The organism is Sphingomonas sp. PEI4 (assembly GCF_056679955.1).
On record NZ_CM155258.1, the window covers coordinates 3,270,541 to 3,317,500 of the forward strand.

47 protein-coding genes and 1 tRNA gene (2 of these 48 running past the window's edge) are annotated in these 46,960 nt (G+C 65.3%); 23 read left to right on the forward strand and 25 right to left on the reverse strand.

Annotated features, from left to right (window positions below):
• Together nusA and rimP are read right to left on the reverse strand one after the other, a co-directional pair.
• On the reverse strand, positions 1-10 hold the start of the coding sequence (nusA, locus tag AC1MLZ_RS15100; protein ID WP_480959186.1) for a transcription termination factor NusA. Its footprint begins 1,805 nt before the window's first position; only the first 10 of its 1,815 coding nucleotides appear in the window; it begins with the start codon at positions 8-10; its stop codon lies off the left edge, out of view.
• Positions 10-606 carry a ribosome maturation protein RimP gene (rimP, locus tag AC1MLZ_RS15105; protein ID WP_480959187.1) on the reverse strand — a complete coding sequence of 199 codons (597 nt, stop codon included), beginning with the start codon at positions 604-606 and terminating at the stop codon, positions 10-12. The genes nusA and rimP overlap by 1 nt, the downstream gene beginning before the upstream one ends.
• Before the next feature lie 178 nt (positions 607-784).
• On the opposite strand from rimP, the gene AC1MLZ_RS15110 reads away from it, so the two are divergent.
• Positions 785-1,924, forward strand: coding sequence for a PQQ-dependent sugar dehydrogenase (locus AC1MLZ_RS15110; protein WP_480959188.1), 1,140 nt, complete (start codon positions 785-787; stop codon positions 1,922-1,924).
• Positions 1,925-2,089: 165 nt separating this feature from the next.
• On the opposite strand, the gene AC1MLZ_RS15115 is transcribed toward AC1MLZ_RS15110, so the two are convergent.
• Positions 2,090-2,479 (reverse strand): PaaI family thioesterase, encoded by a 390-nt coding sequence (locus tag AC1MLZ_RS15115; RefSeq protein WP_480959189.1) that lies wholly within the window; start codon positions 2,477-2,479, stop codon positions 2,090-2,092.
• Positions 2,476-2,931, reverse strand: coding sequence for a PaaI family thioesterase (locus AC1MLZ_RS15120; RefSeq protein ID WP_480959190.1), 456 nt, complete (start codon positions 2,929-2,931; stop codon positions 2,476-2,478). The genes AC1MLZ_RS15115 and AC1MLZ_RS15120 overlap by 4 nt, the downstream gene beginning before the upstream one ends.
• A gap of 93 nt (positions 2,932-3,024) precedes the next feature.
• Between AC1MLZ_RS15120 and AC1MLZ_RS15125 the strand changes: the two genes are divergently transcribed.
• On the forward strand, positions 3,025-3,807 hold the full coding sequence (locus tag AC1MLZ_RS15125; RefSeq protein WP_480959191.1) for a crotonase/enoyl-CoA hydratase family protein: 783 nt from the start codon (positions 3,025-3,027) through the stop codon (positions 3,805-3,807).
• Positions 3,808-4,140: 333 nt separating this feature from the next.
• On the opposite strand, the gene AC1MLZ_RS15130 is transcribed toward AC1MLZ_RS15125, so the two are convergent.
• The 13 genes from AC1MLZ_RS15130 to AC1MLZ_RS15190 all read right to left on the reverse strand — a co-directional run bounded on the left by AC1MLZ_RS15130 (position 4,141) and on the right by AC1MLZ_RS15190 (position 16,370).
• Positions 4,141-4,506 (reverse strand): hypothetical protein, encoded by a 366-nt coding sequence (locus AC1MLZ_RS15130; RefSeq protein ID WP_480959192.1) that lies wholly within the window; start codon positions 4,504-4,506, stop codon positions 4,141-4,143.
• Positions 4,506-4,922, reverse strand: a complete 417-nt coding sequence (locus tag AC1MLZ_RS15135; RefSeq protein WP_480959193.1) for a hypothetical protein — start codon at positions 4,920-4,922, stop codon at positions 4,506-4,508. Before AC1MLZ_RS15135 ends, AC1MLZ_RS15130 begins: the two co-directional genes overlap by 1 nt.
• A 40-nt stretch (positions 4,923-4,962) precedes the next feature.
• The gene (gene gloB / locus AC1MLZ_RS15140) at positions 4,963-5,688 is read right to left on the reverse strand and encodes a hydroxyacylglutathione hydrolase (RefSeq protein WP_480959194.1); all 726 of its coding nucleotides are present in this window, start codon (positions 5,686-5,688) and stop codon (positions 4,963-4,965) included.
• Between the two features lie 7 nt (positions 5,689-5,695).
• The gene (locus AC1MLZ_RS15145; protein WP_480959195.1) at positions 5,696-6,112 is read right to left on the reverse strand and encodes a VOC family protein; all 417 of its coding nucleotides are present in this window, start codon (positions 6,110-6,112) and stop codon (positions 5,696-5,698) included.
• A 75-nt stretch (positions 6,113-6,187) separates the two neighbouring features.
• A complete protein-coding gene (lptG, locus tag AC1MLZ_RS15150) occupies positions 6,188-7,285 on the reverse strand; it encodes an LPS export ABC transporter permease LptG (protein ID WP_480959196.1) in 1,098 nt (365 codons plus the stop codon).
• Positions 7,282-8,475 (reverse strand): LPS export ABC transporter permease LptF, encoded by a 1,194-nt coding sequence (lptF, locus tag AC1MLZ_RS15155; protein WP_480959197.1) that lies wholly within the window; start codon positions 8,473-8,475, stop codon positions 7,282-7,284. Before lptF ends, lptG begins: the two co-directional genes overlap by 4 nt.
• Before the next feature lie 89 nt (positions 8,476-8,564).
• A complete protein-coding gene (locus AC1MLZ_RS15160) occupies positions 8,565-10,517 on the reverse strand; it encodes an ATP-binding protein (protein ID WP_480959198.1) in 1,953 nt (650 codons plus the stop codon).
• 207 nt (positions 10,518-10,724) lie between these two features.
• Entirely contained in the window at positions 10,725-11,987 is a 1,263-nt protein-coding gene (gene spt / locus AC1MLZ_RS15165; protein WP_480959199.1) for a serine palmitoyltransferase, read from the reverse strand.
• A 148-nt stretch (positions 11,988-12,135) separates the two neighbouring features.
• Positions 12,136-12,378 carry an acyl carrier protein gene (locus AC1MLZ_RS15170; protein ID WP_480959200.1) on the reverse strand — a complete coding sequence of 81 codons (243 nt, stop codon included), beginning with the start codon at positions 12,376-12,378 and terminating at the stop codon, positions 12,136-12,138.
• Positions 12,379-12,438: 60 nt separating this feature from the next.
• Positions 12,439-13,350 (reverse strand): NAD-dependent epimerase/dehydratase family protein, encoded by a 912-nt coding sequence (locus AC1MLZ_RS15175; protein ID WP_480959201.1) that lies wholly within the window; start codon positions 13,348-13,350, stop codon positions 12,439-12,441.
• 91 nt (positions 13,351-13,441) lie between these two features.
• A complete protein-coding gene (proB, locus tag AC1MLZ_RS15180) occupies positions 13,442-14,539 on the reverse strand; it encodes a glutamate 5-kinase (RefSeq protein ID WP_480959202.1) in 1,098 nt (365 codons plus the stop codon).
• Positions 14,540-14,657: 118 nt separating this feature from the next.
• The gene (obgE, locus tag AC1MLZ_RS15185; protein WP_480959203.1) at positions 14,658-15,704 is read right to left on the reverse strand and encodes a GTPase ObgE; all 1,047 of its coding nucleotides are present in this window, start codon (positions 15,702-15,704) and stop codon (positions 14,658-14,660) included.
• A 66-nt stretch (positions 15,705-15,770) separates the two neighbouring features.
• Positions 15,771-16,370, reverse strand: coding sequence for a TetR/AcrR family transcriptional regulator (locus AC1MLZ_RS15190; RefSeq protein WP_480959204.1), 600 nt, complete (start codon positions 16,368-16,370; stop codon positions 15,771-15,773).
• 63 nt (positions 16,371-16,433) lie between these two features.
• Here AC1MLZ_RS15190 and AC1MLZ_RS15195 point away from each other — a divergent pair, with 63 nt between their 5' ends.
• Positions 16,434-17,303 (forward strand): metal-dependent hydrolase, encoded by an 870-nt coding sequence (locus AC1MLZ_RS15195; RefSeq protein ID WP_480959205.1) that lies wholly within the window; start codon positions 16,434-16,436, stop codon positions 17,301-17,303.
• A 271-nt stretch (positions 17,304-17,574) separates the two neighbouring features.
• Here the strand turns inward: AC1MLZ_RS15195 and AC1MLZ_RS15200 are convergent, their stop codons facing one another.
• The 4 genes from AC1MLZ_RS15200 to hspQ all read right to left on the reverse strand — a co-directional run bounded on the left by AC1MLZ_RS15200 (position 17,575) and on the right by hspQ (position 19,616).
• Positions 17,575-18,120, reverse strand: coding sequence for a GNAT family N-acetyltransferase (locus AC1MLZ_RS15200; RefSeq protein WP_480959206.1), 546 nt, complete (start codon positions 18,118-18,120; stop codon positions 17,575-17,577).
• 174 nt (positions 18,121-18,294) lie between these two features.
• Complete coding sequence (rpmA, locus tag AC1MLZ_RS15205) at positions 18,295-18,597, reverse strand: 50S ribosomal protein L27 (RefSeq protein ID WP_480959207.1); 303 nt, start codon at positions 18,595-18,597, stop codon at positions 18,295-18,297.
• Positions 18,598-18,610: 13 nt separating this feature from the next.
• Positions 18,611-18,958 (reverse strand): 50S ribosomal protein L21, encoded by a 348-nt coding sequence (gene rplU, locus AC1MLZ_RS15210; protein ID WP_480959208.1) that lies wholly within the window; start codon positions 18,956-18,958, stop codon positions 18,611-18,613.
• 262 nt (positions 18,959-19,220) lie between these two features.
• A complete protein-coding gene (gene hspQ, locus AC1MLZ_RS15215; RefSeq protein ID WP_480959209.1) occupies positions 19,221-19,616 on the reverse strand; it encodes a heat shock protein HspQ in 396 nt (131 codons plus the stop codon).
• A gap of 155 nt (positions 19,617-19,771) precedes the next feature.
• On the opposite strand from hspQ, the gene AC1MLZ_RS15220 reads away from it, so the two are divergent.
• From AC1MLZ_RS15220 to AC1MLZ_RS15240, 5 genes are all read left to right on the forward strand, one after another.
• A tRNA-Ser gene (locus AC1MLZ_RS15220) sits at positions 19,772-19,861 on the forward strand.
• Positions 19,862-20,557: 696 nt separating this feature from the next.
• Positions 20,558-21,808, forward strand: coding sequence for a lipoprotein-releasing ABC transporter permease subunit (locus AC1MLZ_RS15225; RefSeq protein WP_480959210.1), 1,251 nt, complete (start codon positions 20,558-20,560; stop codon positions 21,806-21,808).
• A 31-nt stretch (positions 21,809-21,839) separates the two neighbouring features.
• Positions 21,840-22,514 carry an ABC transporter ATP-binding protein gene (locus tag AC1MLZ_RS15230; RefSeq protein WP_480961576.1) on the forward strand — a complete coding sequence of 225 codons (675 nt, stop codon included), beginning with the start codon at positions 21,840-21,842 and terminating at the stop codon, positions 22,512-22,514.
• Positions 22,511-23,101: a GNAT family N-acetyltransferase gene (locus AC1MLZ_RS15235; protein ID WP_480959211.1), complete on the forward strand. Its 591-nt coding sequence runs from the start codon at positions 22,511-22,513 to the stop codon at positions 23,099-23,101. The genes AC1MLZ_RS15230 and AC1MLZ_RS15235 overlap by 4 nt, the downstream gene beginning before the upstream one ends.
• A gap of 27 nt (positions 23,102-23,128) precedes the next feature.
• The gene (locus AC1MLZ_RS15240) at positions 23,129-23,608 is read left to right on the forward strand and encodes a glutathione peroxidase (RefSeq protein WP_480959212.1); all 480 of its coding nucleotides are present in this window, start codon (positions 23,129-23,131) and stop codon (positions 23,606-23,608) included.
• A gap of 185 nt (positions 23,609-23,793) precedes the next feature.
• On the opposite strand, the gene AC1MLZ_RS15245 is transcribed toward AC1MLZ_RS15240, so the two are convergent.
• Positions 23,794-24,387, reverse strand: coding sequence for an HdeD family acid-resistance protein (locus AC1MLZ_RS15245; RefSeq protein WP_480959213.1), 594 nt, complete (start codon positions 24,385-24,387; stop codon positions 23,794-23,796).
• 151 nt (positions 24,388-24,538) lie between these two features.
• Here AC1MLZ_RS15245 and dnaE point away from each other — a divergent pair, with 151 nt between their 5' ends.
• Together dnaE and AC1MLZ_RS15255 are read left to right on the forward strand one after the other, a co-directional pair.
• Positions 24,539-27,994 carry a DNA polymerase III subunit alpha gene (gene dnaE, locus AC1MLZ_RS15250; RefSeq protein WP_480959214.1) on the forward strand — a complete coding sequence of 1,152 codons (3,456 nt, stop codon included), beginning with the start codon at positions 24,539-24,541 and terminating at the stop codon, positions 27,992-27,994.
• Positions 27,995-28,012: 18 nt separating this feature from the next.
• On the forward strand, positions 28,013-29,605 hold the full coding sequence (locus AC1MLZ_RS15255) for a long-chain fatty acid--CoA ligase (protein ID WP_480959215.1): 1,593 nt from the start codon (positions 28,013-28,015) through the stop codon (positions 29,603-29,605).
• A gap of 56 nt (positions 29,606-29,661) precedes the next feature.
• Here AC1MLZ_RS15255 and AC1MLZ_RS15260 read toward each other — a convergent pair whose 3' ends face one another.
• Both AC1MLZ_RS15260 and AC1MLZ_RS15265 read right to left on the reverse strand, forming a co-directional pair.
• A complete protein-coding gene (locus AC1MLZ_RS15260) occupies positions 29,662-31,440 on the reverse strand; it encodes a cation:proton antiporter domain-containing protein (RefSeq protein ID WP_480959216.1) in 1,779 nt (592 codons plus the stop codon).
• A gap of 494 nt (positions 31,441-31,934) precedes the next feature.
• The gene (locus AC1MLZ_RS15265) at positions 31,935-33,155 is read right to left on the reverse strand and encodes an NADP-dependent isocitrate dehydrogenase (protein WP_480959217.1); all 1,221 of its coding nucleotides are present in this window, start codon (positions 33,153-33,155) and stop codon (positions 31,935-31,937) included.
• Between the two features lie 154 nt (positions 33,156-33,309).
• On the opposite strand from AC1MLZ_RS15265, the gene AC1MLZ_RS15270 reads away from it, so the two are divergent.
• Positions 33,310-34,038 carry a phosphatidylserine decarboxylase gene (locus tag AC1MLZ_RS15270; RefSeq protein WP_480959218.1) on the forward strand — a complete coding sequence of 243 codons (729 nt, stop codon included), beginning with the start codon at positions 33,310-33,312 and terminating at the stop codon, positions 34,036-34,038.
• On the forward strand, positions 34,038-34,895 hold the full coding sequence (locus AC1MLZ_RS15275; protein ID WP_480959219.1) for a CDP-alcohol phosphatidyltransferase family protein: 858 nt from the start codon (positions 34,038-34,040) through the stop codon (positions 34,893-34,895). The genes AC1MLZ_RS15270 and AC1MLZ_RS15275 overlap by 1 nt, the downstream gene beginning before the upstream one ends.
• On the opposite strand, the gene AC1MLZ_RS15280 is transcribed toward AC1MLZ_RS15275, so the two are convergent.
• The gene (locus AC1MLZ_RS15280) at positions 34,834-35,067 is read right to left on the reverse strand and encodes a hypothetical protein (RefSeq protein WP_480961577.1); all 234 of its coding nucleotides are present in this window, start codon (positions 35,065-35,067) and stop codon (positions 34,834-34,836) included. The genes AC1MLZ_RS15275 and AC1MLZ_RS15280 overlap by 62 nt on opposite strands.
• A gap of 325 nt (positions 35,068-35,392) precedes the next feature.
• On the opposite strand from AC1MLZ_RS15280, the gene rpsB reads away from it, so the two are divergent.
• The 11 genes from rpsB to fabZ form a co-directional block, all read left to right on the forward strand.
• A complete protein-coding gene (gene rpsB / locus AC1MLZ_RS15285; RefSeq protein ID WP_107954782.1) occupies positions 35,393-36,247 on the forward strand; it encodes a 30S ribosomal protein S2 in 855 nt (284 codons plus the stop codon).
• 89 nt (positions 36,248-36,336) lie between these two features.
• Complete coding sequence (gene tsf / locus AC1MLZ_RS15290; RefSeq protein ID WP_480959220.1) at positions 36,337-37,269, forward strand: translation elongation factor Ts; 933 nt, start codon at positions 36,337-36,339, stop codon at positions 37,267-37,269.
• A 530-nt stretch (positions 37,270-37,799) separates the two neighbouring features.
• Positions 37,800-38,528, forward strand: coding sequence for a UMP kinase (pyrH, locus tag AC1MLZ_RS15295; protein WP_480959221.1), 729 nt, complete (start codon positions 37,800-37,802; stop codon positions 38,526-38,528).
• Position 38,529: 1 nt separating this feature from the next.
• A complete protein-coding gene (gene frr, locus AC1MLZ_RS15300) occupies positions 38,530-39,087 on the forward strand; it encodes a ribosome recycling factor (RefSeq protein WP_480959222.1) in 558 nt (185 codons plus the stop codon).
• 77 nt (positions 39,088-39,164) lie between these two features.
• Positions 39,165-39,833: an isoprenyl transferase gene (locus AC1MLZ_RS15305; RefSeq protein ID WP_480961578.1), complete on the forward strand. Its 669-nt coding sequence runs from the start codon at positions 39,165-39,167 to the stop codon at positions 39,831-39,833.
• A 199-nt stretch (positions 39,834-40,032) separates the two neighbouring features.
• On the forward strand, positions 40,033-40,767 hold the full coding sequence (locus tag AC1MLZ_RS15310) for a phosphatidate cytidylyltransferase (protein WP_480961579.1): 735 nt from the start codon (positions 40,033-40,035) through the stop codon (positions 40,765-40,767).
• Positions 40,767-41,921 (forward strand): 1-deoxy-D-xylulose-5-phosphate reductoisomerase, encoded by a 1,155-nt coding sequence (locus AC1MLZ_RS15315; protein ID WP_480959223.1) that lies wholly within the window; start codon positions 40,767-40,769, stop codon positions 41,919-41,921. The genes AC1MLZ_RS15310 and AC1MLZ_RS15315 overlap by 1 nt, the downstream gene beginning before the upstream one ends.
• A 27-nt stretch (positions 41,922-41,948) precedes the next feature.
• Positions 41,949-43,082, forward strand: a complete 1,134-nt coding sequence (gene rseP, locus AC1MLZ_RS15320; RefSeq protein ID WP_480959224.1) for an RIP metalloprotease RseP — start codon at positions 41,949-41,951, stop codon at positions 43,080-43,082.
• Positions 43,083-43,135: 53 nt separating this feature from the next.
• Positions 43,136-45,883: an outer membrane protein assembly factor BamA gene (bamA, locus tag AC1MLZ_RS15325; protein WP_480961580.1), complete on the forward strand. Its 2,748-nt coding sequence runs from the start codon at positions 43,136-43,138 to the stop codon at positions 45,881-45,883.
• Entirely contained in the window at positions 45,883-46,545 is a 663-nt protein-coding gene (locus AC1MLZ_RS15330) for an OmpH family outer membrane protein (RefSeq protein WP_176501225.1), read from the forward strand. The genes bamA and AC1MLZ_RS15330 overlap by 1 nt, the downstream gene beginning before the upstream one ends.
• A 60-nt stretch (positions 46,546-46,605) precedes the next feature.
• A protein-coding gene (fabZ, locus tag AC1MLZ_RS15335; RefSeq protein WP_480959225.1) for a 3-hydroxyacyl-ACP dehydratase FabZ crosses the window boundary here: on the forward strand, positions 46,606-46,960 show its 5' portion. The gene runs 95 nt beyond the window's last position; only the first 355 of its 450 coding nucleotides appear in the window; its start codon is at positions 46,606-46,608; the stop codon falls past the right edge of the window.

Sequence of the window (46,960 nt, forward strand, 5' to 3'; positions counted from 1 at the left end):
CCGTGGCCATCAATGCTGTCCTTCTTCGGTGTCGGCGTCCTGAGCGTTTTGCTCATCGACGGGCGTGTCTTGATAGAAAACCTCGTCCGCGCCTTCGATCGAAAGCGGTGCGGTCGCGGCGATGAGTCGGTCGGTCATGACGAGCTTGGCGTCGGCGACCTGGCTGAAGTCGATCGTCATGATCTTGTGCTTGTTGACGTCGACGGTGATCTTCGTCCCCTCGACGCCCATCAGATTGCCCGAGATCTGCTTGCGGTCCTCGAACGGCTCGACGAGACGGATACGCGCCTCCTGGCCTTCCCAGTCGGCAAAGTCCTGGAGCCGGGTCAGCGGACGATCGATACCGGGGCTCGACACTTCGAGACGATACGCGTCTTCGCCGACCGGGTCCTTGCCTTCGGCTTCGAGCGCATCGAACTTGTCCGAGATACGGCGCGACAGTTCGGCGCAATCGTCGATCAGCAACTGGCGGGTGTCGGGGCGCTCGGCCATCACCTGCAGCGTCGGATCGGACTTGCCGCCCTGCATGCGGACACGCACGAGGCTCAAGCCGAGCGCCTTCGCCTCGGGTTCGATCAGGTCGGTCAGCAGGGCGATATTCGCCATCGAAATTCCAAACAGGGCCAAAGCACAGGTGATTACCGCCGCGGAGCAAGCCCCGCAGCCTCTTCATCTGGCGATGTAGAGAAGTGGTGCCTCTATACGCGGGGTGGCGCTGCTCCGCAAGCGGGCGCAACCTTCATCGGTAACGCCGCGTTGGCGGAGAGATTTCCGGGAGACAATCATGATTCGCAAGACGCTGTTCGCCACCAGCCTGCTGACCGCCACGCAGCTCGCCTCCACCGCCTGTTCCGCGCAACCGGCACCGGGCGGCAAGCCGTTCAAGGAGACGGTGGTCGCCGATTTCGAATCGCCCTGGGCGATGACGGTCCTGCCCGACAAGCGCATGCTGGTGACCGAGAAGAAGGGCCAGATGTTGCTCGTCTCCGCCGACGGCAAGTCGCGCCAGACGGTCGCGACGATCACCGTCGATTCAGCAGGGCAGGGCGGGCTGATGGACGTCGTCCTCGCCCCCGACTTTGCGACCAGCAGCCGCGTGTATTTCAGCTATTCGACCGCTGGAGAGGGCGGCAAGGGCGTCGTGCTAGCGCGGGGAACGCTGTCGATCCCGGCTTGCGTGATGGCCCCCTGCGATTTCGCCCAGTTGGAAGGCATCACCGAACTGTACCGCGCGCGGTCGTTCGTCGAGGGCAGCGGCCATTACTCCGGCCGCATCGCCTTCTCGCCCGACGGCAGATATCTGTTCTTCACCAATGGTGATCGCCAGAAGTTCACCCCCGCGCAGGACCCGAAGATGACGCTCGGCAAGGTGTTGCGCCTCACCCTCGACGGCAAGCCCGCCCCCGGCAACCCGCTGGTTTCGAAGGGCTTCGCGCCCGAAGTCTGGAGCTACGGCCACCGCAACCTGCTTGGGCTCGCGTTCGACGCGCAGGGCAATCTGTGGGAGCAGGAGATGGGGCCGAAGGGCGGCGACGAGGTCAATCTCATTAAGTCCGGCCTCAATTACGGCTGGCCCAACGCCTCGAACGGCAGCCACTATGACGGCCGCGACATCCCCGATCACAAGCCCGGCGATGGCTATGAGCCGCCCAAGGTGTTCTGGAACCCGGTCATCTCCCCCGGCGGGCTGATGATCTATTCCGGCAGCATGTTCCCGCAGTGGAAGGGCGACGCCTTCATCGGCGGCCTGTCGTCGAAGGCACTGGTCCGCGTCCACCTGAACGGCACCAACGCCGCGAAGGGCGACCAATGGGACATGGGCGCGCGCATCCGCGAAGTCGAACAAGGCCCCGACGGCGCGATCTGGGTGCTGGAAGACGGCGGCGAATCCCAAGGCCGCCTGATAAAACTGACCGCGAAGTAGCCCACAACGCCATCCCCCTCCCGCAAGCGGGAGGGGCTAGGGGTGGGCACGCGCTCACCTCCAACGTCATCGTTTCAGTCTGCGAATCTTCATCGCATCGGCAGCAAATGCCGATACCGCGCGCCCACCCCTCGGTCCCCTCCCGCTTGCGGGAGGGGAGGAAGATCAGTCGCGCACGATAAGATAATTCATCCGCGCGGCGGCAATCGGCTTCTCCCGCTCGTCCTGCCAGGCCGTCGCCTCGACATTAGCCACCCGCGTCCCCAGCCGAGTCACCACCCCAGCCGCCCGCGTAGGCTTGTCCCTGCCACCCCGCATGAAATCGACCGTAACATTCACCGGCTTGATCGCGCCACCACCCTCAGCCGCCAACGCATGGTGCAAAGCCGCGATCGCCGCCATCTCCAGCAACCCCGAGATCGCACCCCCGTGCAAAAACCCAGGCCGCCCCAGCACGTCATCCGCAAACGGCATAACCAGCACCGGCGGCGCGCCGTCCTCGACCTCGACCGAAACGCGAAGGATCTCCGCATAAGGCGGCAGGCCGATCGTCATGCCTCGATCCTTCTGTTGAGACCCATGCCGGCGACATCGCCGACAACCATGAACGTCCCCGCGACATGCGCCAGCGGATCGCTCGGGTCACCATCATGCGCCTGCCCGCGCACGAACGCGATCGAGCGCGTGATCCGGTAGCACTCCCCGCGCCCGATCACCGTCTTCCCCGGTGTCGCCGGCCGCAGGTAATCGACCCGCAGATCGAGCGTCGCATGCGGCACGAACGCCTGGCGCTTGATCCAGATCGCCAGACTCGTCGCCATGTCCATCATCGTGATGATCGGCCCCGACGCGATCACGCCGCTCGCACGGTCGCCGATCAGCTTCTCGTCATAGGGCAGCGCAAGCTCCGCCCAGTCGTCGCCATGCGCGTGATAGCGCATCCCCAGCGCGGCGCCGTGCCCGCCGAACCCGCGCGACGCAAACCATTGTGGATCAAAACCAGCCATCGCCCGCCTCTACACGCCGGGTGGCCGCGCGCAACATTGCGGGCGAGAGCAGGCGCGGTTAGCGTTCGCGCAAAGATCGAGAGGATCGCCACAATGAACGACCGGGTCACCATCACCGTCGCGGACGGCATCGCCGACGTCCGCCTCGCGCGCGCCGACAAGATGAACGCGATCGACCCGGCGATGTTCGAGGGCATCGCCGCCGCGATCGACCGCCTCAAGGGAATGACAGGCGTCCGCTGCGTCGTCCTGTCCGGCGAAGGCAAGGCATTCTGCGCCGGTCTCGACATGGCGTCGATGGCAAACGGCGGCTCGGGGCTGGCGCTCGGCGACCGAACCGAGGAGGGCGCGAACCTCGTCCAGCAGGTAGCCTGGGGCTGGCGCACCTTGCCGATGCCGGTGATCGCCGCGGTCCACGGCGTCGCATTCGGCGGCGGCTTCCAGATCATGTCGGGCGCCGACATCCGCATCGCGCATCCACAGGCGAGGTTTGCGATCCGCGAAAGCTATTGGGGCCTCGTGCCTGACATGGCCGGCATCGCGCTGTGGCGAACGCTGGCCCGCGACGACGTACTGCGCGAACTGACCTACACCGCCCGCGAGTTCGACGGTGCGGAGGCGTTGCGGCACGGCTTCGTAACGCGGCTCTCCGAAGACCCGCTCGGCGAGGCGATGATGCTCGCGCGCGAGATCGCGGCGAGAAACCCCCACGCGATTCGCGGATCGAAGCGCCTCTACAACCTCGCGGCGGATGCGGACGCGGCGACGGTGCTGCACGCGGAAACCGAAGAACAGCTCAAGGTCATCCGCACCCCCAACCAGGTCGAACAGGTCCGCGCCAACATGGAAAAGCGGGCCGCAGTGTTCGAGGACTGATCCCCCGCCGTCCGCACGTATCCGTCATCCTGACGAAAGTCAGGATCCAGAGTACCACCCGCGGCCCTCAGTAACCCTGGATCCTGACTTTCGTCAGGATGACGGCGGGGGGTCAGGATGACGGGGAAGGGGCGATGATCGAGAGACGCCGCTCCCACCTACAACCACCCCGGCGAAGGCCGGGGCCCAATTGGAAAGGTCGGAGTAACGGAGCGCCATCCTCGGTCAGTACCGTCCCCCAATTGGGCCCCGGCCTCCGCCGGGGTGGTACGACACGGATGACCGAGTGACGCGAGGCAAGGGCGGGGCGCGGCAGGGCGCGCGAGAAGCCCCCTACTTCACCTTGTCAAACGGCGTGAAATCCCGAAACCGGCAATACGCCGACGGGATCGACATGCCCGTCGACACGGTCCGAAACCGATCGTTCCGACACAACTGCCCGCCATAAACGTCAACGATCAACGTATCGAACGGCCGCAGCGACGGACACTCACCGACCGGGCCCGTCTTCCAGATCCGCTTCCCCGACTGCCGATACAGGATGGTCTGCGAATCGACGATCTCCGGCCCGTTCAGTTGCTGAAGATTGATGCATCGTACCGGCGCGCCCGCAATCCGCCCCGCCAGCGGGTCCGACTTCCCAGCCCCGAGCATCCCCACCGTCAGCAACGCCACCGCCGCAAGAACCGGAACACGCATCATGGTTTCCGATACGGAACGAAGTCGCCGAAGCTGCAGCTCCCGGTGGGAAAGCGCGAAGTCTGGTCGATGGTCTGAGCGATGTCGCCGCGGCAAAGCTGCCCGCTCGGCGTCCGCGTCACGAGGATATCACCTCGCCCGATCCCCTCGCACCCACCGGCCGTGTCGCTGCGATACACCAGCCCGCTATTCACCCGGTACAGGATCGTCGCGCCGTAGCCCGAGCTCGGCTTCTGCGGGAACTGGCTGATACACGTCTCGGGCTTGCCCGGCACGAGCCCGGCAAGCTCCTTCGCCAGCTTCTCCTGCACGCCCGCCTCGCGTACCTGCGCACGCTCGACCTCCGCCTGGGTCTGCGTACACGCACCCATCAAGAGCGTCGGCAACATCAAAAGTGGCAGGGTCCGCATCCGCATCGCAACGCTCCTCAAAATCCCCGCCGCTTTCATACGCCTTTTACCCGCGAAAGGCATCCTTAGCCGCGCGGTAGCCCGCCAACTGCTCGACCGAAGTCGCCCGCAGGAACGGATTGGTCGCACGCTCCAGTCCGATCGTCGTCGGCACGGTAGGTTCAGCCTTCGCGCGCGCCGCGTCGACCTCAACCATCCGCGCGACAATCGCCGCATTGTCCGGCTCGGCAACCAGCGCATAGCGCCCGTTGCTCTGCGTATATTCATGTCCGCAGAACACCTCGGTCTCGTCCGGCAGCACCGCATAACGCTGCATGTTCGCGAACATGTCGGCCGGCGTCCCCTCGAACAGCCGCCCACACCCCATCGCGAACAGCGTGTCCCCGGTGAAGATCGCGGCGTCATCGGCAAAATGAAACGCGATATGCCCCTGCGTGTGCCCCGGCACCGTCATCACGGTCGCCGCATGATCGCCGATCCGCACGACGTCGCCTTCGCCGACCTGCTCGTCGAGCGTCGGAATCTTGTCCGCCTCCGCCGCCGGGCCGACGATCGTCGCGCCGTACGCCTTCATCTCCGCATTCCCGCCGGTATGATCGGGATGCCAATGCGTCGTCCACACCCGGTCGATCCGCCAGTCGCGCATCTTGGCGGCGGCAATCACCGGCCCCGCCTCGCCCGGATCGACCACCACCGTCTCGCCCGAGACGGTGTCGTGGATCAGCCAAGCGTAATTGTCGGACAGCACCGGCACGCGGACGATATCGAGCATCAGCGTCTCACCACTTGCCGGTGTTCGGCATCGACGCCCACGGCTCGGCCGGATCGAGCGCACCGTCCGCCTGCAACAGCTCGATCGAGATGTTGTCGGGCGTCCGCACGAACGCCATGTGGCCATCGCGCGGCGGCCGGTTGATCGTCACGCCGGAGTCCATCAGCCGCTGGCACGTGTCGTAGATATTGTCGACGCGGTAGGCGAGGTGGCCAAAGTTGCGGCCCTCGTCATATTCCTCGGGATCCCAATTGTGCGTCAGCTCGACCTCGGCCCCCTCGTCGCCGGGAGCCGACAGGAAGATCAGCGTGAACCGCCCCTTCTCGTTCTTCATCCGGCGGACCTCCTTCAGCCCCAGCAGTTCGAAGAACGCGATCGTCTTCGCCGGGTCGGTCACGCGGATCATCGTGTGAAGGTATTTCATGCTTGCTCCGAGCGTTGTTCGGACCAGCAGATAGGGACGCGCGGCACGGCGTGAAAGGGCGTGCCGGCCGGCGCGCTATTCCTCCGATCGGATCAGCACCGCTTCGCCGATGAAGAAGAACAGCAGGAACGGCGCCCAGGCGGCGAGGAACGGCGGGTAGGCACCGAGATTGCCCATCGCCAGCGCGAAATTGTCGGCAACGAAGAACGCAAAGCCGAGCCCCATGCCGATCACCGCGCGGACGAACAGCTTGCCCGATCGCGCGATCCCGAATGCCGCGACCGCACCCAGTAGCGGCATCAATATCGACGACAGCGGCCCCGACAGCTTGTGCCACAACGACCCTTCGAGCGCCTTGGTCGGCCGTCCCGCGTCGGACAGGTCGGCGATCGCCGCCTTCAGCGCGCCGAATGACAGCCCGTCCGCATCGACGCTCGCCAGCGTGAACTGGTCGGGCCGCACGTCCTTTGCGATCACCACCGTGCCGAGATCGTGGACGGTACCGCTCTTTACCTCGAACCGGTTCGCGGGGCTTACCGCCCAGCCATTCGCGACGCGCCTGCCGTGATCAGCGCGCAGGATCGCGACGAGGTTGCCGCCGGTGCGATCGTACAGCGTGATGCCACCAAGCCGGGTCGCATCGCCGCGCCCGCGAATCTGCGCAACCTCGATCAGATCGTCGCCATCACGCACCCACACATTCGCGCGGTCGCCGCGATCGATCGGCAGCTTGCCGTAATTCACCTTCTGCCACTGGTTCAACGTCGCCGTCGCCCGCGCTACCACGCGGTCGTTGAACACGAAGCTGATGACCGCAACACCGAGGCTCGCGACCAGCAACGGCGCGAGCACCTGATGCGCCGACAGGCCGGACCCCTTCAGCGCGACGATCTCGCTGTTCTGGTTCATCGTGATCAGCGTCAGGATAGTGCCGAGCAGGACCGAGAACGGCAGGAAGCGCGAGACGATCTGCGGCACGCGCAGTCCGACATACTGCCAGATCTGCGCGTCGCCATTACCGGGAAACGCGAGGATATCACCGGAATTGCTCAGCAGGTCGAGCGCCTGGAGCACCAGCACGAGCGCGGCGAGCACCGCGAACGTCCGCACGAGGAACATCCGGCCCATGTAGATCGCGACCGTCCGCGACGGGAAGAAGCTGACGAGGTTCATGCGGCTTTGCTCTTACGGAAGCCCGGGATGCGCCTGGTGATCGCCTTGAACGTCTTCGAGAAGACGCGTTCGAGCGCACCGATCGGTTGCCCGCCGGGGACATAGGCGATCGTGTAGTACATCCACAGGATCAGCCCGGCGAAGATCGTGAACGGCACCCACAGCGCGATGATCGGATCGATCCGCCCGAGTTCGCCGACGTCCGCCGCGTATTGGTTCACCTTGTGATAGGTGACGATCATCACGATCGACAGGAACACGCCGAGTGCGGACGAGGATCGCTTGGGTGGAACGCCGAGCGCCAGCGCGAGCAGCGGCAACAGGAACATCGTCGCGACCTCCGCCAGGCGGAAGTGGAATTCGGACCGGCTGCCGTCGCGTTGCTCCAGCGTCGCACCGCGCTGGCCCTGCTTGGCGAGTTCGGGCAGCGTGTATTCGAGATTACGTCCGCCGCGACTGCGGAAGCTTTCGAACTTGGGCAGGTCGATCGGCAGGTCGTGGCTGCTGAAGGTCAGCACGCGCGGCGTCTTGAACTCGGGCCGGTTGTGGATCAGCGTGCCGTTCGCGAGACGGAAGATGATGACGTTGGGATCGTCGGTCGCGAGGAACTTGCCCTTCTCGGCGGTCACCCCCAGCCAGTCGCCCTTCTGGGTCGACGCGTGGACGAAGATCCCGGACAACTCGCGGCCCTTGTCCTTGCTCTCCTCGATGCGCAGCGTCATCCGGTCGCCCAGATTGGTGAACTCGCCGACCTTGATCGACGCGCCGAGCGCCCCGGTGCGCAGCTCGAACCGCAGGCCCTCGTAATAATAGCGCGCGATCGGCTGCACATAGCCGACAATCGCGAGGTTCAGCAGCGCCAGCGCGATCGTGTACATGTACGGCACGCGCAGCAGCCGATTGTAGCTCATGCCGACACCGCGCAGCACGTCCAGCTCGGACGACGTCGACAGCCGGCGGAACGCGAGCAGGATGCCCAGCATCAGCCCGATCGGGATACCGAGCCCGAGATATTCCGGCAGCAGGTTAGCCAGCATCCGCCACACGACGCTGATCGGCCCCCCTTGCGTCGCGACGAAATTGAACAGCCCGAGCATGCGATCGAGCACGAACAGCATGACGGCGATCAGCAGCGTCGAAAAGAGCGGCACCGCGATCAGCCGGGCCATGTAGCGGTCGATAGATTTCATGCGCGGGTTGAGCTCAGTATGCTGGGTCGCGCGGGTATAGGGGCGACGGGGCAGGGCGTCATCCTCAATCGCAACACGTCAGTGAACGGTCATTCCGCAGCGATCGGGTGGTTCGTCTTGCGGCGCTCCGCGGCCATCGCCGCCATGACCGCGCGCTCCAGCCCGTTGAGCGTGAACGGCTTGCGCAACACCTCGTGCCCGCCGAACTGCGCGACGTTCACCTCGCCGGCAAATCCGGTGACGAACAGCACCGCGACGTGCGGGTAAAGCGGGGAGAGCGCTGCGATCATCTCGGGCCCGGTCTGGCGCGGCATCAGCACGTCGGAGATGATCAGCCCGATCGCCGGGTTCGCCGCCAGCAGTGCAGGGGCGGCCAGCGGATCGTCGCACGCGATCGGATGATGCCCGATCTCCTCCAGCGCGCCGGTCGTCGCCGCCAGCACGCGCGGATCATCCTCGACGACTAGAATATGCAACGTCTCGGGCGCCTTGGGCGGAACTGGCTCGACCACCGCGATCGAAGCGGGCGGCAGGGGCAGTGCGACCAGTTCGGCGGCGCGCGGAAAATAGAGCGTGACGGTCGTCCCTTCGCCCGGTGCGGAAACGATGCCGACTTCGCCGCGCAGTTGCTGGACCAGCGCAAAGATCTGGCTCAGCCCTAGTCCGGTGCCCTTGCCAACCTCCTTGGTGGTGAAGAACGGCTCGAACACGCGCTCGGCGATGTCGGGCGCCATCCCGCAGCCATCGTCGCCGACCATGATCGTGACGTAATCGCCTGCCGCGCACCGCCCGACCTGTTCCGCCGCCAAGGTCGTCGTGCCGGTCGCGACGGTCAGCGTGCCGCGACCGTTCATCGCGTCGCGCGCGTTGACGGCGAGGTTCAGGACCGCGTTCTCCAACTGGACGCGATCGGCACGGACGCACCCGCCCGCGGCATCGTCGCGCACGATGACCGTGATCGCATCGCCCAAGGTGCGGTCGAGCAGGTCCGACATGCCGGCGACCAGCGCGGCGGCGTCGATCGTCTCGGCCTTCAGTGAATCCTCGCGGCTGAAGGCGAGCAACCGCCGGGTCAGCGCCGCCGCGCGATTGGCACCCTCCGTCGCGCTGTCGATATGCCGCCGGACGCTCTTCGGATCATTTGCGAGGTTGCGCCGCGCGAGTTCGAGGCCGCCCAGCACCACCGCCAGCATGTTGTTGAAGTCGTGCGCGATCCCGCCCGTCAGCTGCCCGACCGCTTCCATCTTCTGGATCTGGCGCAATTTGGCCTCCTGCACGCGCAGTTCGGCGGTGGCAGCGGCGACCGCGGTGGTCAGTTCGTCGGCGCGCTCGCGTTCAAGTTCGGCATCGGCCAGTGCGGTCGCACGCTCGCCGACCGCGCGGATCGTGAACCAGCCGAGCAGGATCGCACCCAGCACGATCAGCACGCCGAACACCGCCAGCACGCCCGCGATCCAGCTCGACCGCTCGACCGACCCCATCGCCGCCGCCGTCCGCTCGTCGAGCAGCGCGCGCTCGCCCGCGATCAGCGTGTCGAGCGTCGTGTTGATCTCGAGGAGCGTCGGCGCCTTACGCCCTTGGTAATAGCGCGCGATCGCCTGGCCGTTCTTGCCGTAGCGCGTGTTGAGCGCTGTCAGCGAAAGCTCGCGCCCGCGTGCGTCATAGGCGGCGCGGAGGCGGTCGATCCGCGGCTGTTGATCGGGATTGTCGTTGGTGATCCGGTCGAGCCGGTCGATCTGCGTCCCCGCCAGCAGCCATTCGTCGAAATAGAGCTGTCCCAGCTGCTTGTCGCCGCTGATCACGTAGCGCCCGAGCGACGCCTCCGACTGCGCGATCGTCCCCGACAGCGTGCGGGCGAGGATCATCACGTCATAGCTGTGCGCCTGCAGTTCGAGCGCGCGATCGCGCTGGCGATTGGCGTGGCCGAGCGTCACGATCAGGGCGACGAGCACCGCCGCGCCGAGCAGCCCCATCACGACCAGCGTGACGGTCCGCCAGGTCGCTCCGCCCCCCAGGGCCGCGGTCTGGGCCTCGCTTCGCATCACTCGGGCATCCTAACGCGTCGTTGCCCCCGCGCAATGATTTCGATTTCCGGGGAGAGGGTGAAAAGCCCTTCCGATCCTCCCCCGCCAGGGGGAGGTGGCTGGCACTTGCCAGACGGAGGGGGAGGTAAGAGGTCACCGCTGTTCCGTGTCCTCCCCCTCCGTCACCTTCGGCGACACCTCCCCCTCGCGGGGGAGGATCGAGAGTCAGCCGATCACGCCAACGGCGCGACCCGCGGTCTCGAACATCCCGAGGATCGTCGTGATCTGCTCGTCGGTATGCTCCGCGCACAGCGAGCACCGCAGCAGGAACGTCCCCGCGGGCGTCGCCGGCGGCCGCGCCATGTTCACGTACAGCCCGCCTTCGAGAAGCGACTGCCAGATCGCGATCGCCTGTTCCTGGTCGGTCAGGATGACCGCGATGATCGCCGAGTCCGACGTCTCGGTGCCGAGCTTGAAGCCCATCGCCTTCAGCCCGCCGTGCAGCCGCCGCGCGTTCTTCCAGAGCTGCGCGCGCTTGTCGTGCGCGGTCATCAGCTTGCGGATCGAGGTCGCCGCGGTCGCGACCACCGACGGCGGCAACGAGGCGGTGAAGATGTACGGGCGGCACGCGAACCGTACCATTTCGAACTTCGGGTGGTTCGACACGACGAACCCGCCGACCGTGCCGACCGACTTCGAGAAGGTGCCGACGACGAAATCGACCTCGTCGGTGAGCCCCATCTCCTCGTACACGCCGCGCCCGTTGGGGCCGAAAAAGCCCATCGAATGCGCCTCGTCGACCAGCACCATGCAGCCATGCTTCTTGGCGACCGCGACCATTTCCTTCAGCGGGGCGATGTCGCCAAGCATCGAATAGACGCCTTCGAGCACCACCAGCTTGCCGGCTTCCTTGGGCAGGCGACCAAGCCGCTTGTCGAGATCCTCGACCGAATTGTGGCGGAAGCGGACGATCTCGGCGTTGCCCTGCTTGCAGCCGTCGTAGATCGAGGCGTGGCTGTCGGCGTCGAGGATGACGTATTCGCCCTTGCCAGCGAGCGTCGAGATGATCCCGAGATTGGCCATGTACCCGGTCGAGAACACGATCGCGCCGGTCATGTCGTAGAATTCGCGGAGTGCCTGTTCGACGTCGATATGATCGTGGAACGTGCCGTTGAGCATCCGGCTGCCGTTGGTGCCCGACCCGAACGCGTCGAGCGCGTCCTTGCCCGCCTGGATGACGTCGGGGTCGAACGTCATGCCCATGTAATTATAGGTGCCGAGCAGGATCGTGTCCTTGCCGCGGATCACCGCCTGGGTCGGACCCTTCACCTCGTCCATCACGATCGCGAACGGATTGCGCACGCCACTGGCGATCAGCGCCTCGCGTTCGGCGATGAGCCCGTCGAATTTGCTCATGAGATCGCGTTCCGGGGCGACCTCAGGAGCGTCGACGGGGAGGGCGTGGGCGGTGGTGGCGGCTTCGGTCATATCGGATTCCATGAGGTTGGAATGTGTATCCCAACCGTTCGTCCCGAGTAGCCGTCGAGCTTGTCGAGATGGCGTATCGAAGGACATGTACCTCGATACGGGCTCTCGGCTACGCTCGATCCCTACTCGGCACGAACGGCAAGGAGGGTCAGGCCTTCAACTTCGCGACCGCGTCGACCAGCTGGCCGACCGTCTCGATCTCGGCCTGCATGTTCATCGTGATGATGATGTCGAACTCGTCCTCGATCGCGGCGACGAAATCCATCACCGTCAGGCTGTCCCACTCCAGGTCGCCCTGGAACGTCGTCGCATCGGCGAGCGGCGCGCCCTTCTTGTTGAACGGCTCGATCTGCGCGGTGACGGTGTCGTAGATCTGCTGGCGGTCGCTCATCGTAATCCTTCCGGGTGTCGCCACGCAGTCCTGACAGGGAATTGCGGCGGCTTTTCGGCGCTATAGCAGCCCGGCGGCGCGATACCATGCGGCGGTTTGCGCGAGCGCCTGCGGGGTCGGGACCGAGGACGTCCAGAGCGCGGGCGGCGGCGGCTTGTGCGAGACCCAGTCGGGGTGGCAGAAATAGCTGACCCGGTCGCGCGTCAGCTTGGCCTTGCGCCGCCGGACGAGCCGGTCTGCGGCGGATGCGAGCTTCAGGAGGGGGCGGGGTGTCGAGAACACCCTGACCGGCTTGCCGACCGCCCCGTTCACCGCCACGCCGATCGCGCGCGCGAAATCGCGATTGTCCCAGCCGTCCGGCACGCCGTCGTCGGGCTCCATGATCGACGGCGCATCGGAACTCTCGGCGAGCGCGAGCAGCAGCGCGGTCAGGTCCTCGACGTACAGTAGCGAAACGCGCGTGCCGGCCGGGGGCATCGGCAGATAGCCCGACCGTGCCGCCTTGAAGAGATCGAGCAGCTCGTGGTCGCGCGGGCCGAAGATCGCGGGCGGGCGGACGATCGTCCAATCCAGTCCCGACGTCTCTACGCGCGTTTCGGCCTCGGCCTTCGACCAGCCATAGTTCGACAACGTCGGCTCGCGAGCGGCGAGCGAGGAAACGTGGACGAACCGGCGGATGCCGGCGGCGCGTGTCGCCTGGAGGATGCCTTCGGTGCCGGCGACATTGCCCTTGCCGAAGCCCGCGCGGTCGGCCGCGTTGACCACGCCGGCGACGTGGATCACCGCGTCGGCGCCCTCGACCAGCGTCGCGAGGCTCTTGGGCCGATCGAGCGCACCTTCGATCCAGGTCACGCCGATCCGCTTGGCCTGCGGCTTCCGGGCGAGCGCGCGGACGGTATGGCCCATCTCCAGCGCATGATCGATCAGGTGGCTGCCGACGAACCCGGTACCGCCGGTGATGGCCAGGATCATGACCGCGCTCCCGAGATCGAAGAGTGTTCACCCGCGAAGGCGGGTGTCCAGGCTGGGCACCCGCCTTCGCGGGTGAACAAGGCTTGGCCGATCATACGAGCGCCAGATGATTGCGATGCACAAGCGCAGACCGAGGCGCGTAGCCGAGGATCGCCGCATGGTCGTCGCTATGCCGGCCGAGCAGACGCGCAGTATCCGCCGCGTCATACTCCGCAAGCCCCCGCGCGACAGTCCCAGCAGGCCCTTCGATCGTCACCAGATCGCCACGCATGAAGCCGCCATCGATCCGAGTCGCACCCGTGGCAAGCAAACTCCGCCCCTGTCCAAGCGCCGCCGCCGCCCCCGCATCGACATGGATCGCACCCTTCGCGGTCAGTCCCCCCGCGAGCCAGGCCTTCCGCGCAGACGCGGTTCGCTCGGCAGTGAAGATCGTATGGCGGGCAGGGGTGGAGAGCGGATGCTCGATCCGCCCCGACGCGATCGCCAAGGGAATACCCGCACCCGTCGCGATCCGCGCGGCGGCGATCTTCGAAGCCATGCCGCCCGAACCCATCCCCGAGCCCGACCCGTCATCCGCCATCCCCGCGACCGCGTCGATCCGCGGCACGCTTGCGATATGCGTCGCGGACGGATCGGCATGCGGGTTGGCAGTGTAGAGCCCGTCGACGTCGGACAGCAGGATCACGCCCTGCGCACCCGCCGCCTGCGCGACGCGGGCGGCAAGGCGGTCATTGTCGCCAAACCGGATCTCCTCGGTCGCGACGCTGTCGTTCTCGTTGATGACGGGGACGACCTTGAGCGACAACAGCCGGTTGAGAGTCGCGGCGGCGTTGAGATAGCGGCGACGGTCTTCGAGGTCGTCGAGCGTGACGAGCATCTGCGCTGCGTTCAGCCCCTGCGCGGCGAGCAATTCGGCCCAGACCTGGCTGAGCGCAATCTGGCCGGTGGCCGCCGCGGCCTGCGCGTCCTCGAGACTCGCCCGGCCGCCCTTGGCAAGACCAAGTCGCCGAGCGCCGAGCGCGATCGCGCCGGACGACACGATCGCAACCTGCTGGCCTTCACGAGTCCGAGCAGAAATATCGGCGACAAGACCAGTCAGCCACTCCCGACGAACGCTCCCATCAGGATCGACCAGCAACGCCGACCCGATCTTCACGATCAGCCGCGCACAAGACGAAGGCGGAAACATCACTGCTCCCTCTCCCCTGCGGGGAGAGGGCCGGGGTGAGGGGCGGCCACGAACGGTACAGCCCGGAACAGCCCCTCACCCAACCCTCTCCCCGCAGGGGAGAGGGCTAAGACGGCGCCTACAGCGGCGACCATGCGACCGGCACTTCGCCTTCTTCCAGCTCCTTCGGCGCACCCGGTGCCGGCCCGATCGCCTCGATCAGCTGGTCGAGCACCGCCTCGATACCAGCGCCGCTCGCACCCGAAATCGCCATCACCTCGGCCCCGCTGGCTTCCGCCAGTTCCGCCGACAGCGCCGCGATCAGTTCCGGATCAAGCATGTCGATCTTGTTCAGCGCGACGATCACCTTCTTGTCGGTGAGCCCCTCGCCGTAATTCTCCAGCTCGTCGCGCACGATCCGGTACGATTCGGCCACGTCACGGTCGTTCGCATCGACCAGATGCAGCAGCACCCGGCACCGCTCGATATGCCCGAGGAACCGATCGCCGATCCCCGCACCCTCGGCCGCACCCTGGATCAGCCCCGGAATATCCGCCACCACGAACTCGCGCTGCTTGTGGCGCACCACGCCCAGCTGTGGCCGCGTGGTCGTGAAGGCGTATTCGCCGACCTTGGCCTGCGCATTCGTCACCTGGTTGATGAAGGTCGACTTGCCCGCATTCGGCAAGCCCACGAGGCCCGCATCGGCGAGCAGCTTCAGCCGCAGCCAGACCCACGCCTCGCCGAACGGCCAGCCGGTGCCGTGCTGGCGCGGGGTGCGGTTGGTCGACGTCTTGTAGCTCGCGTTACCGCGCCCGCCATCGCCGCCACGGAACAGGACTTCGCGCTGGCCGACTTCGGTGAAGTCGATCAGCACCTCCTCCTTGTCCTCCGACAGCACCTGCGTGCCGAGCGGAACGCGGATCACGAGGTCCTTGCCGCCCGCGCCGGTGCGGTTCGAGCCCGACCCGCCCGAGCCACGCGGCGCGCGGAAATGCTGTGTGTAGCGAAAGTCGATCAGCGTGTTCAGGCCGGCGATGCATTCGAACACGATGTCGCCGCCCTTGCCGCCATTGCCGCCGTCGGGGCCGCCATATTCGATATATTTCTCGCGGCGGAAGCTGACGGCACCGGGGCCGCCCTCACCCGAACGTACGTAGATCTTGGCTTGGTCTAGAAAATGCATCGCCGCCCCATAGCGAAATTGGCGAAAATCTCCACCCTCTGCGATTCTGCCAAAGACCTGGGCGCGTTAGCAGGGTGTCGGCGCGCTCGCATCCTTGCTGGCGAGCAGCGCATCGAGCGCCAGTTCGCGCGCCTTGCCGACCGGCAGTCCCAGCGCGCGGGCCATCGGCGCCCCCATCAGCGCATCGCCGAGCGCCATCAGCACCAGCGTCAACGTCTGTTCCTGGATAGGCCGCGTACCGGGCAGTTCACCGCCCGCGAGTTCGTCCACCAGGTCGTGGATCGCCGCCATGATCGGATCGAGCGCATCGGTATTGCCCGACAGGATCATCCAGCTCGCCAGCGCGCCCGCGCCCCCCTTGCCGAACGCGTCGAAGGTCATCTCCACCACCTCGCGCGGATCCAGTTCGCCCGCCCGCACGCGCAGCACGGCGCCGCCGATCGTGCCGACGATGTTCGCCGCCATCCGCGTGATCAGCGCGGTATGCAGCGCCTCCGCCGAGCCGAAATGGTGGAGCAGGTTGGCGTGCGTACGCCCGATCCGGCCCGCGACCGCCTTCAACGTCACAGCGCTGGGGCCGCTTTCGACCAAGAGCGCGCGCGCGGCTTCGACGGCGGCTTCGCGCGATTCGGTAGGGGAGAGTCGCTTGCGCGGTGTTGACGTCACGGACCGGAAAACCTATTTACATCAATGTAAGTAACGAGTGTTCATTCCTGTTTGGAGGTTTCCGTGGCGAAAGCAACCACGCCTGCCGATCTGACGATCACCCCGCGCGACCGCCGCTTCGGCCGCGGTGCCGCGATTCGCCGCTGGTGGCTGAACGACGATGCCGTCGCGACCGCGTTCTACAACGCGCTGTCGGTGACGTTCCCGAAGGGCGAGGGCTATTTCGTCGACAGCGTGCGGAAATTTCGCGAGGGCACGCCGCCGAAACTCCACGCCGAGATCAATGCCTTCATCAAGCAGGAGGTGATCCACACGCGCGAGCACGTCGCCTTCAATCGCCACGTGACCGATCAGGGCTATGACGTCGCGCCGTTGATCGTCGATGTCGATGCCGCGCTGGCGCTGACCAAGGGAAAGCCGGAGATCGCGAGCCTCGCCGCCACCACCGCGCTCGAGCATTTCACCGCGATGCTGGCGCACGAGCTGATCGCGAACCCGAATCATCTGCGCGGTGGCGACGAGCAGGCGGCCGCGCTGTGGCTGTGGCATGCGGCGGAAGAGATCGAGCACAAGGGCGTCGCCTATGACACGTGGCTGCACGCGACTCGCGGCTGGCCGCGCTTCACGCGCTGGCGGGTGAAGTCGCTGGTCATGCTGATCACGACGTGGCGGTTCTTCACCGGGCGTGCGCGGGGGATGGCGGAACTGCTGCGGCAGGACGGGATGACCGGGCCACGCGTGTGGGCGCGGATGGCGTGGTACGCGTTCGGCAACCCGGGGATGGCGCGTAAGATCGCGGGTGTGTGGGCCGCGTATTTCCTGCCGGGGTTCCACCCGTGGAAGCACGACGACCGCGCGCTGATCGGGCTGGCGGAAAGCGAGTATGAGGCGGCGGTTTTGCCGGTCGCGAAGCGGGTGGTTGCGGTCGCCTAAGTCTCGGACTTCACGCTTTTTCCTCCTTCCTAGTTCTCCCGCGAAAGCGGGAGCCCAGGATACCAAACGACATCGCCCGTGATTCCTGGCCCCCCGCCTTCGCGGGGGAGCAGTGATATTTTGCCGCCACATAACGAAATGCACCACCCCGGCGAAGGCCGGGGCCCAATTGGGGGACGTTGCTAGCGGAGGACATCGCTCCGTTACTGCGACCTGCCCAATTGGGCCCCGGCCTTCGCCGGGGTGGTACCTTACCCCTTAGAGACGTAGTTCACGCCGCCAGAGGCATCGGCGCACATCGGTCGTCATCCAGATCCAGCTCGAACATCACCGCAGGCGCATCGCCACCCCGCCCCCGCGACGTCCGAGCCTCAACCCGCCCCGTAGGCCGAAACCCGAGCTTCGCCAGCACGCGCCCCGAAGCCGGGTTGTCCACGAAATGAAACGCATCCAGCCGGTGCAGCCCCAGCGCATGCCGAGCCATCGCCACCACCGCTTCACCAGCCTCGGTCGCATACCCGTGACCCCAGGCATCGGGCGTCAGCCAATAACCGAGTTCATGGCCCGAATCGGCAAGCTGAAGTCCGATACCGCCGACGAGTCGCGGCTCGCCCGCTTCCATGGTCTCGATCAGGAATCGCGGCTCATGCGCGCCGCGCGGCTGGGCCAGGAACGCCTCGGCGTCGCCCAGCGCATAGGGCCAGGGCGCCCGCGCCAGCTTGGCGACCACGGTCTCGTGGCCGATCGCCTGCGCCAATGCAGGCGCATCTTCCGGCCAACCCGGCCGCAATGTCAGTCTCTTGGTGCGCGCGAACACGGCTCTCTCCTATCGCGTCGTTGGCTGCGCGCATGCCACGTCGGGATGACGGGACCGCGACAGCCGCGTGGAGGGAGCAATAAAAAAGGGAGCCGGGGTGACCCGTCTCCCTTGTTCAGGTTCGCTTTCGCGACCCGGGTCACCCTGGTGGGCAACCCGGATGGTTACCCTATGTTATTCGGCTGCTACCGGCATCTCGGTGCCAATATCCGCCGTGTCGTTCGCTGCCAGCTCGACCGAGCAGAACTTGCGCCCGAGTTTGCCTTGGCTGAATACGACGCGGCCATCGACCAGCGCGAACAGCGTATGGTCCGTGCCGATGCCGACGTTGGTGCCCGGGTAGAACTTCGTCCCGCGCTGACGCACGAGGATGTTGCCGGCGACGCACGCCTGGCCACCGAACTTCTTTACGCCGAGACGACGGCCTGCCGAATCGCGACCGTTGCGCGAAGAGCCGCCTGCTTTCTTATGTGCCATCTGAAGCTACTCCTTATGCCTGAGCGGCCGGGGCATCAGCCTCGGTCTGCTGCTGGGCTGTCTGGCCGCCGACGGACACGATCTTCAGGATCGTGTGCTGCTGGCGATGGCCGTTCTTGCGACGATAGTTATGACGACGACGCTTCTTGAAGACGATGACCTTGTCCGCCTTCGCCTGCGCGATGATCTCTGCGGCGACGACGAAGCCCTCGACGGACCGCAGCTCCGAGCCTTCGCCCGCCAGCAGAACGTCACCCAGCGTCACCGACGCACCTGCATCGCCCTCGATCTTCTCGATGACGATCTTATCTCCGGCGGCGACGCGATACTGCTTGCCGCCCGTGCGCACGACTGCGAACATGGCCCTTGTCACTTTCCAAATACATGTGCCCCACGAACGCAGGGTCCGCCGGGAGAAGCCGGGCAGCTAAGCGAGGGGGGCGGAGTTGTCAACCGCGAAGGGGCAGGAAAGGGTGGTTTAAGGCGGCAGGCGAGTGTGTTTCACGACCCCACCCGTCACCCCGGACTGGTTCCGGGGTCCACCGTGCCGCAAATCAGCCGCCGGTGATCAAGCGCAACGGTGGATGCCGGAGCGAGCCCGGCATCACGAAGCGCGATTCGCCTCAGTGCCGATGAACCTGTCGCAGCGCGTACCGGCCATCCGCATAGTCGCTGAACAACCCCGAGATCGCCGGATGGTCCACCGGCTCGTCGCTGTCGTCCGGCACCAGGTTCTGCTGGCTCACATACGCGACGTAGCTCGACTCCATGTTCTCCGCGAGCAGATGGTAGAAGGGCTGGTCCTTCCGCGGGCGAATGTCCTCGGGAATGGCGGCATACCATTCGTCGCTGTTCGCAAACACCGGATCCACGTCGAAGATCACCCCGCGAAAGTCGAACAGCCGGTGCCGCACGACGTCGCCGATCGAGAAATTCGCATGCGAGATCGGCGGAGCGATCACTTCGGCGGGGACAATCGGGCGGGTGATGTCGTGAGCGATACTGTCGTGTCGGGGCATATCCGCCAATTTAGGGTCTGTTTTGCGCCGCACAAGGAAAACGCGGCGGACGGCGCCCGAAACCTCGAAATCCGCTTGCGTCGCCAAGGTCACTTCATTAGAGGCCGCGCTTCGACCGATCGGAGGGACTGTTCGCAGCGCCTTGGATGACCTGCGGAGAGGTGGCAGAGTGGTCGAATGTACCGCACTCGAAATGCGGCGTACCCGCGAGGGTACCGTGGGTTCGAATCCCACCCTCTCCGCCATTTACCTGCTGACATCGCTGTAAAAATCCCCGCCGGGCGCCCGCGCTCGACTGTGGGCCGCCCCTGGCCGGCAATATGAGCGGGTCGCGTGCAAGCCCTCGCTGATCTGGCCGATACCCGTCGCTTTCGTGACCACGCGCGTCGTCCTGACGAAAGTCAGGCGCGAGAGTAACGCACGCAGTGCTACTTGGCTCTGGGTCTAGGCTTTCATCAGGATGACGGCACGATATCGGCATCGAACGCGACGGCCAAAGTTGTCGTAAAGTATAGGTCAGCTCAAAAACCGTGCCGGACAAGCAAACGCCCGGACCGTTGCCGATCCGGGCGCCTGCGTGACGATCGCTCGTCAGCCCCCATTTTTGTGCTTTCGCTCATCACCTTTGGTGCGGCGTAAAAGCAGTCCCCGAACCACGGCCGTTGCCTGTGTCTCAGCGAGGTTTTTGCTAGTTATGTGAGCCGGCTTTGTCACGGTATTTGCGCGTGCGCCGGCACGATTGGATACGCCCTGTGGCGATTACGCAACATACCAATCTAGCCATCGGCCGAGATCATACCCATGACGCCGCGATCCCCGCTCCCTCCACCCGCTCCCTCCACCCGCGCACTATCCCGCCCGCCGTCTCGCACGTGTTGCCTCGCGCGGGGACGCGTCCTAGAGCCGGGCATAGTCTCCCTAACGATCGAACCCGGCCGCCCATGATCCTGTCCCGCTACGAACGGATGATAGCCCGCCGCTATCTGCTGCCGGGCAAGGGCGAGGCGTTCATCTTCCTCGTCGCCTCGATAAGCCTGGTCGCGGTCATGCTCGGTGTCGCCGCGCTGGTCATCGTGATGAGCGTGATGAACGGCTTCCGCGCCGAACTGTTCGACAAGATCGTCGGGCTCAATGGCCATGCGGTCGTCCAGGGCGTCGGCGGACGGCTCCCCGACTGGCGCGAGATCGTTGCACAGGCGCAGAAGACGCCGGGCGTCACCAGCGCGCTGCCGCTGATCGAACAGCCGCTCGCCGCCACCTATAACGGTCGCGCCGAGGCGGTGCTGGTGCGCGGGATGCGCGTCGACGACATCCGCCGCAATTCGACGATCCAGAACAAGGTCATCATGGGCTCGCTCCAGTCGATCACGCAAGGCAGCGGGCGGATCGCGATCGGCTCGCGGCTCGCCGAATCGCTCGGCGCGCAGGTCGGCTCCGACATCTCGCTGTTCAGCCCGCAAGGCCAGACCACCCCGTTCGGCACGGTCCCGCGGATCGTCAGCTATACGGTCGGCGCGATCTTCGAGATCGGCGTCTACGACTACGACAAGGCGTACATCATCATGCCGATCGAGGATGCGCAGACGCTCCTCCTGATGGGCGATGCCGCCGGCATGGTCGAGCTGAAGACGGTCGATGCGGACCGCGTCGGCGAGATCCTCAAGCCGCTCGCGGACAAGATCGGCGGCAACGCGGTGATCGCCGACTGGCGGACGATGAACGCGCAGCTGTTCGAGGCGCTCGCGGTCGAGCGCGTCGCGATGTTCACCGTGCTGTCGATCATCATCCTGGTCGCGGTGTTCAACATCCTGTCGTCGCTGATCATGCTGGTCCGCGCCAAGACGCGCGACATCGCGATCCTGCGGACGATGGGCGCGACGCGCGGCTCGATGATGCGGATCTTCATCGTCGTCGGCACCACCATCGGTGCGCTGGGGACTTTGGCAGGACTCGTGCTCGGGTTCATCTTCCTGTTCTACCGACAGGGCGTGGTGAACTTCGTCCAGCTCGTCACCGGCCAGAACCTGTGGGACCCGTCGATCCGCTATCTGACCGAACTCCCGTCGAAGACGGACCCCGTCGAGATCGTCGTGATCGCGCTGATGGCGCTCATCTTCAGCTTCCTCGCAACGCTCTATCCGGCCTGGAAAGCGGCGAGTACCGACCCCGTGCAGGTGCTGCGTTATGAATGAAGGCCTCCGAATCGATCGCCAGATCGAGCGCATGGACGATTACGTCCTCCAGACGGGCGGGCTGACCAAGAGCTTCACGCAGGGCGGCGCGACGATCGACGTGCTGCGCGGCGTCGACCTCGCGATCGCACCGGGCGAGATCGTCGCGCTGCTCGGACCGTCGGGGTCGGGCAAGTCGACGCTGTTGCAGGCGGTCGGCCTGCTCGAGGGCGGCTTCCAGGGATCGATCAGGATCGCCGGCACCGAGGCGGCCAAGCTCAACGCGCATGAGCGCACCGTGGTACGCCGCGACAGCCTCGGCTTCGTCTATCAGTTCCACCACCTGCTGCCGGACTTCAACGCGACCGAGAACGTCGTCCTCCCGCAACTCGTCCACGGCGCGACGCGGGTCGAGGCGGACCGGCGGGCGGCGGAACTGCTCACCCAGCTCGGTCTCGGCCACCGCCTGACGCACCGCCCGAGCCAGCTCTCCGGCGGCGAGCAACAGCGCGTCGCGGTCGCCCGGGCGCTCGCCAACAAGCCCGCGCTGGTGCTCGCGGACGAGCCGACCGGCAATCTCGACGAACACACCGCCGACATCGTCTTCGCCGAGTTCATCCGCCTCGTCCGCGAGCAGGGCACCGCAGCGGTGGTCGCGACGCATAACGAGCGGCTCGCGGCACGGATGGACCGCGTGCTGCGGCTGCACGAGGGACGGCTGGCGTGACCTGGGGCGAGACGCCGACGCTCACGGGGCGTCACGTCACGCTCCGTCCGTTGGTCGCCGACGACATGGACGCGCTGGTCGCGGCGGCGTCGGCGGGCAACCTGTGGGACACATTCTACGCCAACGTCTCGATGATGAAAGCACCCGACCGCTGGCTCGCCGCGGCGTTGCGCGAGCAGGATTTCGGGCGGGCGCGGTTGTTCGCGGTCGTGGCGAACGAGACCGTCGTCGGCACCACGCGCTTCATGCGGATGAACAAGGGCAACAAGCGGCTCGAAATCGGTGGCACCTTCTACGCGAAGTCGGTCCAGCGCACGGGCGTCAATACCGAGGCCAAGCTGATGCTGCTGACCCACGCGTTCGACGCACTAGATTGCGAATGCGTCCAGATCCGCACCGATTCGCTCAACAAGAACTCCCAGCGCGCGATCGAACGCCTCGGCGCAAAGCGCGACGGCCTGCTTCGCGGACATCAGGTCATGGCCGACGGCCGCTTGCGCGACACGGTGGTCTACAGCATCCTCCGCCACGAATGGCCGGGCGTGCGTCAGAACCTGACGTATCTGCTGGCCCGACACGCCCCCTGACTGCCCGTCTGACTGGAAGACCCGCCCATGACCGCGATCACTGACTTCACCGTGAAGACCGCCGACGGCACCGCGGCGTCGCTCGACCCCTATCGCGGCAAGGTGCTGCTGATCGTCAACACCGCCTCGAAATGCGGCTTCACTCCGCAATATGAGGGGCTCGAAGCGCTTCACCGGGACTATGCCGAGCGCGGGTTCGAGGTGCTGGCGTTTCCCTGCAACCAGTTCGGAGCGCAGGAACCGGGCGACGCGGCGGAGATCGCGAATTTCTGCACGCTGACCTACGACGTGACGTTCCCGGTGTTTGCGAAGGTCGACGTCAACGGGGCAGGGGCGGACCCGTTGTTCGAGCGCCTGAAGTCCGACGCGCCGGGCGTGCTAGGGTCGAAGGCGATCAAGTGGAACTTCACCAAGTTCCTGGTCGGGCGCGATGGCACCGTGGTCGACCGCTACGCCCCGACGACCAAGCCCGAGGACATCCGCAAGGATATCGAGACGCTGCTGTAACTCTCCGTCACCCCGGACTTGTTCCGGGGTCCACGGTGCCGCACATCAGCGGTTGCTGAGTTCGCGGAAGAGTGGATGCCGGAACGAGCCCGGCATGACGGAAATACTATGGTTCGCCGTCAGCAGAGTGTTCCCCCGCGAAGGCGGGGGCCCAGACTGGACTCCCGCCTTCGCGGGAGAACATTCTAGGCGGCTACCGAAAAAGCCGGCGCGCCCTTATTATGCGCCAGCGCCGAAGCAACCGAAGTCACCCCGCCAAACAAAAAGCTGATCCCCAGCACATACCCCGGCAACGTCAGCGCAGACCACGGCAGCGTCGCCAGCACGATCACCGCCAGCACGATGTTCACCACCCCCAGCGCGATCATCAGCCCCTTGCCCCGCCGAAACCGCGACCCAAGCCCAATCTCCAACACCCCACGAACCCCAAGCCACACCGCAATCAGCAACGTCAGCGATATCGCCCCCGTGGCCGGCTCGAACGCCATGATCAGCCCGATCACCAGCGATACCAGCCCAAACCCGATCGCATAACCGCGCCCCTCATGCCCCTTGCCGGCAAACCCCGACACGATCGACACGATCCCGGCAGCGATCAGAAACGCCCCGATCACCAACGTCGCAGCATAGGTCGCCGAAAACGGCGACGCGAACGCCATGATCCCAAGCACCACCGACAGCACGCCGTACGCCAGTATCCACCCCCAGCCAGCGCCCGCCCGAGGCGTTCCCGCCGCGGTGGTCTCAGTCTCAGCAAAGCGCCCGCGTGGATCGGTCATAAAAGATGCTCCCAGAAGTCTCCGCCGCAACGGCTCGTCGTGTCCGCGGTTCCGATCGGACTCATCCCGGCTGGTCGAATCACGCCGCAGCGCCTACCTCTGGTCGATGCATTCCGGTTACGTCCCCCTTCGCGTTTTCTCCTGCTACACCATGCTCGACGGCGCCATCGATCCCAAGGCGATCGCCAAGCAGGCGCGTGCGCTGGGCTTTCCCGCCGCCGCGCTCACCGACCGCAACGGGCTCTACGCCGCGATGGCCTATTCGGACGCCGCCAAGAAGGACGGCGTCCAGCCGATCATCGGCGTGATGCTGGGCGTAGGCCGCCCCGACATGCCCGACGGCATCGCCACGCAGTTCGACTGGCTCGCGCTCTACGCGCAGAACATGACCGGCTACGACAACCTCTGCGCGCTCGTCTCGATGGCGCATCTCGACCGCCCGATCGAGATGCCCGCGCACGTCGATTTCGCCGCGCTCGAACGCCACACCGAAGGCTTGATCGCCTTAACCGCAGGCGGCGAAGGCGGTCTCGCCCGCCTGTTCGCGGAAGGCCAGCCCGACCGCGCCCGCGCCTATCTCGATCGCCTGCAAGGCCTGTTCGGCGACCGCCTCTACATCGAGCTGTCCCGCCGCAACGACGCGGTCGAGATCGCCGCCGAAACCGACCTCATCGACATCGCCTACGAACGCAACCTGCCGCTGGTCGCGACCAACCCGTGCTGCTTCACCGAGAGCGCGTTCGGCGACGCGCACGACGCCATGCTCTGCATCGCGCATTCGACCTATGTCGAGACCGAGGACCGCATCCGCAGCTGCCCCGAGGCCTGGATGAAGCCCGCGCCGATGATGCACGAGATGTTCGCCGACATCCCCGAGGCGATCGCTAACACGCTCGTCGTCGCGCAGCGCTGCGCAGTGATGGCACCGTATCGGAAACCGATCCTCCCCAGCCTCGCCGGCGACATCGAGGGCGAGGCGAAGCTCCTCCGCGACGACGCTGAAGCCGGTCTCGAAGCGCGTCTCGCCCGCATTACCGCGCTCCACGGTGAGGGCGAAGACGGCTGGCGCGACGTCTACCGCAAGCGCCTCGCGTTCGAGGTCGACGTGATCGTCCAGATGGGCTTTCCCGGCTATTTCCTGATCGTCGCGGACTTCATCAAATGGGCGAAGGACCACGACATCCCGGTCGGCCCGGGCCGTGGTTCGGGCGCAGGCTCGGTCGTCGCCTGGTCGCTGACGATCACCGATCTCGATCCGATCAAATTGGGCCTGCTGTTCGAGCGTTTCCTCAACCCGGAACGCGTGTCGATGCCCGATTTCGACATCGATTTCTGCGAAACCCGCCGCGTCGAGGTGATCCGCTACGTCCAGGAGAAATACGGCCGCGATCAGGTCGCGCAGATCATCACCTTCGGAAAGCTGAAGGCGCGCGCGGTGCTCAAGGACACCGGCCGCGTGCTCCAGATGAGCTACGGCCACATCGATCGTCTCGCCAAGCTCGTGCCGAACCATCCGACCGACCCCTGGACGCTGGAGCGCGCGCTGAACGGCGTCGGCGAACTGGCGAAGGAATACGCCAACGACAACAGCGTGCGGAAGCTGCTCGATCTGGCGATGAAGCTGGAGGGCCTGCCGCGCCACTCGTCGACGCACGCCGCCGGCGTGGTGATCGGCGATCGGCCGCTCGCACAGCTCGTCCCGCTCTACCGCGATCCGCGCTCCGACATGCCCGTCACGCAGTTCGACATGAAATATGTCGAGGGCGCCGGCCTCGTGAAGTTCGATTTCCTCGGGCTCAAGACGCTGTCGGTGCTGCAAAAGGCGTTGCAGATGCTCGCCAAGCGCGGCGTGATCGTCGATCTCGATGCGCTCGAATGGGACGACGCCGGCGTCTACGCGCTGCTCCAGCGCGGCGACACGGTCGGGGTGTTCCAGCTAGAGTCGGAGGGTATGCGCCGCACGCTGTCGGCGGTCCGCCCGTCCAATTTTGGCGACATCATCGCGCTCGTGTCGCTCTACCGTCCGGGCCCGATGGACAACATCCCGTCTTTCGGCCGCCGCAAGAACGGCACCGAGGCGATCGACTACCCGCACCCGCTGCTCGAACCGATCCTCTCGGAGACCTACGGGATCTTCGTCTATCAGGAGCAGGTCATGCAGGCGGCCCAGGTGCTGGCGGGCTTCTCGCTCGGCGGCGCCGATCTGCTGCGCCGCGCGATGGGCAAGAAGGTGAAGGCCGAGATGGACGCGCAGCGCGCGGGCTTCGTCGAGGGCTGCCTGACGGTCAACGGCATCAAGAAGGCCGAGGCCAACGCGCTGTTCGACTTGATCGACAAGTTCGCCGGCTACGGCTTCAACAAGAGCCACGCCGCCGCCTATGCGCTGCTCGCGTACCAGACCGCGTGGCTAAAGGCGCACCACCCGCACGAATTCTTCGCCGCCTCGATGTGCTACGACCTCCACCAGACCGACAAGCTCGCGATCTTCACGGACGACATGCGCCGCCTGGGGATCACGTCGCTGCCGCCCTGCATCAACGCGAGCCAGGCCGAGTTCGACGTCGAGGTCCTGCCTGACGTTGAGGAGAACAATCTCGCCGTCCGCTACGCCCTCGGCGCACTCAAATCGGTAGGCGAAGGCGCGATGGAGAAGCTCATCGTCGAGCGCGTCCAGAACGGCCCGTTCGCCGGCCTCGACGATCTCGCCAAGCGCGTCGACCCGCGCCTGCTCAACAAGCGCCAGCTCGAGACGCTCGCCGCCGCCGGCGCCTTCGACTCGTTCGAGCCCAACCGCGCCGGCATCCACGCCACCGCCGAAACCATCCTCGCGATCGCCGCACGCACGCACGAACAGAAGACCAGCGGCCAGGGCGGCCTGTTCGGCGACGCGGAACCCGCCGGCGACGCGATCAAGCTCCCTCCCTCGGTCCGCTGGACGCTCAGCCAGCGCATGGACCAGGAGAAGGAGGCGTTCGGCTTCTATTTCTCCGCACACCCGGTCGATCGCCACCGCCACATCGCCAACAGCCACGGCGCCCGCGCCTACACCGCGCTGTCGGAGCTCAACATCCCCGACGACGGCAGCCGCGCCGGTGCGACGATGGCGGTGCTGGTCGAGGACGCGAAATACCGCACGTCCGCACGCGGCAAGCGCTTCATGATGGCGCAATGCTCGGACGCCAGCGGCCAGTTCATGGCGACCTGCTTCGACGAACAGGTCTCGAAGGATCTCGAAGACGCAGCAAAGGCCGGCGGTTGCGGCCTCATCACCGTCGAACTCGACCGCAAGCCCGGCGAGGACACGCCACGCGTCAGCATCAAGCGCATCCAGCCGTTCGAAAGCCTCGCCAATCTCGCGCGCTTCCAGGTGGTCGTGACGATCTCCGACATGGCCGCGTTCACCGGCCTCGCGTCCCTGCTCGCCGAGCATCGCGGCGCGCGCGGCGAGGTCCGAGTCCGCGCGCAACTCCCCGACGGCGAGGTCTGCATCCTGCTCGGCCGCGACTTCCTGCTCGACGGAGAGCTTGTCGAGCACATCGAGTCGTCGCACGGTGTGACGAAGGTCGAGCTGAAGACCTCGGAAACGAGGCTCGCTCTGGTCGGATAACAGCTTGGGAGAGCGCAAATGCTGGGTGGAATGCAGGATTTCGAACTTCGTGTTCCCCGCCTGATAGACCACGCGGCACGCGAACACGGCGCGAGGGAACTCGTCAGCTACTGGGCCGACGGTCGCGAGACGCGCACGAACTGGGCCGGGATCTCCCGCGACGCGCGCAAACTCGCCCAAGCTCTCGAAAAACTTGGCGTAGCCCCCGGCGACCGGGTCGCGACGCTCGCGATGAACCACGCGCACCACCTCGTCGCCTGGTACGGCACGATCGGCATGGGCGGCGTGATCCACACGATCAACCCGCGGCTGTTCGACGAACAGCTCGTCTACATCGCCAACCACGCCGAAGACCGCGTGATGCTCTACGACAAGGCATTCTCGGCCGTGGTCGATCGCCTGCGCGAGCAATGGCCCAGCATCCGACATTACGTGTGCTTCGACGATCTCGGCCCCGACGGTTTCCAGGCGATGCTCGACGCGGAAGATGGCGATTACGAGTGGGTCGAAGGCCCCGAGCGCGATCCGTGCATGCTCTGCTACACCAGCGGCACCACCGGCAACCCGAAGGGCGTCCTCTACACACATCGCTCGACGATGATCCATGCGATGGCCGAGGTCGCGCCGTGGGTGTTCGATCTCTCCCCCAACGCGGTCGTGCTGCCGGTCGTGCCGATGTTCCACGCCGCTGCCTGGGGCCTGCCGTTCGCCTGCGCGCTGTCGGGGGCGAAAGTGGTCTATTCCGCGGTCAACGATCCCGCCGTGCTGTGCCGCCTGATGAACGACGAGAAGGTGACGCACTCCGCCGGCGTCCCGACCGTCTGGCTCGCGATGTTCGGCCACATGGAGGCATCCGGCGACGCGCCTCGCCATCTGAAGCAGGTGACGATCGGCGGCTCGGCAGCCCCCCGCGCGATGATCGAGCGCATCATGGGCATGGGCGCCACCGTCAAGCACCTCTGGGGCATGACGGAAACCTCGCCGATCGGCACCGCCGGCTTCGCGCCGCCACACTGGGACGACATGACGCACGACGAAAAGCTCGACCTCGTCGGCAAGCAGGGCAGCGTCCCCTTCGGCATAGAACTCCGCATCATCGACGACGAAGGCGTGGTCCTGGCGCGCGACGGCAAGGTCGCAGGCCGCCTCCAAGTCCGCGGCCCCTGGGTAGTCCAACGCTATTTCGGCGCCGACGAGGATGCGGTTGACGTTGAAGGCTGGTTCGACACCGGCGACGTCGCGATGCTCCACGCCGACGGCACCATGCAGATCACCGACCGCTCGAAGGACGTCATCAAGTCCGGCGGCGAATGGATCAGCTCGGTCGACCTGGAGAACGCAGCGGTCGGCTGCCCGGGAGTCGCGGAAGCGGCGGCGATCGGAATCTATCACCCCAAATGGGACGAACGGCCGCTACTCCTGGTCGTCCGCAAACCCGGTAGCACGGTCGACGAACCGGCAATCCTCGATCACTTGGCAAAGCACGTCGCCAAATGGTGGCTCCCCGACGCGATCGTCTTCGTCGACGACCTGCCACATACGGCGACGGGGAAGCTGCTCAAGACGGCCCTGCGCGAACGCTTCAAGGATTTCGCACTCGCCGCCGCCTGATTGATCGCTCAAGGCCGCGTTTGCGAGGCTGAATAAAGCGAGCCCCAAAGCGGCCCTCACGCCGCGCGAGGCGTCCGCTTGGCCTTCCGGATGCGAGGCTCGACCAGCATGTCGGCCGCCGCCTTGATCTCCTGCCGAAGCTCGTCGCGCTTCTCGTGGATCGACGCGATCACCGGACCCATCGCCACGCCGAGATCGACCAGCACCGCCTCCGCCAGTTGCAGCGAACTCTCCAGCGTCTCCGGCACCGCATCGGTCACGCCTGCGCGGTACAGTTCGGCGGCATGCGCGGTATCACGCGCGCGCGCGACGATCGGCAGATCCGGCGCCAACGCCCGCACCCTTCGCGCAAGCCGCACGGTCAGCACCGGATCGTCCATCGTCAGGATCAGCGCCTTGGCGGTATGCAGCTTCAGCCTATCAACCAGTTCCGCCCGCGCGACGTCGCCGAACAGCACCGGATGCCCCTGCGCCCGCGCGGCTTCGACCGAATCAATATCCGCCTCGACCGCGACGTATTTCTGTCCGTGAACCGCGAGCATGTCCGCGACCATGCGTCCCACCCGGCCGAAGCCGATGACGACCGTCCCGGGTCCGTCGTCGTCGATCTCGATATCGCCCGCGTCGGCGACTGATCGGCTCTCGATCTGGCGCGAGACCTTCCGGCCGAGCTTGGCAAGCAATGGCGTGATCGTCAGGCCGATCGCAGTGACGGTCTGCCAGAACGATGCGGTGGAGGGCATGATCAACTGCGCTTGAGCAGCAGTCGCCAGGACGATCAGCGTGGTTTCCGACGGGCTGCCCATGAGGAGCCCCGTCTCAGCGGCAACACCGCGCCGTGAGTTGGCGACGCGCAGGAACAGGAAGGTCACGATCGCCTTGGTCGCCACCACGCCTGTCACCGCGAGCAGGAGCGACGGCCAGTTCTGTCCGATCAGCCGGAGGTCGAGGCTCATGCCGACGGTAATCAGGAACACGCCGAGCGCGAGGCCCTTGAACGGCGCGGTGATGACCTCGACTTCGCTGTGATACTCGGTCTCGGCGATCAGCAGCCCGGCCAGCAACGCGCCGACGATCGGCGACAGTCCGGCAGCGGTGGTCGCTACGCTCGCGACGATCACCACCAGAAGCGATGCCGCGAGGAAGAGTTCGGGGCTCTTGGTCCGCGCTGCCTGTCCGAACAGGCGGGGCAGGACGACACGCCCGCCAATATACATCGCGACCACGGTCAGCCCCCCGCGCAAGGCGACGCCGGCGATGTTCGACCAACCGTCCGCGCTCGCGGTCGGTGCCAACGCGCCAAGGACGAAGATGATCGGCACGAGCGCCAGATCCTCGAACAGCAGCATCGCGAACGCACCACGGCCGACTGCACCGGTGGTGCCGACGAGCGGAAGGACCAGCGCGGTCGAGGAGAGCGCGAGTGCGAACCCGAGCCCGATCGCGCCGGCCCATTCCTGGCCGATAAAGTGCAGGGCCACGCCGATGATCAGCGCCGAGCCGATCAGTTCGGCGGCGCCGGTGCCGAACACCAGCCGCTTCATCGACCACAAGCGCTTGAACGACAGCTCCAGGCCGATCGAGAACAGCAGCAGGATGATCCCGAACTCCGCGAAAGGCTCGATCGATTCCGGGTTGGAGATGGTGAGGTAATAGAGCCACGGCGCGGACCCGGTCAGCGAGCCGAGCCCTGCGGGGCCAACCAGCAGGCCGACCAGGATGAAGCCGATGACCGGACTTACCCGGAACCGCGCGAACGCGGGAATGACGAGCCCGGCCGCGCCGAGAATGACCAGCGCGTCGCTGAAACCTTGATTGTCGAGCCGTAATGCCATGCCTGCGACCTTAGGGGACGCATGACGGATTTGTCAGGAAGAAATACTGCGCCGTGCATCGACGGGTCGTTCTGGAGCCGCGGTGGAATGCCGACCGCGCGAATCCAAGGCAACCGGAAGGCCGTGCGCGATACGGTCCGCTAGGAAAGGCATCCAGTCACCCCGGATTAGTTCGGTGCTTATCCCGCTCCGGCATGTACCCATCGTCATCCCCGCGGAGGCGGGGACCCAGATGCTCATACGGTGGAGACCATTCCCCGAAGCTTGCCAGTATGGTTTCCCGCCTGCGCGGGAATGACGGCTACATGTTTGGATGGGATAAGTACCGACTAGTTCCGGGGTCCACGGTGCCGCGAATTCGATCCTGTCGATTCTGCGGCACGGTGGATGCCGGACCAAGGCTCTCCTGAGCTCGTCGAAGGGCCCGGCATGACGGAGGGACGAGGGCGGGGCCATCCTCTCGAAAGAGATGGCCGCCGCCCCTCAGGCCAAGCTTACGCCCAGTTGCCCATTTCGGTTTCGAGGTTCGACCGCACCTGTTCGAAGAACTGCTCGGTGGTCATCCAGGGCTGGTCGGGGCCGATCAGGATCGCGAGATCCTTGGTCATGTGGCCGTCTTCCACCGTCTTGATGCAGACGCGCTCGAGCGTCTCGGCGAACTTCGTGACGTCGGGCGTGTCGTCGAACTTGCCACGATACTTCAGGCCACCGGTCCATGCGAAGATCGACGCGATCGGGTTGGTCGAGGTCGCCTTGCCCTGCTCGTGCATGCGGAAGTGACGCGTGACGGTGCCGTGCGCCGCCTCGGCCTCGACGGTCTTGCCATCCGGGGTCAGCAGGATCGAGGTCATCAGGCCGAGCGAGCCGAACCCTTGCGCGACCTGATCCGACTGAACGTCGCCGTCATAGTTCTTGCAGGCCCAGACGAACTCGCCGTTCCACTTGAGCGCCGATGCGACCATGTCGTCGATCAGGCGATGCTCGTAGACGATGTTCGCTTCCTTGAACTTGTCCTTGAACTCGGCCTCGAAAATCTCGGCGAACAGATCCTTGAAGCGGCCGTCATAGGCCTTGAGGATGGTGTTCTTGGTCGACAGGTACACCGGCCACTTCAGGTTGAGGCCGTAATGCATCGATGCGCGCGCGAAATCGCGGATCGAATCGTCGAGATTGTACATCGCCATCGCGACGCCTGCCGACGGGAACTGGAACACCTCGCGGTCGATGACCGTGCCGTCATCGCCTTCGAACACGAGGCGCAGCTTGCCGGGGCCGGGGACCAGATAGTCGGTCGCGCGGTACTGGTCGCCGAACGCGTGACGGCCGACGACGATCGGGTGCGTCCAGCCCGGGATCAGGCGGGGGACGTTCTTGATCACGATCGGCTCGCGGAAGATGGTGCCGCCGAGGATGTTGCGGATCGTGCCGTTCGGCGACTTCCACATCTTCTTCAGGCCGAACTCGGTCACGCGCTGCTCGTCGGGCGTGATCGTCGCGCACTTCACCGCGACGCCGTGCTTCTGCGTGGCGAGCGCGCTGTCGATCGTGACTTGGTCGTCGGTCGCGTCGCGATGCTCGACGCCGAGGTCGTAATAATCGAGCTGGATGTCGAGATACGGCTTGATCAGGCGCTCGCGAATCCATTCCCAGATGATCCGCGTCATCTCGTCGCCGTCGATCTCAACGATCGGGTTCTTTACCTTGATCTTCGCCATGTCCGGGTCCTTCGGGGGAGGGGTTTGGGGAGCGTCTAGGGGACCGCGCCGTGGCGATCAACCGTTGGGCAACGACTGGACAACCATATGGTCCAATAAGGAAAAGCCGGTTCATCGTTGTATCGCGCGTCAGGCACGGATAGACCCGCAGGTTATGGCATCGCTCGACAAGCCGCCCGTCACGACCTCCACGGTCAAATGGCGATTTCCCGCAGTCCATCCGGAGGGGCACAAATACGTCGCGATCGCGACCGGCATCACGCTGTTGCTGACGATCGTCAGCCATGTGCTGTTCTGGCCGATGGTCGGCGTCGTGATCTGGGTCGCGACGTTCTTCCGCGATCCGATCCGCACGACTCCGCAGGGTGCTGGCTTGATCGTCGCGCCCGCCGACGGCCTGATCACGATGATCCAGCGCGTGCCGATCCCACGCGAACTCGCCGGCGAGAACGGTCTCGGCGACGCGCCGCTGGTGCGCGTGTCGATCTTCATGTCGGTGTTCGACGTGCACATCAATCGCACGCCGATAGCGGGCACGATCCGCCAGGTCGTCTATATCTCGGGCAAGTTCCTAAACGCCGACCTGGACAAGGCCAGCGACGAAAACGAACGCCAGCATTTTGTCGTTGAAGATCGCAACGGCCTACGAATAGGCTTCACGCAGATCGCGGGGCTCGTCGCACGTCGCATTCTCGGTTTTGTGAAGGCCGGCGATATGGTCGCGGTCGGTCAGCGCATCGGGCTGATTCGATTCGGTAGCCGCGTCGACGTGTACCTGCCCGATCACGTCGTACCGCAGGTGTGCCTCGGCCAGCGCAGCATCGCGGGCGAGACCGTGCTTGGTCGCGTCGGTGGCGTCCCGGTCGGTGGTATCGCCCAGTGATGGATCGCGACGGGATCGACGATGGTTCGACCGATTCGATCGAAGAGCGGGGCCGCGGGCGGTTCGGCCGCACACGTCGTGCACCGCGCGGACTTCCGTTGCGCGCCGTCGCACCTAACGCCGTTACGGCGCTCGCACTATGTTCAGGCCTGAGCGGCGTGCGGTTCGCGATCGGCGGGCAGTGGGAAAGCGCGGTCGCGATGATCATGGTCGCGGGCGTGCTCGATGGACTCGATGGCCGGATCGCCCGGATGCTGCACGGTGAAAGCCGGTTTGGTGCCGAGCTCGATTCGCTGTCCGATGCAATCTCGTTCGGCGTCGCGCCCGCTCTGATCGTATATCTATGGTCGCTGACCGCGTTGCCACGCGTCGGCTGGATCTGCTCGTTGATCCTTGCAGTTTTCTGCGCGCTGCGTCTCGCCCGCTTCAACGCCAAGATCGACGAGAGCCATCAGCCGCACAAATCGGCCGGCTTTCTCACCGGCGTCCCGGCGCCCGCCGGTGCCGGTCTGGCCCTAATGCCGATGTTCTTCTGGTTCTGGACCGACGAGCCGAAATTCGCGTCGCCGTATTTCGTGGCGCCGTGGGTCGCGTTCGTTGCGCTGCTGATGGTGTCGAGTATCGCAACCTATTCGTGGAGTTCGGTCAAACTCCGCAGCAATATCCGGTTCGAGGCCATAGCGCTTGTCGTGCTGCTCGGCGCCGCGATGGTGAGCGCGCCGTGGCATACGCTCAGCATCGTCTGCGTGTTGTACCTGATCTCGATGCCGTTCAGCATCGCGAGCTACGCCAAGATCAGGCGGCAGCGTTCCAGCGGCGGGCGGGTGCCGGAGCCGATGCCGAAGCCCAGCGCCTGACGGCGATCCGGCGCTCCGCAACGGCAAGCGTGCGGAGTGGCTGGAACGCCGGTTCTACGTTGCCCATCGCGAGGCGGACGATACGGTTCCACTGCGGCGCGATCGACGAGACGATCATCATGCCCGCGACCGCGAACGCACCAGCAAAAACCATGAAGCTCAGAACCAACATCACGTCCGCCTTCCTATGAGTTGCGAACAAATCACTAATGTCCGCAAACACTTGGTCAGAAACATCGTTCCATTCGTCGCATTTCGAATCCCGTCCTACCGAGGTGATTCTGCGCCGAGTCGAACATCTGTTCCCCTCTGAACCCTTTATGTTCTCATTGCGTTCCGTGAGTCAAGCGCGGCGTTGAGGATTGCTTTTCGGCAAACGCCCGGTTAAGGGCCGCGCCTCTAACCCCGCATGGGAGGCATCATAGCCCGGTGCGTCACGGTCATTCGGCCACGACGTCATCCGCTTCCCAGAGGCACAACCGGAAGGATATATCCCTATGGCGGCTCCAGTCGTCTCCATGCAGCAGCTCATCGAAACGGGCGCGCATTTCGGCCACCAGACTCATCGGTGGAACCCCAAGATGAAGCCTTACATCTTCGGTGATCGTAACGGCGTCCACATTCTCGACCTTTCGCAGACCGTGCCGCTGTTCGCGCGCGCGCTCGAATTCGTCTCGTCGGCTGTTGCCGGCGGCGGCAAGGTCCTGTTCGTCGGCACCAAGCGCCAGGCGCAGGAGCCCGTCGCAGACGCAGCACGTCGTTCGGGCCAGCACTTCGTCAACCATCGCTGGTTGGGCGGCATGCTCACCAACTGGAAGACCATCTCGGGTTCGATCAAGCGTCTCAAGACGCTCGAGGAAATGCTGTCGGGCGACACCGTCGGCCTGACCAAGAAGGAAGTGCTTCAGCTCACCCGCGAGAAGGACAAGCTCGAGCTTTCGCTCGGCGGCATCCGCGACATGGGCGGCATTCCTGACGTGATGTTCGTGATCGACGCGAACAAGGAAGAGCTGGCGATCAAGGAAGCCAACACGCTGGGTATTCCCGTCGTCGCGATCCTCGATTCGAACGTGTCGCCGGACGGCATTGCCTTCCCGGTTCCCGCGAACGACGACGCAGCCCGCGCCATCCGCTTGTACTGCGAGGCGATCGCTATCGCAGCGACGCGCGGCGGCCAGGAGCAGCAGCGCCGCACCGGTGCCGACATCGGCGCGATGATCGAGCCGCCGAAGGAAGAGGCACTGAGCGCAGATCCCGTCGTCGAGGCTTCCGCCGACACGACCGAAGCTGCTGCGAACGCCGATATCGCTGCCGAGCTGGCAGCCGAGGGTGAGCGCCAGATCGACGCATAAGCGTCGTCGCCGAACCGTCATGCGGGCGGGGTAGGGCGAAAGCTCTGCCTCGCCCGCAACTACATTCAGACCTAAAAAGGACTAAAGATATGGCCGATATCACGGCAGCGATGGTCAAGACTTTGCGCGAGAAGAGCGGCGCGGGCATGATGGATTGCAAGAAGGCGCTTAGCGAGACGTCGGGCGACATGGATCAGGCGATGGATTGGCTGCGCACCAAGGGCCTCGCCGCCGCCGCCAAGAAGTCCAGCCGCACCGCGGCCGAGGGCCTGGTCGGCGTCGCCGTGTCGGGCACCAAGGGTGCCGCGGTCGAAGTGAACTCCGAGACTGATTTCGTCGCCAAGAACGAGCAGTTCCAGTCGTTCGTCCGTGACGTGACGCAGATCGCGCTCGCAACTGGCGGCGACGTCGATGCGCTGAAGACGCAGGCGATGCCATCGGGCAAGACCGTCGAGGAAGTCCTGACGAACAACGTCGCCACGATCGGCGAGAACCAGTCGCTGCGCCGTTCGCGCACGCTGGAAGTCAGCAAGGGTGCGGTCGTTCCGTACATCCACAACGCAGCCGCTCCCGGCCTCGGCAAGATCGGCGTGCTCGTCGCGCTCGAGTCGGAGGCTTCGGACGAGGTTCTCCAGACGCTCGGCAAGCAGCTCGCGATGCACATCGCAGCGGCATTCCCGAAGGCGCTGAACGAAGCCGACCTGGACGAGTCCGAGATCGAGCGTGAGCGCGCGATCGCGACCGAGAAGGCCGCCGAGTCGGGCAAGCCTGCCGACATCATTGCGAAAATGGTCGAGGGCGGGATCGCCAAGTACCGCAAGGAGCATGCCCTGGTCAGCCAGCTGTTCGTGATGGACGGCAAGACCAAGATCTCCGACGTCGTCGCCAAGGCCGGCAAGGATGCAGGGACCGAGATCAAGCTGGTGGACTATGTCCGCTTCCAGCTCGGCGAGGGCATCGAGAAGGAGCAGTCCGACTTCGCAGCCGAGGTTGCTGCTGCTTCGGGCGTGCCCCAGGCGTAAGCCGACTTTGCCCTCGCCCCTCGGGGAGAGGGCATTGGAGATCGAGCGCTCGCTAAATGTCCTCCGTCATGCCGGACTTGTTCCGGCATCCACGGTTCCGCAAACCGCCGGTCGGTGATTACGCGGAACGGTGGGCCCCGGAACAAGTCCGGGGTGACGGAGTGAGTTTGGCGGGCGTTTTCTCTTACCGGGAGGCTGGTTTGGAAAATGGGGGCGAGGTCGCGAACCTCACGCCCCCTCATCCGGCCCTACCGGGCCACCTTCTCCCCGAGGGGAGAAGGACCAACTACCCCTCTCCCATCGGGGAGAGGGGCTAGCTTGCGCAGCAAGCGCGGGGTGAGGGCAAGGTTTGAACCTTTCCGTCGCCCTACCCCTTCCGGCATGCAAACGCTCGCCCACCCTTCCAACGGGAGAGGGATTTGGCGGTCCTCCTTCGACCAGAGGAAGGAATACCCCGGCGGGACCGGGTTGTGTGCAAATCGCCCGCCGCCTAAGGTCCGCGCCGCCCCGCCAATCAATATTCGAGATTTATGACGCCTCCGCGCTACAAACGTATCCTGCTGAAACTGTCGGGCGAAGTCCTGATGGGACCGTCGGGTCTTTCGATCGATCCGACCGTCACCGCGCGCGTCGCGCAGGAGATCGCGGACATCAAAGCCAAGGGCTATGAGATCTGCATCGTCGTCGGCGGGGGCAATATCTTCCGCGGCATGGCGGGCGCGGCGCGCGGCATGGACCGCGCGACCGGCGACTACATGGGCATGCTGGCGACCGTGATGAACGCGCTCGCCGTGCAGAACGCGCTGGAGCAGATCGGCGTCGATACGCGCGTCCAGTCGGCGATTCCGATGGCGTCGGTGTGCGAACCGTTCATCCGCCGCCGTGCCGAGCGTCACCTTGAGAAGGGCCGCGTCGTGATCTTCGCGGCAGGCGTCGGCAGCCCCTATTTCACCACCGATTCGGGCGCCGCGTTGCGTGCCGCCGAGATGAAGTGCGACGCGCTGTTCAAGGGTACTTCGGTCGACGGTGTCTACAACGCCGATCCGAAGACGCACCCGGACGCGGTGCGCTACGAAACGGTGTCGTACAGCCGCGTGCTGTCCGACGACCTCAAGGTCATGGACGCGAGCGCGATCGCGCTGTGCCGTGACAACAACATCCCGATCGTCGTCTTCAACATCCGCGAACCCGGCAATCTCGCCGCGGTGTTGGCGGGTGATGGCGTGTCGACGATCGTCCAGAACGAGCAGGAGCTTTAAGATGGCTGCATACGACAAGATCGACCTCGAACGCCGCATGGCGGGTGCCGTCGAAGCGCTGAAGGGCGATCTCGCCGGCCTGCGTACGGGCCGCGCGTCGACCGCGCTGCTCGATCCGGTGATGGTGACCGTGTACGGATCGTCGATGCCGCTGAACCAGGTCGCGACCGTATCGGCACCCGAGCCCCGGATGCTGTCGGTGCAGGTCTGGGACAAGTCGAACGTCGGGCCAACCGACAAGGCGATCCGCTCGGCGGGTCTCGGCCTCAACCCGATCGTCGACGGCCAGACGCTGCGCCTGCCGATCCCGGATCTGACCGAGGAGCGCCGCAAGGAGCTCGCCAAGCTGGCGGGCCAGTATGCCGAGAAGGCGCGGATCGCAGTGCGTAACGTCCGTCGCGACGGGATGGATTCGCTGAAGATCGACGAGAAGAAGGGCGTGTTCAGCGAGGACGAGCGCAAGCGTCACGAGACCGAAGTCCAGAAGCTGACCGATGGCGTCGTCGCCGAACTGGATGCGACTGCGACCGCCAAGGAAAAGGAAATCCTGGGCAAGTGAGATTGCAGGCCACCTCGGCCGCGCCACTTGCTGCCGTTCCTGCGGGCGGCGCGGTGCCGCGTCATGTCGCGATCATCATGGACGGCAATGGCCGCTGGGCGAAGAAGCGGTTCCTGCCGCGCTTCGCCGGGCACAAGGCCGGCGTCGAGGCGGTGCGCAAGGTGACGCGCGCGGCGCGGGCGATGGGGATCGAGGCGTTGACGCTGTACGCGTTCTCGTCGGAGAACTGGCGGCGTCCAGCCGAGGAGGTCAGCGACCTGATGGGGTTGATGCGGCATTTCATCCGCAGCGACCTCGACGAACTCGCACGCGAGGACGTCCGTCTGCGCGTGATCGGCGATTATCACAGCTTCTCGCCCGATCTGGTCGCGATGGTCGACGATGCGATCGCGCGGACGGCGGGGAATACCGGCCCGATCCTGGCGATCGCGCTGAATTACGGCGCGCATGCCGAACTAGTGACTGCCGCGCGGCGACTGGCGGAGCGGGCGCGTGATGGTGCTCTGGACCCCGCGGATATCGACGTTGCGACGATCGAGGCGGAACTCGACACGCATGACCTGCCGCCGCTGGACCTGATGATCCGGACGTCGGGCGAGCAGCGTCTGTCGAACTTCCTGTTGTGGCAGGCGGCGTATGCCGAATTGCTGTTCGTCGATACGCTCTGGCCCGACTTCGATGCGGCCGCGCTGGCCGATGCGGTTGCTGCGTTCGGCCAGCGGCAGCGCCGCTACGGTGGCCTGTGAGTCTTGTGTTTCCTCGCGAACGCGGGGGGCAAGGAGCCGGGAGCGTCAGCGTGCGTGACCCTGGACCTCTGCTTTCGCGGGGGAACGGCTTAAGGTTTGGAGTGGCTTCTTGACGACACTGCCAGACCCCGCGAACGCGCCGGACCAGGCGTTGCGTACGCCGTCCAATTTGCAGCTCCGGATCATCGCCAGCGTCGGAATGATCGCGGTGGCAAGCGTCGCGCTCACGCTCGGCGGGATCGCGTTCTGGGTGCTCGGTGTGGTCGCCGCGCTGTTCATGATGGCGGAATGGTCGACGCTGCACGGCGTCGATGCCAAGACCAAGCGCATGGCACAGTTCGCGCTGTCGGTGCCGCTCGCGCTGATGGCGCCGGCGTCGCTGATCCTGGTGATCCATGATTTCTTCACGCTGGGGCTGCTCGCGGGGGCTGCGTTCTTCGTCGTCATCACGACCCGAAAGCCACCCGTGGCGCTGGGCGTTATCTATTGCGGACTCCCCGTCTTCGCGCTGATGATCATTCGGCGGCAGGACGAGGGCATCCTCTTTACGCTGTGGGCGCTGTCGCTGGTGTGGGCGTGCGATATCGGCGCGTTCTTTACCGGGCGGACGCTGGGCGGGCCGAAGCTCGCGCCGGTGATCAGCCCCAACAAGACGTGGTCGGGGCTGATCGGTGGCGTCGTGCTCGCGAGTGCGGTCGCGGCGGTTCTGCACACGCAATACGGCCTGCCGATGCGGATGACGCTGGCGACGCCGGTGCTCGCCGTGCTCGCGCAGTTGGGCGATCTTTACGAGAGCTGGTTGAAGCGCGTGGCGGGTGTGAAGGATAGCGGCAACATCCTGCCGGGGCATGGCGGCGTGATGGACCGGCTCGATGGCCTGGTTCCGGTCGCGCCGGTCGCGGCGTTCCTCGTCCTGTTGCCGCATTTCTACTGATGAAGAGCATTACGATTCTGGGGGCGACCGGTTCGGTCGGCACCTCGACGCTCGACCTTGTCGAGCGTGAGCCCGACCGTTTCCGGGTCGTCGCGCTGACCGCGAATTGCGACGTGACGAAGCTCGCCGCTGCCGCGATCCGGACCCGAGCCGAATTCGCCGTCGTTGCGGACGAAGGGTGTCTTCCGGAACTTCGCGAGGCACTGGCCGGCACGGGAATCCGTGCGGGCGGCGGTGCCGACGCGATCGCCGAGGCGGCAGCGTCGGGTGCCGACTGGACGATGGGGGCGATCGTAGGTTGCGCGGGGCTGAAGCCGGTAATGGCGGCGATCGAGCAGGGCGGTACCGTCGTGATCGCCAACAAGGAACCGCTGGTCTCCGCCGGCGACGTCATCCTGGCCGCTGCGGCAAGGACCGGCGCGACGCTGTTGCCGGCGGATTCCGAACACAACGCGATCTTCCAGTGCTTCGACGCGACGCGGCCGGAGCGCGTGCGGCGGATCATCCTGACGTGCAGCGGCGGGCCGTTCCGCGACTGGACAACCGAGCAGATGCGCGGCGTGACACTCGAACAGGCGGTGAAGCATCCGAACTGGTCGATGGGTGCGAAGATCTCAGTCGATTCGGCGACCTGCATGAACAAGGGGCTCGAACTTATCGAGGCCGCGCGGCTGTTCCCGATTGCGCACGATCGGATCGAGATCGTCATCCATCCGCAATCGGTGGTCCACAGCCTCGTCGATTATGTTGATGGGTCGGTTCTCGCGCAGCTCGGTCCGCCCGACATGCGGACACCGATCGCGCATACGCTCGCCTGGCCGGACCGGATGGCGACGCCGATGGCCCCGCTGGACTTGGTCGCGATCGGTCGACTCGACTTCGAGGCACCCGATCCGGTCCGCTTCCCCGCGCTGCGGTTGGCGCGCGAGGCGCTCGACGCAGGCGGCGCGCGGCCGGCAATTCTCAATGCTGCCAACGAGGTAGCGGTCGAGGCATTTCTTCAGCGCCGCATCGGCTTCCTCGAAATTGCCGCAATCGTCGAACATACGTTATCGTGTTATGACCCGGCCGCACCGGACAGCGTCGATGCCGTGCTGGCGATCGACGCCGAAGCGCGGATATTGGCGGGCGAGCGTGTGAAGGCCGGTCGGTGAAGGCCGGCAATTGAAGGATTGCGCGGTTTGATCGAAACACCCGGTATCCTGTTGACCGTCCTGTCGTTCGCGCTGGTGATCGGGCCGCTCGTGTTCGTGCACGAGATGGGACATTATCTCGCGGGGCGCTATTTCGGGATCAAGGCGGATGCCTTTGCGATCGGCTTCGGTCGCGAGATCGCCGGTTTCACGGACAAGCGCGGTACCCGCTGGAAGTTCGGCTGGCTGCCGCTGGGCGGCTATGTGAAGTTCGCGGGCGACATGAACCCGGCGAGCCAGCCCTCGGCGGAATGGCTGTCGCTGCCTGCTGATGAGCGTCAGCGCACCTTCCAGTCGAAGCCGGTATGGCAACGCGCGATCGTCGTCGCAGCAGGCCCCGTCATTAATTTCGTCGTTGCGATCCTGATCCTTGCCGGTTTTGCGTTTGCGTATGGCGACGTCCGCATGCCCGCGATCGTTGGTGGGACGGTACCGGGCAGCGCCGCCGCAACGGCCGGTCTGCAAGTGGGCGATCGGATCACGGCGATCGGCGGACGTTCGGTCGAGACATTCGACGATCTCGCCCGCTTTGCCCGTATCCGGGCGGGCGAGAGCACGCGAATCGACGCGGTACGCGGCGCCCAGACGGTGTCGCGCGCTCTGGTGATCGGCACCGAATTGCAGCGCGATCGCTTCGGCAACGAATACCGGATCGGCCGCCTCGGCATCGCCGGCGCCAAGCCGGTCATCGTCCCTGTGAGCCTGATCGAGGCGCCCGTCGTCGCGGTGAAACGCACGGGTCAGATCGTGTCGATGATGGTCGAGACGCTGGGGCAGGTTATCACCGGCCGTCGATCGGTGAAGGAACTTGGCGGACCGCTGAGCATCGCCAAGGTGTCGGGCGAGCAGATGTCGCTCGGGCTGGATGCCTATGTGTTTCTGATCGCGCTGGTTTCGATCAATCTGGGGTTCATCAACCTGCTGCCAGTGCCGATGCTGGATGGCGGTCACCTGTTCTTCTATGCGATCGAAGCGGTGCGCAGGCGCCCGGTCGAGCCGCAGGTTCAAGAATGGGCGTTCCGTGGTGGCCTCGCGGCAATTCTCGCGCTGATGTTGCTGGTGACCTTCAACGATCTCGGCAATTTCGGGCTCTGGAAGAACTTGGCCGGCTTGATCGGCTGACGACGATAGGGCAGGGCGGGCGCGCCTTGTATGTGCACGTTTTTAAGGTGGGTTTGGTGACAGCGATCAACGGTTACGATTTCGCGCGTAAGGGCGCCCTGCTGCTTGCAGGTACGATCCTGTCGGGCGTTCCCGCGCTGGCGCAGACCGCGCCGGCTACTCCCACTGCCGTCCGCGATCCGCTCAGCGGAGCGGCTAATGCTGTAACGCCCACTGCGGCTCCGGTATCCGTCCGCACGATCAAAACTTTGCGAGTCGAAGGTTCGCAACGGATCGAGCCCGAGACGGTGCTGTCGTACACGAAGCTGCGAGTCGGCGTTCCGTACACGGCAGAGACGCTCGATCAGGCACTGAAGGATCTTCAGGCCAGCGACCTGTTCGCCGATTATTCGATCGCAGGCGTCGAGAGTGGCAATATCGTCCTTCGCGTGCGCGAGAATCCGATCATCAACCGGGTGATCATCGAGGGCAACAAGGCGCTGAAGAGCGACAAGATCACGAAAGAGATCAAGCTCGCGCCGCGCCAGATCTTCACGCGCACCGCGGTTCGCCAGGATATCGGCCGGATCATCGAGCTGTATCGCCGCCAGGGCCGGTTCGCCGCCGTGGTCGATCCGAAGATGGTCAATCTCGACCAGAACCGGGTCGACGTTGTGTTCGAGGTCAGCGAAGGGCCAAAATCGAAGGTCCGCCAGATCAACGTCCTCGGCAACGAAGTGTTCTCCGACGATCAGATCCGCGGCCAGATGGCAACCAAGCAGGCACGCCTGTTCCGCCTGCTCTCGTCGGCCACCAGCTACGATCAGGACCGCCTGTCCTACGATCAGCAGAAGCTCCGCCAGTTCTATCTGACGCAGGGCTATGCCGATTTCCGCGTGACGTCTGCCGTCGCCGAGCTGACGCCGGACAAGAAGGACTTCATCATCACGTACGTGGTGGAGGAGGGCAAACGCTACAAGTTCGGCGACGTCACCGTCGACAGCCAGATCCGCGACTTCGACAACACCAAGCTCGCCGCCTCGCTGCCGCTCAAGAAGGACGACTGGTACAACGCCAAGCTGGTCGAGGATTCGGTCGACAACCTCAGCCAGACCGCAGGCCTTTTCGGCTATGCGTTCACCGAGGTGAACCCGGAGTTCGCCAAGGACTCTGAAACGCTGACGATGGGGATTAATTTCAACATCGCCGAAGCCAAGCGGACCTATGTCGAGCGGATCGAGATCAACGGCAACACGCAGACGCAGGACAAGGTCGTGCGGCGCGAGATCCGTCTGGCCGAGGGCGATGCGTTCAACAGCTTCCAGGTGAAGCGTTCGCAGGATCGCATCAACTCGCTGGGGTATTTCCAGGACAAGATGGAGATCAAGCAGTTGCCGGGTTCGGCGCCTGATCGCGTCATCCTCGAGACCAACCTCGAAGAGAAGTCGACCGGCGAGCTTCAGCTGTCGGCAGGCTATTCGAGCCTCGAGCGCTTCATCATCCAGGCGAACATCACGCAGCGCAACTTCCGCGGCAAGGGCCAGGAACTGCGCGCCGGCGTCAACTATTCGAGCTATTCGAAGTCGATCGAGCTGGGCTTTACCGAGCCGTATCTGTTCGACAAGAACATCGCGGTCGGCGGCGACATCTTCCGCCGCGATTACAACTCGTTCAGCTTCAACGGCAACGATCGTCAGACCAACTATTCGCAGGTCTCGACCGGCTTCCAGCTTCGTGCCGGTGTGCCGCTCACCGAGTTCTGGTCGTTGTCGGCGCGCTATGGCCTTTCGTACGATGAAGTCAGTCTCGACAACCAGTTCCTGAATGCCGACGGCTCTTGCAACTTCCTGGCAGCAGGGCGCTATCTTTGCGAGGCGATCGGCAACCGGTGGACGTCATCGGTCGGCTATTCGCTGATCCGCGATACGTTGAACAGCCGCCTGCGGCCGACCGCCGGTTCGCGCTTCTCGTTCAGCCAGGATTTTGCCGGTCTCGGCGGCGACGTCAAATATATCCGGACACGTTTCGAAGGTTCGAAATACGCCAATCTCGGCAGCGGCTTTATCGGTTCTATCATTGCGGAAGGTGGCTATATCCATCCGCTTGAAAGCAGCCGCGGTCCCGGTATCGATCCGGTCCGGATTACCGACCGCTTCTATCTCGGCGAACCGCAGTTCCGTGGTTTCGACATCCGCGGTGTCGGACCCCGCGTTTTGCGGGCCCAGTATATCAATAACGCAGACGGCACGCAGACCGTCCAGACCTCGCGCGACCAGATCCAGGACGATGCGCTCGGCGGTCGCGCCTATTATCTGGCGCGTGCGGAAATCGAGATCCCGTTGGGTTCGGGCGCGCGCGAGTTGGGCCTGCGTCCGTCGATCTACGCTCAGGTGGGCAGCCTATTCGGCATCAAGAGGCCGTTGCCGACCGCGGAGTTCCCGTTCACGCTCGATAAAAACGGAAACCCGGTTTATCAGCCGCTTCCTGCGCGGGATGCAGCAAACAACATTCTCTATAACAACGTGTTTACGCCGGCAGGACAAACGACGCCGACGACTCGTCAGACGACGTGTCAGGTCGGATATTCGGCAACGCCTGGCGCAGCATGCGTCGGTGGCGAGACCAACACCGCAATACCGGGTATCTCGCCGTTCCAGGAAACGTTCCTCGGCAACTCGGCCAGCCCACGTCTTTCGGTTGGTATCGGCGTGAACTGGAACTCGCCGTTCGGCCCGCTCCGCATCGATCTCGCCAAGGCTCTGCTCACGCAGAAGGGCGACGACCCCAAGCTTATTACTTTCAACGTAGGGACACAGTTCTGATGACGACGTTCAAGACGCTTCTCCTCGCCGCAGCGCTCGTTGCGCCTGCCGCCATGACCGCGACCGCTGCCGATGCACAGGTTTCGGGCATCGCCGTCGCCGACGCGCAGGGTGCGATCGCCAATTCGAAGGCCTGGAACGCCGCGCGCGCCCAGATCGAGACGACTTACAAGGCACAGCTCGACCAGGCCGAGACGCGCCGCCAGGCCGTCGCGCGTGAGCTTCAGCCGCTGGTGACTGCATTCCAGACCGCGCAGCGCGCGCCGGGCGCGACCGAAGCGACGCTGCGTCCGCAGGCTCAGGCGATCCAGACGCGTGAGAATGCCGCCAACCAGGAACTCGCTCGCCTGACGCAGCCCGCCCAGCGCGCGCAGCAATACGCGATCGAGCAGATCCAGGCGAAGCTCAGCGACGCCGTGACGGCAGCGGTCCGCGCAAAGAACGTCAGCCTGTTGCTGCGCCCCGAGGCCGCGCTGTTCGCTCAGCCGACCGCCGACATCACTGCGGCGATCACGACCGAGCTCGATCGCCTCGTGCCGACCGTCAGCACGGCCGTGCCGGCAAACTGGCAGCCGAACCAGCAGGGTGGCCAGCAGCAGGGTGCCGCGCCGGCTCCAGCCGGTCGTGCGCCTGCCGCAACGCGCACGCCGCAGGGTCGCTAAGGTCAGCTTGTGACCGAAACGGTGACTGAAACGGCGAAGGCCGGTCCTGATAAAACCGGGATGGGCCCGCTCGATATCGGGCGCGTCATGGCTGCGCTGCCGCATCGCTATCCGATGCTGCTGGTCGACCGTGTCGAGGATCTGATCCTCGACACCTCGATCACCGCGATCAAGGCGGTGTCGATGAACGAGCAGTTCTTCCAGGGGCATTTCCCTGAGCGTCCGATCATGCCGGGCGTGCTGATCGTCGAGGCGATGGCGCAGGCGGCGGGGATTCTTGCCGTCGAGTCGCTGGGGCTCGCAGGGTCGGGCAAGCTCGTCTATTTCATGGCGATCGACGGTGCGAAGTTCCGCAAGCCGGTCGAGCCGGGCGTGTTGCTCAAGCTCGACGTGACGTTCGTCCAGAAGCGCAGTT

Bases quoted from the DNA above. Each gene is read 5' to 3' on its own strand.
- rimP (WP_480959187.1), bottom strand. From the start codon at position 606: ATGGCGAATATCGCCCTGCTGACCGACCTGATCGAACCCGAGGCGAAG.
- AC1MLZ_RS15110 (WP_480959188.1), top strand. From the start codon at position 785: ATGATTCGCAAGACGCTGTTCGCCACCAGCCTGCTGACCGCCACGCAG.
- AC1MLZ_RS15115 (WP_480959189.1), bottom strand. From the start codon at position 2,479: ATGACGATCGGCCTGCCGCCTTATGCGGAGATCCTTCGCGTTTCGGTC.
- AC1MLZ_RS15120 (WP_480959190.1), bottom strand. From the start codon at position 2,931: ATGGCTGGTTTTGATCCACAATGGTTTGCGTCGCGCGGGTTCGGCGGG.
- AC1MLZ_RS15125 (WP_480959191.1), top strand. From the start codon at position 3,025: ATGAACGACCGGGTCACCATCACCGTCGCGGACGGCATCGCCGACGTC.
- AC1MLZ_RS15130 (WP_480959192.1), bottom strand. From the start codon at position 4,506: ATGCGTGTTCCGGTTCTTGCGGCGGTGGCGTTGCTGACGGTGGGGATG.
- AC1MLZ_RS15135 (WP_480959193.1), bottom strand. From the start codon at position 4,922: ATGCGGATGCGGACCCTGCCACTTTTGATGTTGCCGACGCTCTTGATG.
- gloB (WP_480959194.1), bottom strand. From the start codon at position 5,688: ATGCTCGATATCGTCCGCGTGCCGGTGCTGTCCGACAATTACGCTTGG.
- AC1MLZ_RS15145 (WP_480959195.1), bottom strand. From the start codon at position 6,112: ATGAAATACCTTCACACGATGATCCGCGTGACCGACCCGGCGAAGACG.
- lptG (WP_480959196.1), bottom strand. From the start codon at position 7,285: ATGAACCTCGTCAGCTTCTTCCCGTCGCGGACGGTCGCGATCTACATG.
- lptF (WP_480959197.1), bottom strand. From the start codon at position 8,475: ATGAAATCTATCGACCGCTACATGGCCCGGCTGATCGCGGTGCCGCTC.
- AC1MLZ_RS15160 (WP_480959198.1), bottom strand. From the start codon at position 10,517: ATGCGAAGCGAGGCCCAGACCGCGGCCCTGGGGGGCGGAGCGACCTGG.
- spt (WP_480959199.1), bottom strand. From the start codon at position 11,987: ATGACCGAAGCCGCCACCACCGCCCACGCCCTCCCCGTCGACGCTCCT.
- AC1MLZ_RS15170 (WP_480959200.1), bottom strand. From the start codon at position 12,378: ATGAGCGACCGCCAGCAGATCTACGACACCGTCACCGCGCAGATCGAG.
- AC1MLZ_RS15175 (WP_480959201.1), bottom strand. From the start codon at position 13,350: ATGATCCTGGCCATCACCGGCGGTACCGGGTTCGTCGGCAGCCACCTG.
- proB (WP_480959202.1), bottom strand. From the start codon at position 14,539: ATGTTTCCGCCTTCGTCTTGTGCGCGGCTGATCGTGAAGATCGGGTCG.
- obgE (WP_480959203.1), bottom strand. From the start codon at position 15,704: ATGCATTTTCTAGACCAAGCCAAGATCTACGTACGTTCGGGTGAGGGC.
- rpmA (WP_480959207.1), bottom strand. From the start codon at position 18,597: ATGGCACATAAGAAAGCAGGCGGCTCTTCGCGCAACGGTCGCGATTCG.
- rplU (WP_480959208.1), bottom strand. From the start codon at position 18,958: ATGTTCGCAGTCGTGCGCACGGGCGGCAAGCAGTATCGCGTCGCCGCC.
- hspQ (WP_480959209.1), bottom strand. From the start codon at position 19,616: ATGCCCCGACACGACAGTATCGCTCACGACATCACCCGCCCGATTGTC.
- AC1MLZ_RS15225 (WP_480959210.1), top strand. From the start codon at position 20,558: ATGATCCTGTCCCGCTACGAACGGATGATAGCCCGCCGCTATCTGCTG.
- AC1MLZ_RS15230 (WP_480961576.1), top strand. From the start codon at position 21,840: ATGGACGATTACGTCCTCCAGACGGGCGGGCTGACCAAGAGCTTCACG.
- AC1MLZ_RS15240 (WP_480959212.1), top strand. From the start codon at position 23,129: ATGACCGCGATCACTGACTTCACCGTGAAGACCGCCGACGGCACCGCG.
- AC1MLZ_RS15245 (WP_480959213.1), bottom strand. From the start codon at position 24,387: ATGACCGATCCACGCGGGCGCTTTGCTGAGACTGAGACCACCGCGGCG.
- dnaE (WP_480959214.1), top strand. From the start codon at position 24,539: ATGCTCGACGGCGCCATCGATCCCAAGGCGATCGCCAAGCAGGCGCGT.
- AC1MLZ_RS15255 (WP_480959215.1), top strand. From the start codon at position 28,013: ATGCTGGGTGGAATGCAGGATTTCGAACTTCGTGTTCCCCGCCTGATA.
- AC1MLZ_RS15260 (WP_480959216.1), bottom strand. From the start codon at position 31,440: ATGGCATTACGGCTCGACAATCAAGGTTTCAGCGACGCGCTGGTCATT.
- AC1MLZ_RS15265 (WP_480959217.1), bottom strand. From the start codon at position 33,155: ATGGCGAAGATCAAGGTAAAGAACCCGATCGTTGAGATCGACGGCGAC.
- AC1MLZ_RS15270 (WP_480959218.1), top strand. From the start codon at position 33,310: ATGGCATCGCTCGACAAGCCGCCCGTCACGACCTCCACGGTCAAATGG.
- AC1MLZ_RS15275 (WP_480959219.1), top strand. From the start codon at position 34,038: ATGGATCGCGACGGGATCGACGATGGTTCGACCGATTCGATCGAAGAG.
- AC1MLZ_RS15280 (WP_480961577.1), bottom strand. From the start codon at position 35,067: ATGTTGGTTCTGAGCTTCATGGTTTTTGCTGGTGCGTTCGCGGTCGCG.
- rpsB (WP_107954782.1), top strand. From the start codon at position 35,393: ATGGCGGCTCCAGTCGTCTCCATGCAGCAGCTCATCGAAACGGGCGCG.
- tsf (WP_480959220.1), top strand. From the start codon at position 36,337: ATGGCCGATATCACGGCAGCGATGGTCAAGACTTTGCGCGAGAAGAGC.
- pyrH (WP_480959221.1), top strand. From the start codon at position 37,800: ATGACGCCTCCGCGCTACAAACGTATCCTGCTGAAACTGTCGGGCGAA.
- frr (WP_480959222.1), top strand. From the start codon at position 38,530: ATGGCTGCATACGACAAGATCGACCTCGAACGCCGCATGGCGGGTGCC.
- AC1MLZ_RS15305 (WP_480961578.1), top strand. From the start codon at position 39,165: ATGGACGGCAATGGCCGCTGGGCGAAGAAGCGGTTCCTGCCGCGCTTC.
- AC1MLZ_RS15310 (WP_480961579.1), top strand. From the start codon at position 40,033: ATGATCGCGGTGGCAAGCGTCGCGCTCACGCTCGGCGGGATCGCGTTC.
- AC1MLZ_RS15315 (WP_480959223.1), top strand. From the start codon at position 40,767: ATGAAGAGCATTACGATTCTGGGGGCGACCGGTTCGGTCGGCACCTCG.
- AC1MLZ_RS15330 (WP_176501225.1), top strand. From the start codon at position 45,883: ATGACGACGTTCAAGACGCTTCTCCTCGCCGCAGCGCTCGTTGCGCCT.